Genomic DNA, 54,339 nt, shown 5'->3' with positions numbered 1-54,339 from the left:
CCAGGATGATGCGCGGCATATTGGAGGCGCCGGCGCTGGCGAAATACCGCGACAAGGAAATCTATACCGCCGGTGTTTCCAGCGATGCCGAGCTGATGGCGCATATCAGGGCGCGCGCCGACACGATCTATCACCCCGTCGGCACCTGCAAGATGGGTGTCGACGCCATGGCCGTGGTCGATCCTGAGCTCAAGGTGCGCGGGCTGCAGGGGTTGCGCGTGGTCGATGCCTCGGTGATGCCGACATTGATCGGCGGGAACACCAACGCACCGACCATCATGATCGCCGAGAAGGCGGCCGACATGACCAGAGCCGCTGCCTGATTTTCTCGCCTCGTGGTCGGACCAACTGTGCTGTTTCTCCCTGGATGCGCTGCTGTGTCGCTCAGCTCAAGGCGAACAAACTAAATCTGGTCAGACCAATTGTGCGATTTGGGCTTTCCCTGTCGCGAGCCTGCCCTTAGGATAGGGCTATTATTTCACGATCCGAAATAATGGCCAGCAAGGGAGGAGACCGGCATGGCAGGCAAGAAGATATTGATGCTCGTTGGCGAGTTCAGCGAGGAATACGAGATTTTCGTCTTTGAACAGGCCATGCATGCGGTTGGCCATACGGTGCATGTCGTCTGCCCCGACAAGAAGGCCGGCGACATCTTGAAGACCTCGCTGCACGATTTCGAGGGCCATCAGACCTATACCGAAAAGCTCGGCCACGACTACATCTTGAACAAGACGTTTTCGGAGGTCGATCCGGCGCAATACGACGCCGTCTATGCCGCCGGCGGACGCGGACCCGAATATATCCGCATCGACAAAAGGGTGCAGGCGCTGGTCAGGCATTTCCATGAGACCGGCAAGCCGATCTTCACCATCTGCCACGGCGTGCAGATACTGATCGCGGTCGATGGCGTGGTGCGTGGCCGGGAGGTGGCGGCGCTGCAATATTGCGAGCCGGAGGTTACGCTTGCCGGCGGCATCTACATCGATGTCGCGCCGACCGGCGCCCATGTCGACGGCAATCTGGTGTCGGCCAAGGGTTGGCCCGGCCTCGCAGCCTTCATGCGCGAATGCCTGAAAGTGCTCGGCACCGAGATCCGCGACGGCAAGGCGCTGGTGCGCGACGAGCGCAAGGCAGCTTGAGCAGGCTTTTGAGAAGCCGCCGCGCGTTTCGCGCGGCGGTTTATTTTATGCTAAGGCCCGCGCTTCGCGAAACGAGATCAGCTTGCGGCGCTGTTCGTCCCACAGGGCCAGCTTGACGCAGCGCAGGCTGTCGAGGAGCGTGACGCGGCCGATGCCGCGCAGTTCCGGATAATCGCGCAGCACTTCCTGCAGTCGGTAGCCCGGCACCTTGGCAGAGAGATGGTGGACGTGGTGGACGCCGATATTGCCGGTGAACCAGTTCAGCACCGGCGGCAGGTCGTAATAGGACGAGCCGTGCAGGGCGGCATGCTGGAATTCCCATTCTTCGTCATTCGCCCATTCCGTTTCCTCGAACTGGTGCTGGACGTAGAACAGCCAGATGCCGGCCGAACCGGCAAGGACGACGATGGGCAGATGGACGACCAGGAAAGCGCCGGGGCCGATCCACCAGATGAGCAGGGCCGCGGCAATCGCAATGGCGAGATTCGTCGTCATCGACGACACCCAGGGCGTCAGGCCGCCGCGCATCATGCCGATCGGCAGCCGCTGTTCGAAGATGAACAGCCAGATCGGGCCAAGGCCGAACATTACCAGCGGGTGGCGGTAGAGCCGATAGGCAAGGCGTCCCCGCCAGGACAGCTGCCGGTATTCAGCAACCGTCAACGTCCTGATGTCGCCCATGCCGCGCTCGTCAAGATTGCCGGCGCTGGCGTGATGGGTGGCGTGCGCGCGCCGCCAGCAATCATAGGGCGTCAGCGTCAGCACGCCGAGCGCGCGGCCGATCCAGTCGTCGGCGGTGCGATTGGCGAAGAAGGAGCCGTGGCCGCAATCGTGCTGGATCATGAAGATCCGCACCAGAAAGCCGGCGGCGGGAAGGATGAGGATCAGGCCCCACCAGTGGCCGTAGGAGTAGGCGGCCGAAGAGAGCGCCCACAGCGTGACGAAAGGGATGAGGGTGATGGCAAGTTCGAGGGTGCTGCGCCGCCGGTCGGGCTTCTTGTAGCGCGCCAGAATCTTCAACCAGGCGCGCTTGCTGTTGGCGGCCGTCTCGGGGGAAATCATGTTCATCAGGAAGCATAGGCGTGGCTTGCCGCCGCCGCAAGGCAAAGCTCACGCAAAATTACTGCGCGTAATTGTCGCGCGATTGCGTCGCTATTGCCGGCGTTGGCCGTCTGCCACGCTGGCTTCTATGCCGTCCAGACGGTCGAGCAGGTCCCGAAAATGCTCCGGAATGTCGGCCTCGGTTCGGAATGCCGGCAAGCTGCGCAGAAAGCGCTTCGTTGCCTCGGTGCCGAACTGGCGCTTGATATCGGCGGCGAGCTCTTCGCTCCTGTTGCCGTTGTTGCCTGTCATTGTCCCAAAATCCTGTGTTGGCTTCGAAACTCCTCCAGCATCGGAATGGTTCCCCCATAGCGGGGTATTGGCAAGCAAAGCCGGCGATCACGGTAAAATTTGAATTAATTTCGAAAGATCTTCGCGATCCGTGCCAACGTCCTCCGAACGGCTCCAAGCATCGCTTGCCCCTTGATTTTTGACCGCCAAACCTCGATATCGGGCGCAAATCCAAACCATTCGAATGACGGGAAACGGCGATGAGCGACCAGACAAAAGACGAACGCGCGCCCGAGGATATCGAAACGGCCGAGGCCGAGCGCACGCAAGGCGGCATCGACGGCGACTATGAAGCGCTGGTGCGGCTGCTGAAGGAAAACGAGGAATTGAAGGACCGCGCGCTGCGCGTCGCGGCCGAAATGGAGAATCTGCGCCGCCGCACCGCGCGCGACGTGCATGACGCGCGCACCTATGCGGTGGCCAATTTCGCCCGCGACATGCTTTCGGTGTCGGACAATCTGCGGCGCGCGATCGACGCCATCCCGGCCGAGGCCAAGGCCGGCGGAGACGCCGGCTTCAAGGCGCTGATCGAGGGCGTCGACCTGACCGAGCGCGCCATGCTGTCGGCGCTCGAGCGGCATGGGGTGAAGAAACTGACGCCGGAAGGCGAGAAGTTCGACCCGAATTTCCATCAGGCAATGTTCGAAGTGCCCAATCCCGACGTGCCCGCCAACACCGTGGTCCAGGTCGTGCAGCCGGGCTATTCGATCGGCGAGCGCGTGCTGCGGCCCGCCATGGTCGGCGTCGCCAAGGGCGGCCCCAAGATCGCGGCAGGCGAGGCGCCGGTCGAGCCGGGTCCGGTGAACGAGCAGGCTGAGAAGGATGCGTGATAGTGAGTAGCGAATAGGGAGTAGTGAGTAGGGGTTGATATTAATCTGCGGCTTCGTGCTATTCCGCTACTCACTACTCGCTCGGCCCATGAACCCCATCGACCTCCTCGACTATGCCGGCGTCGCTGTCTTTGCGGCGACCGGGGCGCTTGCGGCTTCGCGCAAGCAGCTCGACATTATCGGCTTCCTGTTCCTGGCCAGCGTCACCGGCATCGGCGGCGGCACGCTGCGGGACGTCATCCTCAACCTGCCTGTCTTTTGGGTCGCCAACTCCGGCTATGTGCTGATCTGCGCAGTGGTTGCGGTGCTGGTCTTCTTCATCGCTCACCGTGTCGAATCCCGCTGGAAATGGCTGCTTTGGCTCGATGCCATCGGATTGGCCGCCTTTTCGGTGATGGGCGCGGCCAAGGGGTTGACGATCACCGGCTCGCCGGTCGTCTCCGTCATTATGGGCGTGCTGACCGCCACATTCGGCGGCATCCTGCGCGATCTGCTGGCCGGCGAGCCATCGGTGCTGCTTCGGCCCGAAATCTACGTCAGCGCGGCGCTCGCGGGTGCCAGCCTTTATACGCTTGGCGATCTTGCCGGTCTGCCGCCGCTCGCCTCTGATATCGCCGGTTTTGTCGCGGCTTTCCTGGTGCGCGGCGGCGCGCTCAAATTCGGCTGGACGTTTCCGTCCTACAAGAGCCGCCCGGGGCGGCGGCCGGAGGATATTCCGTGAAGAAGCGAATAGCGAATAGGGAGTAGCGAATAGGGTTGAACGGGACAAGGCCTGCGCAACTTTCTATTCGCTATTCGCTATTCGCTATCACGCCGCAAAGCGCTGTGCTTCGCCGCCATAATAGTTGACGTAGCGGGCGCCGATTTCCTTGACCGGCATCACCACGAACACATCTACCGTCGAGAATTCGCGGTCGATGACGCAGCCGTCGCCGATGCGGGCGCCGACGCGCAGATATCCTTTGACCAGCGGCGGCATTGCCGCAATCGCCGCCTTGGCGTTGACCGCCTCGATCGGCATCAGGTCCATCGAGCAATAGCGTCCGGAGACCGCCCGCACATCCCAGGCCGAGTTGGTGCGGCAGTGATGGGCAAGATAGGTGAGCGCCTCGGCATGCGCCGCCGGCACCGTGCCGTGGAACGAGGCGCAGCCGGTCATCACGCCGATTTCATAGTGTTTGATATAGGCCCAGATGCCTTGCCACAGCGCTTCGATGGTGCGCTTGGAGCGGTATTCCTTAAGAACGCAGGAGCGGCCGAGTTCGAGGAAGCGCTGGCCGGGATGGCGCGCGATGAGCTTGGTCAGCTCGAATTCGCCTTCGGAATAGAAGCCGCCGGCGGTCGCCGCGATTTCTTGCCGCAGCAGGCGATAAGTGCCGACGATGCGGCGGTGCTCGGGACCGGAGATCGAGGTGTCCAGTACCAGCAGATGGTCGCAAAGGGGGTCGAAACGGTCGGCGTCGCGCCGGTCCTGCGCTTGGAACAGATCCTTCCTGGCGCCAAGCTCGTCATAAAATACCCGGTAGCGCACTTCCTGCGCGGCAGCGATCTCGGCCTCGTTGCGGGCAAGCCGCACTTCGAGATTGCCGATCCGGCCCAGCGGTGCGCCTGTTGCAACAGCATCAGCGTTACGCGCGGCGAGCAAAGCGCCGCCCGCGTTGGGCCGAGTGTCACATTCCGGCATAACTGTATGCACGAGTGATTCTCCTTCGAGCCATCCCTCTTGGCACGGGGATACGGTGTAGGTGCAACAGGATTGTGACAGTACCGTGATACGGCGCTGCGGGCAATACTTCGTCGGCTGGCGAAAACCCTCAACCGGCTACCTTACGTGATGTCAGAGAGCACGTCGGGGCGGCCTCAGGCGGCCACCTGGCCTTCGACGGCATGGACCAGCGCGTCGGGGTCTAGCGGCTTGGTGACGAAGCCGCTGGCGCCATGGGCGAGCACGGTGTGGCGGGTCTTTTCCTGGCTGTCGGCCGACAGCACCATGATCGGAACCGGCGGCACGGCCATTTCTTCCTCGTGCCGGCGGATGGCGGCAATCGCATCCAGCCCGTCCATCACCGGCATGTGCAAATCCATCAGCACCACGTCGAAGCGGTGTTTCATCCCGGCTTCGGTGACCGCCTCGACGGCCGCCTTGCCGTTGCCGACGACTTTTACGCGATGCCCGGCCTTTAGTAGCGTCGCGCGGGCCAGCATGGCGTTGATATCGTTGTCTTCGGCGATCAACACCGACAGGCCATGCTGGCGTCCGCCGGCGGCCCGAAGCGATGACGCACCGCTTTTTTCCGGCTTCTTGGGCAGGGGCAAAACTGGGGCATGGCTGGTCAACAGCACGCGCATCAACGTTTCGCCGCGCACCGGCCTTGCCAGGAAGGTGGCGTAGCCGCTGGCGCGGAATTCGCCAAGCATGCCGCGGTCGGTGGGCGCGATCAGCGTGATCGCCTCGCAATCGGCAAAGCCGTTCTGGCGCAGGCGCTTGAGCAGCCTGCCGTCGCTGTCTTCCATGGCGGCGTCGATCAACAGCACGTCGCAATGTTCGGCGAAAGGCGCTGCCTGAGGAGCAGTTGTGGCGAGGTCGATAACGCCGCCATGGGCGCGGATGGTGCGGGCTAGGGCATTGGCCTCTACCGCGTTCTTCGACACGATCACGGCGCGCCGGCCGGCGAGGATATTCTGCCGGTTCTGCGGCGCTTCGGTGGCCCCTGTGGCCGGGAGCTCGAAGACGAATTCAGATCCCTCACCAAGCCGGCTCGACACCGAAATGGAGCCGCCCATGGCCGTCGCCAGGCGCCTCGATATGGCAAGGCCGAGGCCGGCGCCGCCATGGGTGCGGGTCGAGGTGCCGTCGGACTGTTCGAATTCCTCGAAGATGCGCTCCATGTCCTCTTCGCGCAGGCCAGGGCCGGTGTCGGCGACGGTGAAGCAGATGCGGTCGCTGGTCTCGGTGCGGACCCGCGCAACCGAGACCAGCACACCGCCGGTGTCGGTGAACTTGATCGCATTGCCGATGAGGTTGAGCAGCACCTGCCTGACCCTGCCGGGATCGGCCATGATCATCTGCGGCACGTCGGGTTCGACATGACAGCCGAGGCCGATGTTCTTGGCGAAAGCTTTCGCCGCCATCAGTTCGATGATGTTGTCGGCAACCTCGCGCAAAGATGTCGGCTGCGGCTCCGGGTCGAAGCGACCGGCCTCGATCTTGGAATAATCGAGCAAATCCTCGATCAGCGCCAAAAGCGCGCTGGCCGAGGTCGAGACGGCGGCGACATAGGTGCGCTGCTCCGGCGAGAGGTTGGTGTCGGCCAGAAGCTTGGCCATGCCCATGATGCCGTTCATCGGCGTGCGGATCTCATGGCTGACGGTGGCGAGGAAGCGCGACTTGGCCTGGCTGGCATATTCGGCGCGCTCGCGCGCGGTAATCAGCGAAGATTCGGCGCGCTTGCGGGCCGTGATGTCGCGGGCAATCGCCCGGTGCGAAACGGCGCCGCTATCCTTGTCGCGCACCGACAGTTCGATCCACGAAAACCAGCGCGGACCGTTCGGCGTGCGGATGGAGACGTCGGTGGAACTCAGGCATTCGTGATCGGAAAAGGCGGCGTCGGGAACAACACCGACATCGATGCCGAGGTCAGCCAGCGTCCTGCCGGCAAGATCGCGCTGATCGGTTTCGACGAGGCCGGCGAAAACCTTGTTGGCATAGACGATGTGGCCGTCGCGGTCGCGATGGACGACGAGATCGCCGAGCGCATCAATCAGCCCGCGAAAACGCTCCTCGCTCTCCTGCATCTCCCACATGCGGTCGGCCAGCGTCTCGATCTCGGCGCGGCTGCGGGCGGCGGTTTCGTCGAGCAAGGCGGTCGCGCGGTGGACGGTGCGGCGGCCGCGCAGATGCATGGCGACGCCGGCGAGGCCTGTCACCAGCAGGCCGATCGTGATGAAGATCGGCGCGCCGGTGAGGTGGGACAGGCCCGCCAGCACGACACTGGCGACGACCGTCAGGAACAGCAGGCCCTCGTGCGTGGCGCGCGGAAATTCCGGCGCCAGCGGCGGCGGGGCAACATGCTGCCGCCTAGGCGTCGCCGGGCTCGGCCCTTCGACGCTCTCGGCATGGCTCTTCTCTTTCCTGGCGGACTCCGCGATCATGCGGAAATCCTTGCCAGATAGAGATTATGGAAGATTGCGGCGGATCGTTCGAATTTTAGCGGTAATGCACTTTCGCCGCCTTAAGCCTTACATATCCACGACCACGCGGCCTCTGATCTTGCCCTCGACGATGTCGTGGGCGGCGGCGATGATGCCGTCGAAGCCGATGGTCGTCGACAGGCCGGCGAGCTTTTCCAGATCGAGATCGCTGCCGACGCGGCGCCAGGCTTCCAGGCGCACGGCCTTGGGCGCCATCACCGAATCGATGCCGAGCAAAGAGACGCCGCGCAAGATGAACGGGGCGACGCTCGACGGCAGATCCATGCCGCCGGCCAGGCCACAGGCGGCGACCGCGCCGCCATAGGCGGTCATCGACAGCACATTGGCCAGCGTGTGGCTGCCGACGGCATCGATGCCGCCGGCCCAGCGCTCCTTGGCCAGCGGCTTGGCCGGCTGGGACAACTCGTCGCGCGAAATCACTTCGGCGGCGCCGAGGTCGATCAGATAGGGGCTTTCGGCGTTGCGGCCGGTCGAGGCGATGACGTGGTAGCCGAGGCTGGACAGGAGCGAGACCGCGACCGAGCCGACGCCGCCGGCGGCACCCGTCACCACCACCGGGCCGCGATCCGGCAGGATACCGTGCCGCTCCAACGCCATGACGCACAGCATCGCCGTATAGCCGGCGGTGCCGACCGCCATCGCGTCGTGGGCGCTGATGCCGTCGGGCAGCGGCACAAGCCAGTCGCCCTTGACGCGGGCGCGTCCGGCATAGGCGCCGAAATGCGTTTCGCCGACGCCCCAGCCATTGAGGATCACCTTGTCGCCCTTGCGCCAGTCGGCATGGGACGACGAGAGAACGGTACCGGCGAAATCGATCCCCGGCACCAGCGGCCAGCGGCGGATCACCGGCGCCTTGCCTGATATGGCCAGCCCATCCTTGTAGTTGACCGTGGTCGCCTCGACCGCGACGGTGACGTCGCCTTCCATCAGCTCGGCTTCGCTGAGGTCGACGATCCCGACCGACTGCTTCTTTTCGGCGTCGCGAGAAACGAGGATGGCTTTGAAGGTTTCGGACACTTTTTTCTCCTCGGTCGAGCAGCTGTGAATGCCGGCAAAGGCAGGCCGGACTGTGCGGCGACGGTCCGGCGAGGTCAATTGGTCAAAAGAGTTGGGCGTTCAAGCATCGGGACCTTGCGGCTTCACTTCGCGCCGCCAGCCGATGAGTTCGTCGAAGACGATCAGCACGGCGCCGACCGAGATGCAGGCGTCGGCGAGGTTGAAGATGGCGAAGGACCAAGTCTGCGTGTGGAACAGGATGTAGTCGATGACGTGGCCATACGTAGCGCGGTCGACGAGATTGCCCAGCGCGCCGCCGACGATCAGCGCGAAGCCGATGCGGGCAAGCACATGGCCGGGCGGCGTACGCGTCGCGAGATAGAGCACGAAAGCGACGACGAGAACCGCAATCACCACCAGACCGGTGTCGCCGAAGGACTCGAACATCGAGAAGGCAATGCCGGTGTTGAAGGTACGAAACAGCGCCAGGAACGGCACCAGATCAATCTTCTCCTGAAAGGCGAGAGTGGTCTCGACCAGATATTTTATCCACTGATCGAGCGCAAAGGCGACGATGGCCAGCAGGATGTAGGGGGACCATGATTTCACGATTTGGCGTCCTCGGGGGCAAGCTTCAGGGCGCCGCGCCGGATCTCGAACAGCATGACGCCGGTGGCGACCGCCAGGTTGAGTGAATCGGCGCGGCCGGCCTGCGGAATCCGGAGCAGCCGGTCGCAGCTTTCGGCCAGATTGTCGGGCAGGCCCTGCTGCTCATTGCCCATCATCAAGAGCACCGGACCTCTGGAGAAATCGACCGAGCGGTAGTCGACCGCCCCTTTCAGGTGGGTGCCGACGACAAGGCCTGAAAAGCTGTTTCGCCAGGCCAGAAATGCTTCCGGCGTCGCCTTGGTTACCGGCACGGCGAAGATCGAGCCCATGGTGGCGCGCACGGTCTCGACCGAAAACGGATCGGTGGTTTCGCCGACCAGGATCACGCCCTTGGCGCCGACGGCATCGACGGTGCGGATGACGGTGCCGAGATTGCCGGGATCGCGCACCCGGTCGAGCGCCACCCAGACATCGCCATCGTGAGCGCGGATATCTCTTAGCGGCAGAAGTTTCTGCTGGAAGACGCCGACCACCATTTGCGGATTGTCGCGGCGGGTGATGGCGACCAGCACTTTTTCCGACACTTCGAGCACGGTGCCGCCGGCGGCAACCGTGCGCGCCGCCACTTTCTCGACGGCCGCATTGCCGCGTCCGGCCTTGGCGAAGACCAGCGTCCTGATCGACCAGCCGAGATCGAGCGCGTCGATCACCAGCTTCAGCCCTTCGGCCATGAAGGCGTTCTGCTGGTCGCGGAATTTCTTCTGGGCGAGCGCCTTGATGTCCTTGATCAGCGGGTTGGCAAGGCTGGTGACTTCCTTGACCTGCCCCGGCGCGCCGGCGTGCCGCTCGTTCATTCTCGACTCCCGGACATTCAGGCCACCCAGCGCGAAAACAGCGATGTCGACAGCGCCCGGCCGGCGGATTGCTCACGGATGATCAGTTCGCCTGACTCGACCGTGCCGCCCATGCCGGCAAAGGTGTCGCGCATCAAGGCATGGATGGCGAAGAAGGAGGCGCGGATCGAATAGGCGGTCAGCACCACGGCCAGCGGCTTCGGCGTCAGGATCGCGCGGCAGAGATCGGTCAGGCCGGGCAGATCCTCGAACAATTGCCAGACCTCGCCCTTGGGGCCGCGGCCATAGGCTGGCGGGTCGAACAGGACGATGTCGTAGCGGCTGCCGCGGCGCTCCTCGCGCTCGGCGAATTTCACCGCGTCGTCGACGATCCAGCGGATCGGCTTGCTGCCGAGGCCGGCCATTTCCTGGTTCTCGCGCGCCCAGCCGATCGCCTTCTTGGAGGCATCGACATGGGTGACCTCGGCGCCGGCGCGGGCTGCCACGAGAGAGGCGAGGCCGGTATAGCCGAACAGGTTCAGCACCTTGACCGGGCGCTTTGCCGCCGCGATCAGGCTGGCCATGTGGTCCCAGTGCGAAGCCTGCTCGGGGAAGACACCGACATGGCGAAACGAGGTGAAACGGCCGAGATAGTCGATGCCGTCATGCTTCATCGGCCAGGTCTCGCCGAGCGGCGTCTTGGGAAAGCGCCAGCGGCCGATGCCTTCCTCGTCGGTGTCGCCGGTGAAGATGGCGTCGGCGCGGTCCCAGTCCCTGGCCGGCAAGGCCTTTTGCCAGATCGCCTGGCCTTCGGGCCGCACGATCCGGTAGGGCCCGTATTGTTCGAGCTTTTCGCCGGCGCCGCTGTCCAGCAGCGCATAATCCTGATTGGGCGCCACTTCGAGGATCACAGGCAGGCGTTCGGCCGGCAGGGCGCCGTCGCGGCGCGCAAGGATGCGCGGCGCGGGTTTCGGATCAGACCGGTCGTCCGGTTTTGTTTCGTGGCGCTTGGCTTCCGGTCGAACTGGCGCGGCGTTCGGCTGCGGCCGCGCGTGTTCGGCCCTGCCCTTTGTGGGCGGACGGTTGTCGCGGCGTTTGTCGCGAAAAGACTTCAAGCAGGAGCGTCTCCGGAGGCGGCAGGCCGCTTTTGACATAGGGTCACCGGCTGCGCAAACAAAATGGTCCAGCATGCGAATGTCTGAGGTGGTGGACCTCGCTGAGGAAACAGGCAAATCTGGAATCATGTCCCGTTCCGAACGCCTGCTCGACCTGATCCAGATCCTGCGCCGGCATCGCCGGCCGGTCAGTGGCCGCACGCTTGCCGGCGAGATGGGCGTTTCGATCCGCACGCTCTACCGCGACATCGCCACGCTGCAGGGGCAAGGCGCGCCGATCGAGGGCGAGGCGGGGCTGGGCTATGTGCTGAAGCCTGGCTTCATGCTGCCGCCGCTGATGTTCACCGACGAGGAGATCGAGGCGATTGTGCTTGGATCGCGCTGGGTTGCCAGACAACCGGACAAGCGGCTGTCGGCGGCGGCCGCCGACGCGCTGGCCAAGATCGCCGCCGTGCTGCCGGACGATCTGCGCGAGGATCTCGATGCAAACACGCTGCTGGTCGGGCCGCGCGGCGAGGCCGTCGAAGGCATCGACCTTGGCCTGGTGCGCCAGGCGATCCGCAACGAGAGAAAACTCGGCTTTCTCTACCGTGATGCCGGCGGCGCCGCTTCCGAGCGCATGGTCTGGCCGTTCGCGCTCGGCTTCTTCGACAAGGTGCGGGTGGTGGTGGCCTGGTGCGAGGCGCGGCAGGATTTTAGACATTTTCGTGCAGACCGTATGTCCGGTCTCAACGCCACGGATATCCGCTATCCCCGCCGCCGCCAGGCGTTGCTCAAGGAATGGCGGGTGGTCGACAGGCTGCGCAGTCGATGATCGCTGCTGCCAGAATCTGACAGTAGCTCGTCCTATGGTCCCCAAGTCGAAACACCCAATCTTGGAGACAGACCCATGGCAACCCCGAATTTCGTCATCCTCTATGTCGATCAGCCGTAGCAGAGCGGTGCTTTCTACACCGCCTTGCTCGGCCGTGAGCCGGTGCAGAGTTCACCGACCTTCGTATTGTTTGCGCTCGACAATGGGCTGATGCTCGGCCTGTGGTCGCGCCATACCGTCGAGCCGGCGGCGAGGTCGCCTTCGCGGTCGGCGACATCGCCACAGTCGCGGCAACGCATGACGATTTGGCGCGGCGCGGCCTGAAAATCCTGCAGGCGCCGGTCGATATGGGTTTTGGCCATACCTTTGTCGCGCTCGATCCCGACGGTCATCGCCTGCGTGTCTTCTGCCCGAACGATTGAGGACAACAATCATGACGAAATACTGGATCGCGGTCGCTTCCGCCGAACATGTGCGGCGCGGCCGCGGGGCCGGCTTCATGCAGGTCAATCACGGCAAGGCCGCACCCCTGCGCCGCATCAAGCCCGGCGACGGCATCGCCTACTACTCGCCGACCACAATTCTGCGCGAGAAGGACGGCCTGCAGTCCTTCACGGCAGTTGGCACCGTGCGCGAAGGTGAGCCCTACCAGGGCGATATGGGCGCCGGCTTCACGCCGTTCCGGCGCGATGTCGAATGGGCCAAGGCTGAGGAAGCGCCGATCAAGCCGCTGCTCGAACAACTCGACTTCACCGCGGGCAAATCGACCTGGGGCTATCAGCTGCGCTTTGGCCTGTTCGAAATCACCGCGTATGATTTCTCGCTGATCGCCGAGGCGATGGGAGCCGAAGCCACGAAGCCAGCCTGAGGTCTTCAGACATGGGATTGGTACGGCACATCGTGGCAAGGCTGCTGACACACAAGTTGTCAGCAGCTGTTCGATCGCAAGGCTGACGCCGTGACGCCGGCAGACGCTACGGCTTGAGAGCGTTGTAGACGGCAATGCCGGCGGCGAGGTCCTCGAGCGCGGCGCCAACCGACTTGAACAGCGTGATCTCGCCGGGGCCCTGCCGGCCCTGTTTTTCGCCGCGCGCCAGTTCATGCAGATCGGCGACGATGGCTTCCGGTATCAGCACGCCTGAGGCCAAGGGCTGGACGATGTCGCCGGCTTCCTTGGTGGCGCCGGCGCGGGTGTCGACATAGATGCGGGCGCGCGTGATTGCATCGTCATCGCTTTCGCGCATGGTCGGCGTGAAGCCGCCGACGAGATCGACATGCGCGCCTGGTTTCAGCAGCGCGCCCTTGACGAGCGGCATCGTCGTGATCGTCGCCGACGAGACGATGTCGGCTTGACCAAGCTCGGCGTCGAGATCGCTTGCCGCCTCGGCCGCAAAACCTTCAGCGCGTAAGTCCGCCGCGACCTTTTCGGCATTGGCCGGCGTGCGGTTCCAGATGCGAATGGTCTTGATCGGCCGCACCGCCGAATGCGCCTTGGCGAGGAACGGCGACAGCGCGCCGGCGCCGACCACCAAGAGCCGCGAGGCGTCCTCGCGGGCGAGATAGTGGGCAGCCAGCGCCGAGGCGCAAGCGGTGCGCCACTGCGTCAGCCGCTGGCCGTCGATCAGCGCCTCGGGCTCGCCGGTGGCGCCGTTGAGCAGGAGATAGAGCCCCATGACAGCCGGCTTGCCGATGGCGTTGTTGTCGGGCGATACGGTGACGATCTTAACGCCGATATGACCGCCCGCCGATGTGCCGGCAGCATGAAAGTCGGTCCAGGCCGGCATCAAAAGCAGCGTTGACGTGGCACCGTCCGGTCGCTCGACCTCGTGATGATGCCGGACGGGTTGCACAGCGCCCTCGCGGAAGGCGGCGCGCAATGTCTCGACCAGTCCGGGAAAGGTCAGCGCCTGGTCGACAGCGTCGGCCGAAATGGTCAGCATGCAAAACTCCGCGAAGATAAAAGCGCCGGCTCAGGCCGTTGGCTTCGGCAGCGCCGTCCCCTGGCCTGAGCCTTGCGGCGCGGCCGGCACGCGGCTGACCGCCTGGCGCAAATTCTCGGCCTCGACACCGCGCTGGCGCGCCAGCTTGCGGTAGCGGCCCTGCTTGACCCAGGTCGCCAGGCTGCCGACGACCATACCGATGGCCAGTGCCACGAACAGGAAGATGAACAGTGGCAAGTTCAGCGTCAGCTTCGGGTTGCCGGGGTTGAACGGGTCGAGCGTGAAGGCGACCAGTTCGCGGTTGGCGACGGCCAGCGCAATCAGGATGACGGCCAGCGGCACGAAGACCACGATGAGCAGGAAGCGATTGAACATAAGAATTCCCTGGGAAGGCAGGCCTTGAGAAGGCCGACGCGTCAAGTCCGCGCTTATTTGCCGCCGTTCAGCCTTTCACGCAATTCCTTGCCGGTCTTGAAGAACGGCACCCACTTCTCCTCGACCTCGACGGATTCGCCGGTGCGCGGGTTGCGGCCGGTCCGGGCAGGGCGGTTTTTCACCGAAAAAGCGCCGAAGCCGCGCAACTCGACCCGATTGCCTTCGGCAAGGGCATCGGTGATCTCGTCGAATATCGCCCCCACGATGTTTTCGACGTCGCGCAGGAAAAGATGCGGGTTGCGCGTGGCAATGATCTGCACAAGCTCGGATTTGATCATCAGAAAGGTCCCCGTGAAAGCGCTGCGGTCAAATTATCGGGATGATTTTATTTGCTTTTTTACTCGCCCCAAACGGCAGATCAAGGGTGCCAGACGGAAACGAGACCGTCAAGAAACAAGCGATCGGCGCCAATTTCGTGTAGAACGTCGCTGTCGGCGTCCGACAGGCCGAGCGCGCCGCCCACGCTGCGCGCCATTGCCTTCGAGAACAGGAAGCCGCCACGCCGCTCGGTGTCTTTCCACTCCACCACCTTGAGCTTAGCGTCGACGCCCTTGGTCGCCAGCCAGTCGATCGCCACGCTCTCGCCGCCGACAGCGTCGATCAGACCGTTGGCGAGGCCCTGGCGGCCGGTGAAGATCGAACCGTCGGCCAGGGCGAGTGCCTGCTCGCGGGTCATCTTGCGGCGCTCGGCGACAATTCCGACGAACCAGTCGTAGCTGTCGAGGATAAGCTTGCGGACCATGGCGCGCTCATCGTCATTGGTCGGCTTGAAAGGCGAGGGCGCGGCTTTCAGCGGCGAAGATTTCACTTCCTCGAGCTTGATGCCGACCTTGTCCATCAGGCCGCTGACATCGGGATACTGGATGAGCACGCCGATCGAGCCGACGATCGAGGTCTTGCGGGCGACGATGTGGTCGCTGGCGCTGGCGATCATGTAGCCGGCCGATGCCGCCAGCGTGCCGACCTCGGCCACCACCGGCTTGTCGGCGGCAAGCTTGCGCACCTCTTCGTAGATCGATTCGCCGCCGACCGTGGTGCCGCCGGGCGAATCGATGGCCAGGATGACGCCCTTGACTTGCGAGGACGTGCGGATGGTTTCCAGCCGCTTGATCAGTTCCTCGTCCTCGGTGATGGTGCCTTCGATCCTGACCTTGGCGATGTGGTCGACGGAAGAGCCGCCGAGGTCTTCGCCATAAAACCAGCCTGCAAGCGCAACCACCCCGAGCGCCACGATGGCGACGGCGACGCCGCGCCAGAAGGTCAGCTTGCGTCGCAAGCGGCGGCGGTCGATCAGGTCGTCGGCTCTCAGTGCCATGGTCTGCCTCATAGTCGGTGGGAAGCGATGCTTTTAAAGCAAGCGTCCGCGCCCGGCTACCTCTTCCTGACGGGCCTGCGACGAAGCGACCTTCAGGACGGAGGCATTTCAGGAAAAAATGACGCGGCGCGTTCGTTTCTGCTATGAAGTGCCGAAATTGTGTCGCCTGATTTCCGTTTGCAAAAACAACGGCCGTCACATTTTTGCGGTTTTCCTCCGCTTGTGCTTGCTTGCGGGGGCCGGCAACCCACCTATAGCAGGTGTTTTGGCGGACAAGGGTTTATTAGAAGACAGTCATGCTAGCGCGATCGAACGAAACGACCAACGCCGATGCGGCCTTGGCGCCCACGGCGCCAGCGGGCACGCGCGGCGATGCCTTCGACCGCGCCCAGCGCCATTCGCGCCGCGTGCGCGTGCTGAAGTTTGCAGTGCCGGTGCTTGCCGCCGGGATCGCGGTTGCCTTTCCGGTCTATTCCTATCTCGCGGCGCCGATCAACATTTCGATACAGGCAGACGGCACCGCTTTCGCGGATGGCAAGCTGGTGATGGCCAATCCGAAGCTCAACGGTTTCACCAAGGGCAAGCTGCCCTATTCGCTGACGGCCTTGCGCGCCATCCAGGACGTCGGCAAGCAGGACATCATCGAACTCGAAGGTATTCATGCCAAACTGCCGCTGACGGCCGACAATGTGGCGACCGTGGACGCCAAGCGCGGCATCTATAACCGCAGCGCCAACACGATGGACATGACCAGCGACGTCACCGTCACCACCACCGACGGTGTCGCTGCCATCTTCAAATCGGTCTTCCTCGACATGGGCAAAGGCTCTATGAAGACGGGTGATCCGGTCGATGTAAGCCGTGACGGCTCGCGGATCACGGCGGGTTCGATGTCGGTCGAGGAAAATGGCAAGGTTGTCGTTTTCGAAAATAAAGTAAGCGTCCACATCGATCCGGCTACTATGAAGGCGGCAGAGGCAAAGAGCGGAGAATCGAATGCGTCCCAGTAATTCGGCACGGCTTGTCGCCGCAGCTTCGGCCTTGCTGTTGCTGGGTATGGCGCCGTCCTGGGCTCAGTCCAGCGCCAGCAGCCAATCCGGGCTCAAACTGTCGGGTGACCAGCCGATCCAGATCGAGAGCGATAAGCTGGAGGTCCGCCAAGCCGACAGCATGGCGCTGTTCAGCGGCAATGTCACCGTCACGCAAGGGCCGACTTTGCTCAAGGCTGGCAGCATGGAGGTCTACTACGTCAAGGACCCCAATGCCGCCAAGGGTGCGGCAGCCGGGGCGTCGGCGATGACCGGCTCGGCCAACATCGACCACCTTGTGGTCAAAAACAAAGTCTACATCAAGTCGAACGACCAGATCGCCACTGGCGACAACGCCACGTTCGACATGAAGACGCAGGTGCTTGTCCTGTCGGGCAAGGAGGTCGTGCTGTCGCAGGGCCCCAACGTGCTCAAGGGCTGCAAGCTCACCGTGCAGATGAAGAGCGGCCTGGCTCAGGTTGATGGCTGCGGCGGGCGCGTCATCATGTCGATGACGCCGCCGCCGAAATCCGAGGCGCCGAAGCCCGAATGACTGGCATATCGTCGCTGCTGACCCGCCTTCCGGGACGGGCGGCCAGCAAACTTGCTGCACCGGCCACAGTCACCGTCGATTCCGCGAAGTTCAAGGGCACCCTGATCGCCAAGGGTCTGACCAAGAGCTACAAGGGTCGCAAGGTGGTCAGTGGCGTCACCATCGGTGTGCGCGCAGGCGAGGCTGTCGGGCTGCTAGGCCCGAACGGCGCTGGCAAGACCACCTGTTTCTACATGGTCACCGGCCTGGTGCCGGTCGACGAAGGCACGATCGAGATCGACGGTTTCGACGTCACCTCGATGCCGATGTACCGCCGCGCCCGCCTCGGCATCGGCTATTTGCCGCAGGAAGCGTCGATCTTCCGCGGCCTGAATGTCGAGCAGAACATCCGCGCCGTGCTCGAAGTGGTCGAGAAGGACCGCAAGGTGCGCGAGCGCAGTCTCGACGAACTGCTCGAGGAATTCCACATCAGCCATCTGCGCAAGTCGCCGTCCATGTCGCTGTCCGGCGGCGAGCGGCGGCGCCTGGAAATCGCGCGCGCCTTGGCGACGCGGCCGGCCTACATGCTGCTCGACGAGCCGTTCGCCGGCATCGACCCGATTGCGGTGGCCGACATCCAGCAGCTGGTGCGCCATCTGACGGCGCGCGGCATCGGCGTGCTTATCACCGACCACAATGTCCGCGAAACGCTCGGCCTCATCGACCGCGCCTACATCATCCATGCCGGCCAGGTGCTGACGCATGGCCGCGCCGACGAAGTGGTGGCGAACCCCGATGTGCGCCGGCTTTACCTCGGTGAGGGTTTTACGCTCTGAGCGTGAAATTTGTTTCCTGACGCTACTTTTGCCGCCCCGCCGGGCCTTTTTTCTCCGATTTTGCGTGAGATAATGCTCCGGTAGGGGCCTTTTGCCAGCATTCGCCTTGACAAGCAAAAGCCGGGCCAGTTTCTATGGAGGGTCGGAAAAATTCATTTTCCGGCAGCTTCTGATGTGTAGGCTTCCGGGTGCAGAAGGGCGTTTGAAACCGAACCATGGCGCTGGCGGCAAAATTACAGCTACGACAATCCCAGTCGCTGGTGATGACGCCGCAGCTGATGCAGTCGATCAGGCTGCTGCAGCTCACCCATATCGAGCTCGACCACTTCATCGACGACGAGATCGAGCGCAATCCGCTGCTGGAGCGTGCCGAACCTCAGGATGATGCCGCAAGTGACCAGGTGCAGAAGGGCGATGCCGCGCCTGAGCCTGCCGCCGATGGCGACTGGTTCGAGAGCGAGACGGTCTGGAGCGCCGAAGCGATCTCGGACAAGCTCGACAGCTCACTGGAAAACCTGTTTCCCGACGATCCCGGCACCAGCGAGCGGCTCGGCCCCGACCTGACGGCGCAATGGAAGTCGGCCACCGGCAATGGTTCGTCCGGCTCGTCCGAAGGCTTCGACGTCGGCGACATGGCCGCCGCGGCCATCACGCTCCGCCAGCATGTCGGCGAGCAGATCGCGCTTGCCTTTGCCGATCCGGCCGCAAGGCTGATTGCCGGCGAACTGGCCGATGGCCTGGACGAGGCCGGCTATCTGCGCGCCGATCCGGCCGAGATCGCGAAACGGCTCGGCGCCGATCAGGCCATGGTGGCCAAGGTGCTGGCGGCCTGCCAGACATTCGAGCCGGTCGGCCTGTTTGCGCGCGACCTTGCCGAATGCCTGTCGCTGCAGCTTGCCATGCGCGATCGCCTCGATCCGGCGATGAAGACGCTGGTCGCCAACCTCGAACTCCTGGCGCGGCGCGATTTCCAGACGCTGAAGCGGCTTTGCGGGGTCGACGAGGAGGATCTCCTCGACATGCTGGCCGAAATCCGCGCGCTCGATCCGCGCCCGGGCACGGCGTTTTCGGGTGGCACAAGCGACGCCATCGTCGCCGATGTCGAAGTCCGCGCCGCCAATGACGGCAGCTGGACGGTCGAGCTCAATGCCGAGACGCTGCCGCGCGTGCTGGTCGACCACATCTATTTCGCCCAGGTTTCGCCGCAGGCGAAGAACCAGGCGGAGAAGGATTTCCTGGCCGAATGCCTGCAGAACGCCAACTGGCTGACGCGCAGCCTCGACCAGCGGGCAAAGACGATCCTGAAAGTGGCGTCGGAAATCGTGCGCCAGCAGGACGCCTTCCTCGTTCATGGCGTGCGCCATCTGCGGCCGCTCAACCTGCGCACGGTGGCCGACGCCATCGGCATGCACGAATCGACCGTCAGCCGGGTGACGGCCAACAAATACATGCTGACGCCGCGCGGCGTGTTCGAGCTGCGCTATTTCTTCACTGCCTCGATTGCGGCGTCGGGCGGCGGCGACGCGCATTCCTCGGAAGCGGTGCGCGACCGCATCAAGCAGCTGATCGACGAGGAAAAGCCTGCCGACGTGCTGTCCGATGACGCCATCGTCGACATGTTGAAGGAAAGCGGCGTCGATATTGCCAGGCGCACCGTGGCCAAGTACCGCGAAGGCATGAACATTCCTTCGTCGGTGCAGCGGCGGCGTGAAAAGCGCGCTCTGGCCAGCGCCGGGCGCTAGTTCTGCTTGCACGGCAGGGCTTTTGCTATGGCTGGATTTCCACGACTTTGGACCTTCATTGACAAGCCGCAATGAAGTGTCTAGAAGCCCGCCCGCATGAGATGGGCTTGCGGCCCGCATGCGGATGGTCCGTCACGATGAAGGCCACGGGACGGCCAAGAAGGCGGATTGTGATCAACCGGAAAGTTCGGATCTAAAATCGGCGCGAGTTGACGCCGCAAAGCTTGTGCGCACGGACCACGAGTATAAACTCTGGCCAGTTTGAAGCCTGAGCAAGGAAGGTCAGTTTTCAGATGAAGCTGCGCATATCGGGAAAGCACATGGATATCGGCGATGCGTTTCGTACGCGCATCACCGATCGTGTCGGCGAAGCGATCGGAAAATATTTCGATCGCGGTTTTTCAGGGCATGTCACCGTCATCAAATCGGGGTCGCGCTATTCGGCCGATTGCATGATCAGGCTGGATTCCGGCGCTTCGCTGCAGGCGACCGGCGATGCCCAGGATCCAACGCTTGCCTTCGAGGCGGCGGCGGACCGTCTCGAAACCCGGCTCCGACGCTACAAGCGCCGTCTGAAATCGCACAATTCAGGCAATGGAAATGGTGAAATCACCGACATCGCCTATACGGTGATGGCGCCGCTTGCCGACGACGATGAGGAGTTTCCGGAGGATTTCGCCCCGGCCATCGTCGCCGAATCAACCATGACGCTGCAGACCATGTCGGTGGCGTCGGCAGTCATCGAGCTCGACACCAAGGAGAGCCCGGTCTTCGTCTTCCGCAACGCCGGAAACGACCACCTCAACATCGTCTATCGGCGGCCGGACGGAAATATCGGCTGGATCGACCCGTCCACGACCAAAGTCGCACAAGCGTAACGACAATGGGTCGCACGGGCGTGACGACAACAGTCGCACAGAGATAATAGCCAGCCGCGCGAGGGGCGAGGACTGGCGACGGCAGGCGAATAAGGGATTTTCAAGCATGGATCTGAGCGATCTTATCAACGTTCCGGCGATCTTGCCGGCGTTGAAGGCGAACTCCAAAAAACAGCTTCTGCAATTGCTGTCCGAGAGAGCGGCGGCGATTTCCGGCATTCCGGAGCGCGAAGTGTTCGACACCATCCTGCAGCGCGAACGGCTGGGCTCCACCGGCGTCGGCAACGGCATCGCCATTCCGCATGGCAAGCTCGCCGGGGTGAAGCGCATCGCCGGCGTCTTCGCCAGGCTGGAGACGCCGGTCGATTTCGAGGCGCTGGACGACCAGCCGGTCGATCTGGTGTTCTTGCTGCTGGCCCCGGAGGGCGCCGGCGCCGATCATCTCAAGGCGCTGTCGCGCATCGCCAGGGTGCTGCGCGACGCCGACACGGTGGCCAAGATCAGGGGCACGCGCGACGCGGTCGCCATCCACGCGCTACTGTCGGACACGCAGGCCTCGCACGCAGCCTGAAGTTTTGTTGGATTAAGCCTTCCAGGGGCCGCCATGGGCGGCCCTCTCCATTTCGAACACTGACTGCTATCGCCTATTCTTATCGATTAACCATGATCTTGCCCGAAAACCGGTTCCCACTTTTCGGGATCATGGTTTAGTGAATGGCGACAGTCGTCAGGTCGTTTTCCATGGCGCCGGCCAAAGCCCGGTCTTTCGCATCCGAAAGCAGGATCGGCTGGCCGTTGGCGGCAAACAGGGCCCACAGGACCATACCGGGCGCGATTTCGCCGAGATTGGGGAAGCGGCCGAGCAGTTCGTCGCTCGAGACCTTGCGGAGGTAAGCGACCGAGCCTTCGCCGAGGTGGGCGAATTCGCCGCTGGTCATGGTGATGGTTTCGTCAGTTCTGGTCATTTCAAAGCCTCCTTGGCGCGAGGACGCCGCTCAAGGCCATCCCGCATGAGAGCCATCGGTAAAGATCAGTCTTTCACCGATATATTTATTTTCCGTACCAGCCGTTCGGACTCCGGCCGATCGAGATCGATCGACAAAAGGCCGTTCTTCAGTTCCGCTGCGATCACCCGCATGCCGTCGGCCAGCACGAAACAGCGCTGGAACTGGCGCGCGGCGATGCCGCGGTGGAGGAATTCGCGCTCGGTGTCGTCGGTCTGACGGCCGCGCACGACCAGCTGGTTTTCCTCCGTGGTGACATCGAGGTCGCTTTCGGCGAATCCCGCCACAGCGAGCGTAATGCGCAGCCTTTCGGCCTTGCCGTCGGCACCGCTGAGGCGCTCGATGTTGTAGGGAGGATAGCTGTCACCGGATTTCGCCAATCGTTCCAAGGTCTTTTCCATGGCATCGAAACCCAGGAGAAGCGGGCTGGAGAAGGGCGTCATTCGGCTCATGTTACACTGTCCTCTTTGGAGCGACATAAACTGGAAAAACCCGGATGGCATTTTTCCCGATGGTCTTGATATGGTCCGCGCCGCGGCCAAGTTCAAGCCGTCTAAAACCCCCGCCAAAAAGACTCCCCCGCATAAGGAAATGAAATGCCCCAGACCCGCAAGATCATCATCGACACGGATCCCGGCCAGGATGATGCCGTCGCCATATTGCTGGCGCTCGGCAGCGCCGAACTCGAGATCGTCGGCATCTCCGCTGTTGCCGGCAACGTGCCGCTGAAATTGACCGAGAAGAACGCCAGAAAAATCTGCGAACTGGCCGGCCGGCCCGATATAAAGGTCTATGCCGGCGCCTTCCGCCCGCTGGCGCGCGAACTCGTCACCGCCGAGGAAGTGCATGGCAAGACCGGCCTCAACGGCCCGCAACTGCCCGATCCGAAGATGAAACTGCAGGGCCAGTATGCGGTCGATTTCATCGTCGAGACGCTGATGAAGGAAGAGGCCGGCACGATCACACTGTGCGCGCTCGGCCCGCTCACCAATGTCGCGCTGGCGCTGATCCGCGAACCAAAGATTGCGCCGCGCATCAAGGAAATCGTGCTGATGGGCGGCGGTTTCTTCGAGGGTGGCAATGTCACGCCGACCGCCGAGTTCAACATCTATGTCGACCCTCAGGCCGCCGACCTGGTGTTCAAATCCGGCATTCCAATCGTCATGATGCCGCTCGACGTCACCCACAAGGCGCTGACCACGGCCAAGCGCACGCAGGCCATCCGCCAGCTCGGCACCAGGGTCGGCACCGCGACTGCCGAGATGCTGGAATTCTTCGAACGCTTCGACGAGGAAAAATACGGCACCGATGGCGGCCCGCTGCACGATCCGTGCGTCATCGCCTATCTGTTGAAGCCAGAGCTGTTCAAGGGCCGCAACTGCAACGTCACCGTGGAAACGGCCTCCGAGCTCACCATGGGCATGACCGTGATCGACTGGTGGGGCGTGACCAAGCGGCCGAAGAACGCCATGGTGATGCGCGACATCGACCATGACGCGTTTTTCGCGCTGCTGATTGAGAGGTTGGCGCGGCTTTAGGGGGCTTTTTTACCTTCTCCCCTTGTGGGAGAAGGTGTCGCCGAAGGCGACGGATGAGGGGTGTTCCATTGAACGCCAACGTCTCACTCCGCTGGAACACCCCTCAACCGTCTCGGCGCTATCGCGCCGATCCACCTTCTCCCACAAGGGGAGAAGGTAAAGGCGCGCTCACTTCGCCTTGGAAAAAGCCAGCCACAGGCCGCCGCCGACCAGAAAACTGCCGCTGATCCTGGACATCAGCTTGATGCGGCTGGCTGAGAGCAGGCGTCCGGCGCGGCTGGCGGCGAGGGCGTAGGTCGAATCCGAGACGGCGGCGAAGATCATGGCGGTGAAGCCCATGACGACGATCTGCAGCGTGTAATTGCCCTGCGGGGCGATGAACTGCGGGAAGAAGGCGCCGAAGAAGACCAGCGTCTTCGGGTTGCTCAGCGCCACCAGCAGGCCTTGCAGGAAGAAGCCGCCGCGCGGTTTCCTGGCCGTGCCGTCGGCGTTCAGCGTGCCCTTGGCGCGAAACATCTGCACCCCCATCCAGATCAGATAGGCGGCGCCGATCAGGCGGACCCATTCGAACCAGTGGCCCATGCCTGATATCAGCGTGTTGAGGCCGATGCCGACAATGGCGATCATGACGGCAAGCCCGGCCTGCGTGCCGGCGACATTGGCAAGCCCGGCGCGCGCGCCATGGCGGATGCTGTTGGCGATGATCAGCGTCACGGTCGGGCCGGGCACCAGGATGATGACAATGCAAGCAAGGACATAGGCGGCGTAAAGTTCCAGCGACATGGGGATTCCTCGGGGATTTCCTCAGACAGAATGCGCCTCGCACGGCGCGTCAGGGCCTGATCAATGCACGCCAGCGACGCTGGTGCAAGCCGTCAGGACGGGTCGCCTTCGGTCGCGAATTGACGTCAGGACGCTCCGACCTGCCATGGCAGCGTCGCCTCATAGGCCGCGCCCGCACGCAGCACGGCGAGGTCGCCACGCGGCCGTCCGATCAGCTGTATGCCCATCGGCCTGCCCTTGGCGTCGAACCCGACGGGCACGTTGAGCGCCGCACAGCCGCCGAGCGTGGCGAAGGCCGAAACCTGCATCCAGCGGTGGTAGCTGTCCATCGCGCGTCCGGCGACCTCACGCGGCCAGTGGATGCCGACTTCGAACGGAAGACCTGCGCCGTCGGCAGCGCGATGAGGTCGAAACGGTCGAACAGCGACAGCAGCGTCCGGTGCCAGGAGGTGCGGACGACCGAGGCCGCGCGGATCTGCGGCGCTGTCAGCCGCATGGCGTTCTCGACCTCCCAGATGGCTTCCGGTTTCAGCAGGGTCCGCTTGTGCGGGTCGTCATAGTGGATCTTCAACGCCGAGCCGCTGCTCGACTGGCGCAGGGTCACGAAGGCCTGCCACAGCGCTTCGAAATCGACATCCGGCAGCAAGGGCTCGGTCACAAAGGATGCTTCCGCGAAGCGGCCGAGGGATGCCTCGCACAGATCGAGGATGCCGGCTTCAACCGGCAGATGGCCCTTGAGATCGCCAAGCCAGCCGATGCGGCCGCCGGCTGCCGGCGTGGCCAGCCCCTCAAGGAACGAGCCGGGTTTTTCCCAGGACAGTGGCGCGTGCGGATGGTAACCCGCCTGCACATCGAGCAGCAGCGCCATGTCACGCACACTGCGGCCCATCGGCCCGTCGACACCCATCTGGGCATGAAAGACCTCGACGTCCGGTCCGCCAGGGACAAGGCCCTGCGACGGGCGGAAGCCGTAGACATTGTTCCAGGCGGCCGGATTGCGCAGCGAACCGCCGAAATCGCTGCCGTCGGCGACAGGAACCATGTCCAGCGCAAGGGCGACCGCAGCACCGCCGCTCGAGCCGCCGGCGGTGAGCGCCGGATCGAAGGCGTTCAATGTCGGGCCGAACACGTTGTTGTAGGTGTTGGATCCCAGCCCGAATTCGGGAACATTGGTCTTGCCGATGATGATGGCGCCGGCATTGCGGATGCGCTCGACGAAGAAATCGTCTTCCTGCGGCACGAAATCGGCAAAGATCGGCGAGCCGAAACTGGTCCTCAAGCCGCGGGTCGTGGCGAGGTCTTTGATCGCCATCGGCAGGCCGAACAGGGAACCGGCAGGCTTGCCCTGCGCCAGATGGGTGTCCGCCGCGTCGGCCTCGCGCAAAATGTCTGCGCGCTCGCGCAACGAGACGATGGCATTGACCAGCGGATTCACCGCGTCGATGCGGTCGAGGAACGCGGTGACCACCTCGCGCACGGACAGGCGGCGGCGCCGGATCGCCTCGGCAAGGTCGACAGCGGACATCCGGCAGATATCGCCGGCCGATGGCACGGCGTGTTTCGTGGCGGGGCGCATGGCTGTTATCCGGCGTCGTTTTGCAGGGCGGCGTCGACGTCCGCCGCCAGTGGGATCGCCGGCTGGGCGCCGGGCTTCAGGCAGGCCAGCGAACCGGCGGCCGCGGCGCGGGCAAGAGCCTGTTCGAGCGGCAGGTTGGACGCCAGCCCGGCGGCGAGATAGCCGCAAAAAGTATCGCCGGCGCCGACGGTGTCGACCGGGGTGATCTTCAACGCCGGCACAGTCAGGAAATCGTCCGGCGTCGCGGCCAGCACGCCGTCGCCGCCAAGCGTGACGACGATGGTGCGGCCGGTCTTGCCGGCGAAGTCGCGCATGCGCGCCGGGCGGTCGCGGCCTTTCAGCGACAAGGCCTCGCCGTAAAGGTCGAATTCGGTTTCGTTGGCGACGGCGTAGTCGGCCTTGCCGAGCAACGCTGCCGCTTCGGCGCGGAAGGGGGCGGTGTTGAGCACGGTGACGGCGCCGGCGGCGTGCGCGGCGTCAAGCGCTGAATCGACAGTCTGCAGCGGGATTTCGTGCTGCAGCAGGACGACGTCGCCCTTCCCAAGGAAGGCCTTGGCGAGATCGCCGGGCAGCACCGAATCATTGGCGCCCGGCACCACGGCGATGACATTCTCGCCGTCGGCGCCGACCAGGATCAGCGCTGTGCCGGTGGACGCGAAGCTCTGGCCGACGCCGGAGAGATCGACCTTGCCGGCCACAAGCAGGGCGAGCGCCTCGGTGGCGAAATTGTCCTTGCCGACGGCACCGATCATGCGCACCTTGGCGCCGGCGCGCGCCGCGGCCAGCGCCTGGTTGGCGCCCTTGCCGCCGGGCGCGGTGGTGAAACCGGAACCGCGGACCGTCTCACCCGGCGAAGGCAAGCGGTCGACATTGGCGATAAGGTCGAGGTTGATCGAGCCGACAACGATGATCAAGAAAAAGGCCTCCTGCGGGAATGCGCGGGAAGCTAACCCGTAAGCCGGCGGCTTGCCAGAGCGTGCGGATTTTTTGCTCGATTTCCGAGGGCTCGCAAAAAGAAAAACACCGGCGAAGGGTTTTCGCCGGTGTTGTTTGATGCGGGGCTGTCTTCAGGAAGCGGTCTGGCCCGCTTCCCAACCGAGGATGGCGCGCTTGCGCGTCAGGCCCCAATGGTAGCCGGTCAGCGCGCCGGACTTGCCGATTGCCCGGTGGCACGGGACGACGAAGGACAACGGGTTGGCGCCGACCGCCGCACCCACCGCCCGGCTGGCCTTCGGCGCACCAATGCCGGCGGCGATCGAGGAATAAGTGCAGGCCCTGCCCATCGGGATCCTGAGCAGCGCGTCCCAGACGCGCAACTGGAAGTCGGTGCCGATCATGACCACGCGCAGCGGCTGGTCGGCGCGCCACAGCGTCGGATCGAAAATGCGCGCGGCATAGGGCTGGGTGGCGCTCATGTCCTCGACATAGGTCGCGTTCGGCCAGCGACCCGACATGTCGGCGAAGGCCGCCCGCTCGCCGCCCGGATCATTGAAGGCGAGCCCCGCAAGGCCACGGTCGGTGACCATGATCAGGGCGATGCCGAAGGGCGAGATGTGGTAGCCGTAGCGGATGGTCAGCCCGGCGCCGCGCGTCTTGTAGTCGCCTGGCGACATCGCCTCATGGGTGACGAACAGATCGTGCAGCCGGCCGGGACCGGACATGCCGAGCTCGAAAGAGGTTTCCAGGAGCGGCATGCCGGAATCGAGCAGCTTGCGCGCATGATCGAGGGTGACCGCCTGCAGGAAAGCCTTCGGCGACAGGCCGGCCCAGCGGGTGAACAGTTTTTGCAGCCCGGTCGGCGTCTCGCCGACATCGGCCGCCAGAGCTTCCAGCGAGGGCTGGTCGCGGTAGTCGAGGCTGATCTTCTCGATGGCGCGGCGCACGACCTCGTAGTCGCTGCCGTCGGGGGTGATGTCGTGCTGCAGGATCGCTGTCGGTTTCATCTGCGTATTCATGGTCATCTGGGCGTTCATGGCAATATCTCCTTGAGCGCGAATATCGGTCTTTGCGCCCTTTGCAACCACCCGAAACTTGCCTTGTTGCAGCGCCTACCCAGATAAACACTGGGCTGCGAACCAGAGGCTGCCGATGGCTGGCGAAAAGGTAAACCTGACCGGGGCAAGGGAGACCTTGCTGATGACGCTCTACGGCAAGGCGCTGGAGAGCCGGCTGCCGCATTCGCTGCTCAAGGACCGTTTCGCGGATGAGGCTGTGCGCGCCATCGACTATGATTTCTCGCGGCTCAAGGTCGACAGCAATCTGGGCATCGGTCTGGCGATCCGGGCCAGGACGTTTGACATGCGCGTTCAGGATTTTCTCGCCAGAAATCCCGGCGCCATCGTGCTGCATCTCGGCTGCGGGCTCGACACGCGCATCTTTCGTGTCGATCCGCCAGACGGCGTGGAGTGGTTCGATGTCGACTATCCCGATGTCATCGCGCTCCGACGCAAGCTTTACCCGTCCCGCGATCACTACGACCTCGTTGGCTCTTCAGTGATCGACCCGGACTGGCTGGCGCAAGTGCCACGCAATCGACCGGCGGTCGTGGTGATGGAAGGGCTGACGCCCTATCTCCCGGCCGAGAAAGGGCCACGCCTGTTGTCGCGTCTCGTCTCGCATCTCGCCGGCGGCGAGCTGATGTTCGACGCCTACAGCCGCTTCGGCCTGAAGATGCTGCGGCTCAATCCGACCATGAGGGCGACGGGAGCCGAGGTGCACTGGGCGATCGACGATCCGCACGAACTGGAGCGCGCTGTTCCGAAGCTAAGGTTCGTTGACGATATCTCAGCTTACAGTGCGGAACGCACAGCCCACATGGGCTGGTCGGCGCGACTGTTCATCGGGCTCTGGAGGCACATTCCCGCGCTACGCAAGGTCGGCAGGATTCTGCGCTACCGGTTTTGAATCTTATTCTCGGACAGCTTCATCAATTCTTTATATCAACGATGTTGACCCATGTTTTTCGGTCTCCATACCCAAGGGACTGAGTGGTCACGAAGCATGCGGTTTGTGCAGACGATCCGCAATTTTGAATCTGAGCTATCGCGTCACGAAATGACAGCTGGATCGAAATCACGCACAGCATAACGCCGATCAAAGTCAAAACGGCTTTCGTATAGCGATCGATCATGGATTGCCTCCCATCAAAAAGACTAACTATGGAAGCAGAAATCAAGTATATCTTCAAGTCACGATCTGGCTTTCGTCAGCGCACGTGAAAAGGCTGCAGCAAAACTTTCGCGAGAGTCGGGGTCCAGGAATGACCCGATCGGCACATTCTGCCCCTGTGCTTCCACCACCATTCTGGTGATGCCGATCTCGGCGTGACGAGCGACGGAAAAGCGCGCCCAGAACGGGTTGAAGCGATGCGCTTCGGACTTTCCCGAGGGCGCGGTCTTGCGGATGTCGAGGCTGGTGCGCGACACCGACACTTCCTCGCGGGCGCGCGCGGCGCGGTAATTGACGCGGAAGGCGATGTAGACGGCGATGACGTCGAGACCGAAGAAGCCGAAGACCGGCCACGCGCCGCGCGACAGGAAGAACGCTCCGGTCACCACCCAGCCGAACAGCAAGGCGCCCATCAGGATCAGGAAGCCCGTCCTGCCCAAAGACCGGTGCGGGGTCAGCAATGCGTGAAAGAAGGGCTCGTCAGCCTGAAACGAGGCGTTTGTGTCGCTCATGAGGGGATACTATAGGAAGGGAATGGCGAGCCCCAAGTCCAAAAATCTTTCCCTATCCAAAAGTGAATTGTCGCCCGGGCGGCGTGACGGCTCGAACGCGATGCCGCAGCCACGGCCGGCAAGGGCCAGCTCGCTCTACAGCGCCGCCGAAGTGCATGAGATATTCCGGCGGTTTTCGGTGCAGCGGCCGGAGCCGAAGGGCGAACTCGAACACGTCAACGCCTTCACGCTGCTGGTGGCGGTTGTGCTGTCGGCGCAGGCGACCGATGCCGGCGTCAACAAGGCGACGCGGGCGTTGTTCAGGATCGCCGACACGCCTGAAAAAATGCTGGCGCTGGGCGAGGCCAAGGTCGGCGAGCACATCAGAACCATCGGGCTGTGGCGTAACAAGGCCAAGAATGTCATCGCGCTTTCAGAGGCGCTGATCCGCGATTATGGCGGTGAGGTGCCCGGCGAGCGCGATGAACTGGTCAAGCTGCCGGGGGTCGGACGCAAGACCGCCAATGTCGTGCTCAACATGGCGTTCGGCCAGCATACGATGGCGGTCGATACGCACATTTTCCGCATCGGCAACCGGCTTGGCCTGGCGCCGGGCAAGACGCCGGAGCAGGTCGAGCAAGGGCTGCTGCGGATCATCCCGGACGACTATATGCGCCATGCGCATCACTGGCTGATCCTGCATGGCCGTTATGTCTGCAAGGCGCGCAAGCCGGATTGCCCGGCCTGCGTCATCGCCGACATCTGCAAGGCGGCGGAGAAGACCACTGACGTGCCGGCGCCGCTGGTGCCGATCGCGGCGCTCGGCCCGGCGGATATCTTGGGGAACTAGTTCTCCTCGACAAACACCTCTTCGCGCTTCTTCTTGACCGACGGCAGGAAGACGACGACGAGCACGGCGAGTGCAACCAGCAGCAGGCCGGCGCTGATCGGCCGCGTCACGAAGGTCGAGGGATCGCCGCGCGACAGGATCATGGCGCGGCGCAGGTTTTCCTCGAGCAGCGGGCCGAGCACGAAGCCGAGCAGCAGCGGCGCTGGTTCGCAACGCAGCTTGGTCAGGACGTAGCCGAGCAGGCCGAAGAAGGCGACGGCGTGGAGATCGAAGGCGTTGGTGTTGACGCTGTAAACGCCGATCGAGCAGAACGCCATGATGATCGGGAACAGCACGTAATAAGGGATCGTCAGCAGCTTCACCCAGAGCCCGATCAGCGGCAGGTTGAGCACGATCAGCATCAGATTGCCGATCCACATCGAGGCGATGATGCCCCAGAACAGCGCCGGTTGCTCGATCGCGACATTGGGGCCGGGCACGATGCCCTGGATGATCATGGCGCCGATCATCAGCGCCATGACCGGGTTGGCCGGAATGCCCAGCGTCAGCATCGGAATGAAGGAGGTCTGGGCGCCGGCATTGTTGGCCGATTCCGGTCCGGCGACGCCGGCAATGGCGCCCTTGCCGAACTCCTCCGGGTGTTTCGAGACACGCTTTTCGACCGTGTAGGAGGCAAAGGCGGCAAGGACCGCGCCGCCGCCGGGCAGGATGCCGAGCGCCGACCCGATGATGGTGCCGCGCACGATGGGAGCGGCCATGGCCTTGAAGTCGTCGCGGGTCGGCATCAGGCCGAAGACCTTTTTGATCAGCACCGAGCGCTCGTGCTCGTTTTCGAGGTTACGCAGGATCTCGGCGACGCCGAAGACGCCGACCGCCACCGCGACGAAATTCAGCCCGTCGGCATATTCGCGGATGCCGAGCGTGAAGCGCGGCGTGCCGGTGTAGATGTCGGTGCCGACAATGCCGAGCAGCAGGCCGAGCACGACCATCGCCAGCGCCTTGACGATCGAGCCATGGGCGAGTGCGATGGACGAGACGAGGCCGACGATCATCAGCGAGAAATACTCCGCCGCGCCGAATTGCAGGGCGATTGCCGTTAGTGGCGGGGCAAAGACGGCGACCAGGAAGGTCGACACCGTGCCGGCGAAGAACGAGCCGATCGCGGCGATGGCGAGCGCCGCCCCGGCGCGGCCATTCTTGGCCATCTGGTAGCCGTCGATCGCGGTCACGGCCGAGGAGGACTCGCCGGGCATATTGATGAGAATGGCGGTGGTCGAGCCGCCATACTGGGCGCCGTAATAAATGCCGGCAAGCATGATCAGCGAGGAGACCGGGTCGCCAATCTGGAAGGTGATCGGCAACAGCATGGCGATGGTTGCGGTGGCGCCGATGCCGGGCAGCACGCCGATCAGGGTGCCGAGCAGGACGCCGATCAGGCAGAAGCCGAGATTTGCCGGCGTTGTGGCCGTCGAAAAGCCGAGTTCGAGATTTTTGAGAAGGTCCATCTCATCACCTCACAACGGTAGCCAGGGGCCGAAGCGCTGGAACGGCAGCCCGAGCGCGTAGCTGAAGACCAGGACCGAGAACAGCGTCAGGCCGGCCGACAGCACAAGCGCGGTCAGCGGCTTCATGCGGGCGCTGGCGAAGGAGGCGATCAGCGCCGTCAAGAAGATCGACGGGACGAAGCCGAGGCCGCGCACCGTCAGGCCGAAGAAGATCGGCGCCGGCAGGATGAACAGCATGCCGCGCCAGGCGATCGGGCCGATCGGCTCGCCCTCGACGCGCACCGCCTGGACGAGGATGATGGCGCCGAGCACGATCAGCACGATCGCCAGCACCAGCGGGAAATAGCCAGGTCCCATGCGGAAGGCGGTGCCGATTTCGAGGCCGAGCGACTGTATTGCGAAAAAGGCGCCGAAAAAGATGAACAGCGCGGCGCACAGGCCGTTTGTCCTGTCGATTGCGAAAGGTTTCATGACGGTCCTCCCAGGCCACCGGGGCCTGCCGTTGCAACTGTGGAAACGAATGAAAACGGGGCGCCAGAAGCGCCCCGTTCAAGCCCTCAGTCGGCGTACTGGCCGGCGGCTTCGATGATCGGCTTCCAGCGGGTGATCTCGCCTTCCAGCTTGGCCTTCAGCGCTGCCGGCGTCGCGTCGGCTTCGGATGACGGCTTGGTGCCGAGTTCAGCGAAGCGGGCGATGACGTTCGGGTCCTTCAGCGCGACCTGGAGCGATTTCGACAGGCGGTCGGTGATCTCGGCCGGCGTGCCCTTCGGCGCATAGAGGCCGTGCCAGATGCCGACCTGCACCGCGGGCAGGCCGCCTTCGATCGTCGTCGGCACGTCCTTCATGACATCGAGGCGTTCCGGCGTGGTGACGGCATAGGCCTTGATGGTGCCGCCCTGGATCTGCTTGGTGGTGTTGGTGGTCTGATCGCACATGATATCGACCTGGCCGCCGAGAAGGTCGGTCATGGCCGGGCCGGTGCCCTTGTAGGGCACGGTGACCAGCGGCGTGCCGATGGCGCTCATGAACAGCATGCCGCACAGGTGCGAGGCAGCCCCGATGCCGGCATTGGCGACGGTGATGGTGTCCTTGTTGGCCTTGGCGTATTCGACCAGTCCTTTCAGGTCTGTCGGCTCTAGGTCCTTGCGGGCGACGATGGCCATCGGCACCTCGGTGACGAGGCCGACATACTCGAAAGCGTTCAGCGTGTCGTAGGCGAGCTTCCTGTAGAGCGTAGCGCTCGTCGCCATGCCGATGTGATGGAGGAGCAGCGTGTAGCCGTCCGGGTCAGCGTTGGCGACACGGCCGGCGCCCAGCGTGCCGCCGGCGCCGCCGACATTCTCGACGATGATCTGCTGGCCGAGATCCTTCGACATGGCTTCGGCGACAAGGCGGGTGACCGTGTCGGTCGGACCGCCGGCCGCAAACGGCACCACGACGGTGATGGTGCGCTCGGGATAGGTCTGTGCTGAGGCGGTGAACGAATAGAGCGTGACGGCCGCGGCGGCGGCCAGGGCGGCAACAAATTTCCTCATCTTAATTCTCCTCCCAGGATATCAATTTCCAATCGCTGTGCAGGTCCGGCAGCGATGGGGCAACAAAGGCAAGCTAACAGATTGTCGCCTGACGCAAACTGTTAAATACAGTCGTCCGCAACCATGGCGCTCGGTGGGGAGTATGCCCGGCGGAGCTGGGGTTTCGTGTTGGCGTTGCTTCAATAACCGTAGCCGCGCGCCATGGCCGCCGCGAAGATCGGGATCAGCAGGAAGATGAAGGCTTCGGCGCGCACACAGGTCTTCACCGAGGCGAGCTCCGCCGCCGGCACCTGGAAGCCGGGACCGGCGCTGGCTTGCCGGTTCCAGGAGATGAAGCGGATGGTGGGCACGATCGACAGCAGGCCAACGATGCCGAACGCCGCCATCTTCGCCCAGAACACCCAGTTGTAGATGTAGAACTCCCAGCCTTTCAGGCCATAGATGACACGGCCAATGCCGACGATGATGATCAGCGTGGCGATGATGCCGTAATGGCGGTCGATGCCGGCAAGCCGCTTGAGTGTGGCGGCAGACAGGTCGCCGCGGATCAGGACGAATTCGGCGCCGATGATGCCGGCCAGCGAGAACACCAGAAGATGATGGAAGATGGCAAGCACAAGATCGGTGGTGTCCACGGTGTTCTCCTCCCAATGGCGGTATCGAGACCGGCCTTCGCTGGGCCGGTTGCGAAAAGTAGCATCGTTCGGCGGAATTCCCAGAGGCGGGCTTGCCTTCGACCCGGCCATTGGCGTCATAGACGCCACATCCTGGCAGCACCTTGTTTAACGCAATTCCCAAGGGAAAGCGCTGCGCGCTTTTCCCGGGAAAACCGCTTCACACTTTTCTTGGAATTGCTTTAGGCTTTTGGACTGAAGCGCGCTTTGAACCCGATGCCCGATGATATCCGCGCCGCCCTGGCGGGATCGTCATAACAGGCCGTGACCAACTCACACGTTGGGAACTCAACAACGATGACTCTCGCCGTATTGCGTGCTTCCTTCAGCAATGGCGGAACTGTCGTCGGGTTGAGGCGTGCGTGGTATTTTTCGCAAGCGGTGCCCACAGCCTGCTATATTCGGCTTGTGCCACATGATCGGTGACCCCTGTGCCGAGAATGGCCCAGGAACCCTTCATAAGTTTCTCCTAGCTGCCCTGACCAAGCCCGAGTGCCCAGAAATGAGGTTGAAACATGATACTTATTACTGCGGCGACAGGCCAGGTCGGAAGCGCAGCATTGAATGCCCTTGCTGGAGCTGACTCGGAAGTCCGCGCCCTCGTTCGCAACCCGTCTGTATTCGCAGCCCCGGAAGGCGTTCAGGTAGTGCAGGGCGACTTCGACGACGACATGTCGATTGCCAGCGCGCTCAAAGGGGTCACTGTCATGCTGCTCGCAGGCAGGGACAGCCCAAATTCTGTGTCCCAGCATCGCCGGATTTTGGCACAGGTTCAGCAGTCTGGAGTTCACCACGTCGTCAAGCTTTCAGCGATCGGCGCATCGCCAAAGTCCCCAGTGGCGTTGATGCGCGAACACTACGAAGTCGACGAAGAAGTCCGAAAGGGCCCAGCCGTCTGGACCTTCCTCAAGCCGCACCTCTACATGCAGAACTTGCTGCGTGCCGCCGATACGATCCGGCGCGAAGGAATGCTTGCTGCCCCAATGGGGGATAACAGGCCTCCGTTGATCGACACCCGTGACATCGGCGCGGTGGCGGCCACGGTCCTGCGCAACCCCGCTGCGCATGTCGGCAGGGAGTATACGCTGACCGGACCTGTCGCCGTGAGTTATAAGGAGGTGGCAAAAGCGCTTACCGCAGTTGCAGGTCGTGTAGTGACTTATGACCCAGTCGCACCTGAGGAATACGAAAACCGACTCCGTGCGGTAGGGATGCCTGATTGGCGTGCTTACGATCTGGCCCACATCGCATCAGCTTATGGGGTCAGCGAGAACGCAGTCTCGCCAGACATTGCAACGCTGCTCGGACGGCAGCCCAGATCGCTATCCGAGTTCCTTGAAGACCACCGGAAAGTCTATTCTGGCTGATCGGGTCCGAGTGCCCAGATTATGATAACGCCGGTCCTCGATGCCGCCTATCGAAAGGGTCGAAAGCGGCCTACTCACCAAACAGCGATTGCAAGATCGCGGCCACATCCGCCTAGCTGAGAGTTAGTTACGCAATCAGCCGCCACAGAATGAAGGTTGTGGCTATCGCGTCCGCCAGAAACGGGCTGTGCCGTCGTGCTTCCCAACCGAAAAATTCCCACCAAGTCAGGGAGGCTTTCCACCTCTGGAGGCCTTCTTTTTGCGCATTCTCGTATGCTTGGTCAGCCCGCCAACCATGCCGGAACCCTTGGTATTTTTGAAGTTAATGCAGCACGACATCAGGATGGTCTGGCACGGTTGAACCTTCGCAGGTTTCATCTGGCTCGGACGCCCGTCTGTCGGATAGTTTCGCTGGCCGCACGATGATACGGCCTGGCCCTTGTCCGGGCGCACTGGTTTGCTAAGCGCTGCCACGTCAACGGAGAGTTTTCATGGGCAGTCCAAAAGCAGCCGGCGTTCCGATCCTCGAAACGGAGCGGACCATCATGCGGGCACACCGGATCGATGATTTCGACGACTATGTCGTCATGTGGGCCAGTCCCGTCACCACCCGCTTCATCAGCGGCAAGCCGCGGACGCGTGAGGAAAGCTGGATGCGGTTCCTGCGGCACGCCGGCCTGTGGTCGCTGCTTGGCTATGGCTTCTGGGCGGTCGAAGACAAGGCCAGCGGCCGCTTCATTGGCGAGGCCGGTTTTCACGATCTGAAGCGCGATATCGTGCCGTCGCTCGAAGGCATTCCGGAAGCCGGCTGGGCGCTGGCGCCGCAAGCGCATGGCAAGGGTCTTGCGAGCGAAGTCGTCAAGCGCGCTCTGGCCTGGGGCGACGAAACCTTTGCCGGCGCCAGAACCGTCTGCATCATCGATCCGGAAAACACCGGCTCGCTGAACGTTGCGGCAAAGTGCGGCTACACCAAGGTACTGGAAACCACCTATCACGATGGGCCGACGATCCTGCTCGAACGGTTGGTGTGAAGCACTTCATCGATGCTATTCCACCGCTCTGCTAGGATTGGCCTTTCTGATCTAGTTACGCAATTCCGAACGCTCACACTTTTCCTGGAATTGCTCTTGGGGGAGCCAGACCAATGCGTGCGATCAATGCGATACTCCTGAAGCTTTTCTGGGCGGGGCTGCTGCTGTTTGCGGCCGTGCGGCTGGCGGGCGCCGATGCGACGGTGCCGACCGCCGACATAGAGGGTGCCGCCGACAATCATCTGGCCAAGCGCTACGAAGGATCGTTCATCGTCTCCTACGAAAAGTTCGCTTACACCGATTTCACCGTGCCGCTGTCGCCGCTGAAGCCGAGTGCCGATGCCGACGCGCACGACGCGATAAACAATCGCATCTATGCGCCGGACAAGAAAGCCGAGGTCGAAGGCGCCCTGACCCGCATCGCCTATGTGCTGCCGGCCGAGCGTTCGCCACTCGAAGTGCTGCGCAACTATCAGGATGTGATCGCGGCCGCCGGCGGCGAAGTGCTGTTCGACTGCAAGAAGGAAGAGTGCGGCGGCGCTGCCGACCGGTCGTCGAGCGGCGGCGGTGGCGACATGAGCCTGATGATGTATTTCTTCCACGAAAGCGACGTCAAGGACGCGGCCTTTTCCAACGGCGCCTGTGCGGTGACCACCGGCATCAACGACCAGCGCTTCTTCTCAGCCAAGGTGCCGCAGGATGGCGGCGACGCCTATGTCACGGTGCAGGCCTATTCGCTGATCGACGACCTCTACTGCAAGGAGCTCAACGGCCGCACCATCGCCGTCGTCCAGGTGCTGGAGCCCAAGGCGCGCGACAAGAAGATGGTGGTGGTTGAAGCGGCCAAGATGGCGGATTCGCTGTCGACCACCGGGTCGATCTCGCTCTACGGCATCTTCTTCGACACCGACAAGGCCGACATCAAGGCGGAATCGGAGCCGACGTTGAAGGAGATTTCGACGCTTTTGACCAACGAGCCGGGCATGGCGGTGATCGTGGTCGGCCACACCGACAATCAGGGCGCCTTCGACTACAATCTCGATCTGTCGTCGCGGCGGGCGCAAGCGGTGAGGGCAGCGCTGGTTTCGAAATACGGCATTGACGGCGGGCGACTGACAGCCGCCGGCGCCGGCATGATGGCGCCCGTCGCCAGCAACGATGACGAGACAGGCCGCGCCAAGAACCGCCGTGTGGTTCTGGTCAAGCTGAACTGAGGCTTGCCCCTACGGGGCCGGCCAGGCGCGCCGCCTGCTCGAGCATCGAGGCATCCTCGCCGAAAGCGCGGGTGGCGCGGGCGGCCGCTTCCAGCAAAGCCGGTGTCATGCGGCGCAGGAAGGCGGTATCGACGCGCGTCGATGGGCCGGCGAGGGTCAAGGCGCCAAGCAGAACACGGCCCGGTCCGAACACCGGGGCCGACACGCCCGCCGTCTCGGGGTCGCGGTCGCCGATCGACAGATAGTGGCAGGTTTGGCGGATGGTCTCGTAAGGCTCGCCCTGCTGGCCGGTAAACGCTGCCAGCACGCGGCCACCCGAGCCGGCGAGCAACGGCAGCAGGTCGCCTTCCCGGATGGTGTAGCGGATCGGATGCTTGGATTCGACGCGGTAGAGGCAGGTGCGGGCGTCGCCCGAGCGGACATAGAACGCCACGCTTTCCCAGCTGCGCTCGGCGAGATCGCGCATGATCGGCAACAGGATGTCGACCGCAACGACAGAGCGCTGGTAGAGCGCGCCAAGGCGGAAGGTGGCTGGTCCGATGCGGTAGCGGCCATCGTCGAGCCGCTCCAGCAACTGGCCGCGAAGCAGCGAGTTCGCCAGCCTCAATATGGTGCTCTTGTAGAGCCCGGTCCGCGCCGCGATTTCAGCCAGGCTGAGCGAGCGGTCGGCGGTCGCGAACGCGTCGAGAATGGCGATCGCGCGGTCGAGCGCGGCAACGCCATCGGCCTGCAACGGCTGGGATCGCGCTTCGGTCATCTCACGGACAGTTTCATTCCAGTTACTCGTTCGGACCAAGGCCGATCGAGACGATTGTGCCGCATGCAATGTGTTCTGTCTAGTAGAACGGCGTTCCTGTTGACAGAACGTACTGAAATCGGCATGAATTTTTGCCGAGCGGGTCTGTTTTCAGGCTACGTTTCTGGCAGGCACCGGAGGAGGTGTCGTGATTTGGAGGAATCCCATGCTGAACAGACGCAGATTTTTGATGAGCACCGCGGCCGCAGGCGCTGCCGGTTTCGTTGCAACGCATTTGACGCCCGCCTTCGCTCAGGATGCACCGCAGATCCAGATCTTCGTGCCGGCCGCGCCCGGTGGCGGCTGGGACCAGACAGGGCGCACCATCGACCAGGTGCTGCGCAGTGAAAAGCTGATCTCCGGCTCGCAGATCACCAATGTCGGCGGCGCCGGCGGTACGGTCGGCCTGCCGCAGTTCATCAGTCAGTGGAACGGCAAGGGCAATTCGCTGATGGTTGCCGGCATGGTCATGGTTGGCGCCATCATCGCCAACAAATCGGCCAACAACCTCTCCGAGGTCACGCCGATCGCCCGCCTCACCGGCGAGTTCGAGGCGCTGGTGGTGCCGGCGGATTCGCCGTTCAAGACGGCCGGCGATTTCGTTGCGGCGCTCAAGGCCGATCCGACCAAAGTGCCGGTGGCTGGCGGCTCGGCCGGCGGCTCCGACCACATTCTGTTCGGCCTGATCGCAAAGACGGTCGGGGTTCCGGCAACCAACCTCTCCTATGTGCCTTTCGCCGGTGGCGGCGAGGCGTTGTCGGCGCTGCTCGGCAACCAGGTTGCGGCCGGCATTTCCGGCTTCGGCGAGTTCTCCGAACAGATCAAGGCAGGCGCGCTCCGGCTGCTCGCCATCTCCGCCGACAAGCGCCAGGACGGCATCGACGCTCCGACGATGAAGGAAGCCGGCATCGATGTCGAATTGTTCAACTGGCGCGGCGTCTTTGCACCGCCCGGCGTCTCCGACGCCGACAAGGCGGCGATGGTCACGATGATCGAAACCATGGCCAAGAGCGACGCCTGGGCGACCGAGTGCAAGAACCGCAACTGGACGCCCATCCTCTTGACCGGCGACGACTATGCGAAATTCCTCGCCGACGACACCGCACGCATCACCGCGATCCTTAAGGACCTCGGCCTCGCCTAACACTCCAAGAGCGGTTCACCGTTTCACGGAAACGGCGATCCGCTCTAACTTTGTTTTGGCGCAATTCCCAAGGGAAAGCGCTACGCGCTTTTCCCGGGAAAACCGCTTCGCACTTTTCCTGGAATTGCTCTGGGGGCGGCCTCTCCAAGGAGGCTTGGGCCGCTCCTTCCGACTTTCACCTGCCGCATGGACATATGATGCGGTGGGAGTGAAACTGCGGATGCGGCCGGCGGGAGGATGCCGGCCATATTGGGAGGACATTGATGAGCAGCAGCGACCAGCAGCCGGCGCCCCCGCGCCTTGCCATGCCCGAATTGTTGATCGGCATCGGGCTTCTCGCCTGCGCCGGGGCCGTAGCCTGGCAGACCCTGGCGATCCCGGTGTCGCCGCTCTATTCGAAGGTCGGGCCGACCGTCTTTCCCTATATCACCATGACCGGCATGATCGTGCTTTCGATGCTGCTCATCCTCGCCGCGGTGCGCGGCGGCTGGCAGCCGCAGGAGGAAAAGGAAACACCGACCGACTGGAAGGCGATGGGCATCGTCGTTGCCGGGCTAGTGGCAAATCTGGTGCTGATCCAGCCGCTCGGCTTCACCGCCGCCTCCGTCATCATGTTCGTGCTCGTCTGTTACGGCTTCGGCAGCAAGCACACGCTGCGCGATGCGCTGACCGGCCTGATCCTGGCGTTGGCCGCCTATTTCGGCTTTGCCCGGGCGCTCGGCGTCAACATCGGCGCCGGCTTCATCGAAAACCAGCTGAACACGGTGATCGACGCGATCATCGCCACGTTGAGAGGCTGACGCCATGGAAACGCTCGGTCATCTCGGTCACGGATTTTCCGTCGCTTTCTCGCCAATGAACCTGTTGTGGTGCCTGGTCGGCACCACGCTCGGCACCGCCATCGGCGTGCTGCCCGGGCTAGGGCCGGCACTGACCATCGCGCTGTTGTTGCCGATCACCTATCAGGTGGCGCCGGAAGCCTCCTTCATCCTGTTCGCTGGTATCTATTACGGCGCCATGTATGGCGGCTCGACGACGTCGATCCTGCTCAACACGCCCGGTGAAAGCGCCACCATTGTCACCGCTCTGGAGGGCAACAGGATGGCCCGCTCGGGCCGCGGCGGCGCGGCACTGGCGACGTCGGCGATCGGCTCGTTCGTTGCCGGCACCATCGGCACGATGGGCGTCGCCTTCCTGGCGCCGGTGGTGGTGAAGTTCGCGCTGGCCTTCGGGCCAGCCGAATATTTCTCGCTGATGGTGCTCGCCTTCATCACGGTCTCGGCAGTGCTTGGCTCGTCGTCGGTGCGCGGCCTCACCAGCCTGTTCATCGGCTTCGTCATCGGCATGATCGGCGTCGACCTGCAGACCGGCCAGCCGCGCTTCACCTTCGGCACGAACGAGCTGCTCGACGGTGTCGATGTCATCATTGCCGCGGTCGGCCTGTTTGCCGTCGGCGAGACGCTCTACATGGCCTCGCGCCGCTATGCCGGCAAGGACGAGATCGTGCCGCTCAAGGGCTCGCTCTACATGACGGCGGCCGAATGGGGGCGCTCGTGGAAGCCATGGCTGCGCGGCGCTTTCATCGGCTTCCCGATCGGCGCCATGCCGGCCGGTGGCGCCGAGATCCCGACCTTCCTGTCCTATGCCATCGAAAAGAAGCTGTCGAAGCACAAGGAGGAGTTTGGCACGGTCGGCGCCATCGAGGGCGTCGCCGGTCCCGAAGCCGCCAACAATGCCTCGGCCGCCGGCGTGCTGGTGCCGATGCTCACGCTTGGCCTGCCGACCTCGGCAACGGCGGCGATCATGCTGTCGGCCTTCCAGAGCTACGGCATCAATCCCGGGCCGCTGCTGTTGACGACGCAGGCCGATCTGGTCTGGGGCCTGATCGCTAGCCTGTTCATCGCCAACGTCATTCTGGTCATCCTCAACCTGCCGCTGATCGGACTGTGGGTGCGGCTGCTGAAAATCCCGGCGCCGCAACTTTATGCCGGCATCCTGGTGTTTGCGACCGTCGGCACCTACGGCATCTCGCAATCACCGATCGACCTCGTCATCCTCTATCTCCTGGGGGCCGCCGGCTTCCTGATGCGGCGCTTCGATTTCCCGACCGCGCCTGTCATCATCGGCATGATCCTGGGGCCGCTCGCCGAAACCCAGTTCCGCCGGGCGATGACGATCTCGAATGGCGATTGGTCGGTGTTCTACACCCACAAGCTGTCGCTGACACTGCTGACGCTCGCCTTCATTGGCCTCGCCGGCCCGCATATCTGGGCCTTCATCGAGCACCGGCGCCGGCGTGGACCGGAACATGTGCCGGGCGATGCCTGAGCGACCTGGAGCATCATGACCGATCTGCTTGCCGGCATCCGCGTGCTCGACCTGACCAATGTGTTGGCCGGGCCGTATTGCGCCTACCAGCTGGCGCTGCTCGGCGCTGACGTGATCAAGGTGGAGGCGCCGCGAGGCGGCGACCTGGCACGTCAGCTCGGCGCCTCGCCGAAACTTAACCAGGCCGGCATGGGTGCCTCGTTCCTGGCGCAGAACGCCGGCAAACGATCGGTGGTGCTCGATCTGAAGAAAGAGGCCGATCGCGAGCGTTTCCTCGATCTGGTTGCCTCGGCCGACGCGCTGGTCGAGAATTTTCGTCCCGGCGTGATGGAGCGACTGGGTCTTGGCTATGAAGCGCTGAAGGCGGTTCGTCCCGGTCTCGTTTATTGCGCCATATCGGGTTTCGGCCAGACCGGGCCGATGCGCGACAATCCAGCTTACGACCAGATCATCCAGGGGCTTTCCGGCATCATGAGCATCACCGGCACGCCGGAGACGGCGCCGCTGCGGGTCGGCTACCCGGTTGCCGATACGCTGGGCGGGCTGGTCGGGGCCTTCGCCATTGCCGCCGCGCTGGTGAAGCAGAAGACATCGGGCGAGGGCGCGTTTCTGGATGTCTCGATGCTCGAATGCACACTGTCGGCGTTGGGCTGGCCGGTGTCCAACTATCTGACCGCCGGTGTCGAACCGAAGCCGATGGGCAATGAGAACATGACGGCCGCGCCCTCCGGTGCGTTCCGCACCGGCGACGGTCTGCTCAACATCGCGGCCAACAAGCAGGAGCAGTTCGTCACGCTGTGCCAGCTGATCGGCCAGCCGGAGTTGGCGTCGGATTCGCGCTTTGCCGAACGCGAGACCCGCAAGCAGAACCGCGCAGCGCTGAAGGTGCTGATCGAGGCAGCGCTCGCGAGCGCCTCGGCTGTTGCCTGGGAGGAAAAATTCAACCGCGCCGGCGTGCCGGCAGGAAGGGTGCTGACGATCCCGCAGGTGCTGGAGGAGCGCCAGGTGACCGAGCGCGACATGACCACGCGGTTCCAGGGTCTGCCCGGCATGGAGCAGCCGCTGACCGTCGTGCGCGGCGGCTTCATGGTCGATGGCGCGGCACCCTTGCCGGTCCTGCCGCCGCCTGTGCTCGGCGAGCATATGGACGAGGTTTTTTCCGACTTGCCGCCGCGCGCCAGGAGAAGCGCGTGAGCGAGGGGGAGAAAAAGACCGGCCGCGAGCGCGGCGAGGAATGGTGGCAGACCGGCATCATCGAGATGAGCCCCGGCATCATCCGGCTGCGCGGCTATGAAATCCAGGATCTGATCGGCCGCGTCAGCTTTCCGGCCGTCATCTGGCTGATGCTGCGCGGCGAATTGCCCAGCGAGCAGCAGGCGGCGCTGCTCGGCATTGCGCTGGGGGCGGCCGTCGATCACGGACCGCAGGCGCCGTCGATCGCCATTGCCCGTATGGCCATCACCTGCGGCGTCGGCATCAACAGCGCCATGGCTTCGGCCGTCAACGTGCTGGGCGACGTGCATGGCGGCGCCGGCGAACAGGCGCTGTCCTTCTACGGCGACATCGCCGTGGCGCTCGACCAGGGCGCTGCGCTCGGCGAAGCGGTCTCGGCGCGGCTCGATCGCTTCTTCGCCGAGGAGAAAGGCTATGTGCCGGGCTTTGGCCATCGCTTCCATCCGATCGATCCGCGCGCGCCGCGGCTGATCGAGGTGACCCGCGATTTTGCCGCGCGCGGCGTCGTCGGAGGGCGCTTCGCCGACATCGCCGAGGCCGTCGAGGCGGAGGTCGCACGGCGTAAGGGCAAGAAGATACCGCTCAACATCGATGGCGCCACCGCGGTCATCTATGGCGAGCTCGGCTTTCCACCGCCGCTGACGCGCGGCCTGTTCGTGCTGTCGCGTTCGGTGGGCATCCTGGCGCATGCCTGGGAACAGTCGCAGCAGAGCGACCGCAACAAGGGGCCGCTGCCGCGCGAATGGCTGTGGGCCTATACCGGCACGCCCGTGCGGCCATTTCCTGCTGAAGGTGACGAGGGCAAGTGAGGCTCAGGCCGGGTCTGATGCCGTGGGCAAAGGCGTCGCCAGATTTGCCATCAGCGTCGAAAGATCGGGCTCGTCGATGAGCAATGCCGCGTCTCGCGGCTTGAGCCAGGCGCGCTGGCGGCTTTTGGCTTCCTGCCAATTGGCCAGTTCCTCGGACACTTCCAGGAGGTAGACGACGACGTCGACGCGGACGAAATTGTTTTCCAGCCGTTTCCAGTAGGAATAGCTGCCGGCCGGCTGCCTGCGTGTCTTGCCGAGCACGCCGGCTTCTTCGCGCGCTTCGATCGTGGCGGCCTTGCGCCCGCTCTTGCCCTTCATCGGCCAGCCCTTGGGCACGATAAAGCGCTTCGTCGTGCGCGACGTCACCAGCATCACTTCGAAATTGCCATGTTCATTCAGGCGAAAGGGTATGGCGGCGACCTGGCGAATGCGTTCGCCTCGCCTTGCCTTGCGCACCGCCTTTTTCTTCGTCGTCGCCATTTGCTGAAACCCGGTCGGCGGGCGCACCGCCGCACGCCGCCTGCAAACCCCAAAAATGCCCGCGAGGGCAATGAGGCATTTTATTAGATAAGTCGACTAAGTAAATCGCAAGCGACCGATATCAACGGCAAACGCGCACAATCTGATTGTTGACGATCTGAATCGGGCAGCTTTGCCTGACGACCGGCACTTCAGGGCGCGGTTGCGGCACGATCTGGCGGTCCTGGTCGCGGTATTGCTGCTGCTGCTGCTGGAACTGCTGGCGTTGAAAGCTGTTGCGCAACTGCTGCAACTGGTTCTGCTGGATCAGCCGGTTGGAATTGGGATTAACGGACTGCGCCGCAGCAGATTGCATGATGCCGGGCAGCGTCGCCGCCGCCAGCACTGCTGACATCAGAATTGTCGATAAGCGAAGCGTCGACATCCGTTCATTCCCGTACAGACATAACCTTCCCTATATAGGGCGTTCGTCCCGATCTGCCATGGGCCGCCGAAATCAGCAGAACCAGGAGCGGAAGCGACCTGCCCGCCCTTGACAGAAAAGATCGATTGAACGCTCTATCGGGCGCGGACCTTGATCTCGATGGCGGCTGGCTCGAGGCAGAATCGGGAGCATATTGATGAAAAGCAGGCAAGTATATTTCGCAGCGCTACTGGGCAGTGTCTGTATTCTTGGCCCGGCGGCGGTCGCCGCGCGGACCAAGACCGACAAGGCAGCACCTGCGGCCGCTGCTGCCGGTCCGACGCTGCCCGGCGGCGCGTCTGCGCTGTCCGAAACCCATGGCGACTGGACGGTCAATTGCCAGATCACGGGCACGATGAAGGCGTGCAGCCTGTCGCATCAGCAGTTCAACAAGCAATCCAACCAGCGCCTGCTGGCGATCGAGCTGTCGAGCAAGAGCGGCGAGGATGCTGCCGGAACGCTGGCGCTGCCGTTCGGCCTGGCGCTGGCCAAGGGCGTCAGCCTGACCATCGACGATCAGAAGCTGGATGGCAGCCTGCCGTTCAACACCTGTCAGGCCGTCGGCTGCCTGGTGCCGGTGGCATTCGACGCCAGTGTCACGCCGCTGCTCAAGGCCGGCACCACGCTGAAGATCGACGCCTTCGCCGCCGACACCGGGCAAGCGGTGAGCTTTACCATCCCGCTCAACGGCTTTGGCGGCGCGCTGGCCCGAACCGCGGAATTATCGGCGGACTAGTTTTGGGCGCCAGCACTCCAACGCTCGTCATCCTGGGGCGAAGCAAGGAGCGAAGCGACGCGGCGCAGACCCCAGGATCCATGCCGTGACACATGAGCGCCGCAGCGGTGCAGAATTCTTCTCCGCTGCGATCCTCTGCCTGGGCAGCGGCATGGATCCTAGGGTTTCCGCGACGTCGCTTCGCGACTGCTCCACCCTAGGATGACGAAGCTGAGGGGCCTCGGCCAACCACCACGGCTTGCGCCTACCTGCTACTACTCAACCTCGCGCAGCCGATACCCCACGCCGGTCTCGGTGGTGATGTAGCGCGGCTGGTCGGGTGACTTTTCGATCTTCTGCCGGAGCTGCCGGACATAGACCCTGAGATACTGCACGTCGGTCGAATCGCCCCACACCTGCTTCAACAGGAAATGGTGGGTGAGAACCTTGCCGGCGTGCTGCACCAGGATGCGCAATATGTCGTACTCCTTCGGCGAGAGCTTGATCTCCTTGCCCTCGACCTTGACGATGCGCTTGACCAGGTCGACGCTGAGATCGCCGGTCTGAAACACCGGCTTTTCGCCCCGCTGCTGGAATTTGTGGCGCAGCGCGACGCGGATGCGGGCGACCAGCTCGTTCATGCCGAAGGGCTTGGTGATGTAGTCGTCGGCGCCCAGTTCGAGTGCCGCGACAATGCCGGCCTCGTCGGTGCGGCTGGACAGGATGACCACGGGGACGTCGAGCCCGTCGTCGCGCCATTTGCGCAAGAGGTCGAGGCCGCCCATGCCGGGCAGGCCGAGATCGAGCAGGATCAGATCCGGCTTTTCCGTATCGACGATCTCGATCGCGGCCCTGGCGTTGGGCGCCTCGCTGACCGCATAGCCCTGACTGCCGAGGCCGACGCGCAGCAGCTTGCGGATCGGCGGTTCGTCATCGACCACCAATATGCTGACGTTGGAATTTGTCATGCCGGATCACCAGATGTTTGTTCGTCCGCCCCTGACACACCCATGCCGGATGTTTCAGCCGGCCTCGGCATCCGGATGGTGAAGACGGCACCCGGGCGGTCGCTGCGGTTCGCCGCCGTGATCGTGCCGCCCATCGCCTCGATGAAGCTGCGGCAGATCGACAGGCCGAGCCCGGTACCGGCCTGGACCTGGTCGCGCTTTCGCACCCGGTAGAAGCTGTCGAAGATCCGCTCCAGGTCGGCAGGCGGAATGCCCGGTCCCTCATCCATGACCTGCAGCACGACGGAGCCATTGTCGACCCAGCCCTGCAGCCGGATCGTCGACCCCGGCGGCGCGTATTTCGCGGCGTTGTCGAGCAGATTGAATAGCACTTGCTCGAACAGGACGGGATCGAGTTTCAGCATCGGCAGGTCGGCTGGAATATCGACCTCGGTCTTGTGCCCGGCGACGATCTTGCGCGCCCGCTGCAAGGCCGAGCCGATGATATCGCCGACATAGTGGAGAGCGAAATTCGGCTCCATGGCGCCGGATTCGATCTTGGTCATGTCGAGCAGGTTGGCGATGAAGCGGTTCAGCCGTTCCGATTCGTCGAGCACGGTGGTCAGCAGCTCCGCCCGATCCTGTTCAGGCAATGCCGGGGCGTATTCCCGCAGCGTTCCGGCCGCACCCATGATGGCTGCCAGCGGCGTCTTCAAATCATGCGAGATTGAGGTCAGCAGCGCCGAGCGCAAACGGTCGGCTTCGGCCGCCAGCTTGGCGCGGTCGACGTCCGCGACCAGCTGGATGCGCTCGATGGCGACTGCCGCCTGATCGGCCAGCGCGTCGAGCAGGCGCTGCTGTTCCGGCGTCAGCAGCGGCCCTTGCTTGTCGTTGTCGAGACCGACGACGCCGATGGCCGTGCGGCCCGTCCGCAAGGGCAGATAGAGGCGCTTGGCGCCGGGCAGCGTATCGGCACCACGGCCGGCGGCACGGTTGTGCTCCCAGGCCCAGCGGGCGGCGGCGATGTCGGCTTCGGCCAGCGTGTCGTCGGGGGGATAACCGGCCTTGACGGTGATCGTGCCGTCTTCCGGCAGAAGCAGCACCACGCGCAGCTTCAGCATCGAGGCGATCTGGAAGGCTGTAGCCCACAGCACGTCGTCGAGCGTGCCGGCGCCGGCGAGCTTCTTTGAAAAGAGGTAGATGTCCTCCGTCGCTCGGGCGCGTGAGCGGGCAGCGACCGCCTGGCGCTGCATGCGCGCCGTCAGATTGCTGGCGATGACGGCAACGACGAGGAAGACGGCGAGCGCCACGATGCTTTCCGGATCCCGGATCGTCAGCGTGTAGCGCGGTTCGAGGAAAAAATAGTTGAAGGCAAGGGCGCTGGCCACACAGGCATACAAAGCCGGCCACAGACCGCCGGCCACCGCCGATGTCAGCACGCCGATGAGAAAGATGATCGCGAGATTCCGAACGTCGAGAAACTGGTCGAGCAGCGCGGCGAACCCGAGCGAGCCGGCAACGAAGGCCGTGGCCTTGAGATAGGGCCAGACATCGAACTGCCATTGCTCATCCGCCGTCTTGACGTTCCTCGAGGCCGGCTCGTTGCCCCGGTCGGTTCCCGAAATGACGTGGACGCTGATGTCGCCGGCATTGCGGATGAGATCGTAGGTGAGCGAACCCTCGATCAGTTCGCGCCAGCGCGAGCGGGTCGGCCTGCCGACGACGATGTGGGTGAAGTTGTTGGCCGTCGCATGGCGCACGATGTCCTGGGCAACGTTCTGGCCCGGTATGGTCATCACCTCGGCGCCGAGTTGCTCGGCAAGGCGCAGCAGTGTCGCCAGCCGGTCCTTGTTTTCCTCGGACATGGCGGCCGAGCGCGGCGTGTCGACATGCAGCGCCGTCCAGGGCGCGCGCAGCCGGTCGGCCAGCCGGCGCGCATAGCGGATGCGGGCGGCGCCGCCCGGACGCGCGTCGACGCAGACGAGCACCCTTTCGCCCGCCGCCCAAGGGCCCTGGATGGCATGTGACTGCATGTGGTTGAGCAGCTGCTCGTCAACGCGCTGGGCGGTGCGGCGCAGTGCCAGTTCGCGAAGCGCCGTCAGATTGCCGGGCGAGAAATAGTTCTCGACCGCGCGTTGAGCAGTGTTGGGGAAATAGACCTTGCCTTCCTTCAACCGCTTGATCAGGTCGTCGGGCGTGAGGTCGATGATCTCGATGTCGTCGGCCTGGTCGATGATCGAGTCGGGAACCGTCTCGCGCACCCTGACGCGGGTGATCTGCGCCACGACGTCGTTCAGGCTTTCGACATGCTGGATGTTGAGCGTGGTGTAGACGTCGATGCCGCGCGTGAGGAGTTCCTGGACATCGAGATAGCGCTTGGGGTGGCGGCTGCCGGGCGCGTTGGTGTGGGCAAGTTCGTCGACGAGCACCAGTGCCGGACGGCGGGCCAGGATGGCGTCGATGTCCATCTCGTCCAGCGCGCGGTCCTTGTAGCTGACCTTCTGGCGCGGGATGACCTCGTAACCTTCGACCAGCGCCAGGGTTTCCTTGCGGCCGTGGGTTTCGACGATGCCGATCACCACGTCGACGCCGTCCGCCAGCCTGGCGCGGCCGGCCATCAGCATCTCGTAGGTCTTGCCGACGCCGGGTGCGGCGCCCAGGAATATCCGCAGACGGCCGCGCTCTTCCCGTTCCGCATGCTCAAGCAGCGCGTCCGGAGAGGGTCTGTTATCGGTGGTTCTGTCGTCCGGCATCAGGCTCGATCATGAACGGCGCCGGGGGTGGTGTCGATCCCCGGCGTCAGCTTCAAAAGACTGTCTCTCATTGCTTGGTATCGTCCAGCGCCAGGTTGAGCGCCAGCACATTCACCACCGGCTCGCCCAGGAAGCCGAGTTCGCGGCCTTCGACATGGCTGTCGACAAGCGCCTTGACCTTGGCTTCGTCAAAGCCCCTGGCCTTGGCCACCCTGGCCACCTGGAAATAGGCGGCGTCCGGGCTGATGTCGGGGTCGAGGCCGCTGCCGGAGGTCGTCACCAGATCCATCGGCACCGGCTGGTTCGGGTTCTCCACCTTCAGCTTTTCGGCATCGGCCTTGATGCGGTCGACCAGCTTGGGATTGGTCGGGCCGAGATTGGAGCCGCTCGAGGCGGCGGCGTTGTAGCCGTCGCCGGCGGCCGAAGGGCGGCCATGGAAATATTTGTCGCCGGCAAAGCCCTGGCCGATCAGTTCGGAGCCGATGACCTTGCCGTCCTTCTCGATCAGGCTGCCATTGGCCTGGCGCGGAAACAGCGCCTGGGCGATGCCGGTCATCCCCAAGGGGTAGATCAGGCCGGTCAGCACAGTGAAAAAGACGATCATAATGATCGCGGGTCGTATCTGGGTAAGCATGGATTTCTTCCTTAAGCGAGGCCGAGGCCGGTGACGATCATGTCGATCGCCTTGATGCCGACGAAGGGAACGATGATGCCGCCGAGGCCGTAGACGAGAAGGTTGCGGCTGAGCAGGGCGCCGGCGCCGATGGCCCGGTATTTGACGCCCTTCAGCGACAGCGGGATCAGCGCGATGATGATCAGCGCGTTGAAGATGATGGCCGACAGGATGGCGCTCTGCGGCGTTGCCAGATGCATGATGTTGAGCGCCTGCAGCGGGCCGGTGGTATGCCCCGGCGCGACGTAGAAGACGGCAAACATGGCCGGGATGATGGCGAAGTATTTGGCGACGTCGTTGGCGATCGAGAAGGTCGTCAGCGAGCCGCGCGTCATCAACAGCGCCTTGCCGATCTCGACGATCTCGATCAGCTTGGTCGGATCGCTGTCGAGGTCGACCATGTTGCCGGCCTCACGGGCGGCAACCGTGCCGGTGTTCATGGCGACGCCGACATCGGCCTGGGCGAGCGCCGGGGCATCGTTGGTGCCGTCGCCGCACATGGCGACCAGCTTGCCCTTGGCCTGTTCGTCGCGGATCAGCTTCAGCTTGTCCTCGGGCGTTGCCTGGGCGAGGAAGTCGTCGACGCCGGCTTCCGCCGCGATCGCCGCCGCCGTCATCGGATTGTCGCCGGTGATCATGACGGTGCGGATGCCCATCTTGCGCAGTTCGGCAAAGCGCTCGCGAATGCCGCCCTTGACGATGTCCTTGAGGTGGACAACGCCGAGCAGGCGGCCGTCACGCTCGACCGCCAGCGGTGTGCCGCCCGACTTGGCGATCTCGTCGGCGATCGCCTGCAGGTCGCGGACAGTGTCGACGCCGGGGCGCGTGCTATGAGTGGCCGATGTCGACTGGTTGACATAGGCGAGAACCGAATCGACCGCGCCCTTGCGCACCGACGAGCCGTCGATGTCGACGCCGCTCATGCGGGTCTGCGCGGCGAAGGGCACGAAAGTAGCATGCAAGGTCGCCATGTCGCGGGCCCGTATGCCGTATTTCTCCTTGGCCAGCACGACGATCGAGCGTCCCTCCGGCGTTTCGTCGGCGAGCGAAGCGAGCTGCGCCGCATCGGCCAGTTCCTGCTCGGTGACACCTTTGACCGGGCGGAACTCGGTGGCCTGGCGGTTGCCGAGCGTGATGGTGCCGGTCTTGTCGAGCAAGAGCGTGTCGACGTCGCCCGCGGCTTCCACGGCACGTCCCGACATGGCCAGCACGTTGAAGCGCACCAGGCGGTCCATGCCGGCAATGCCGATGGCCGACAGCAGGGCGCCGATGGTGGTCGGGATCAAGGTGACGAACAGCGCGACCAGCACCGTCACCGAGATATAGCCGCCGGAATAGGAGGCAAAGCTCGGGATCGTCGCGGTGGCGAGCACGAAGATCAGCGTCATGCCGACGAGCAGGATGTTGAGCGCGATTTCGTTTGGCGTTTTCTGGCGGGCAGCGCCTTCGACCAGCGAGATCATGCGGTCGAGGAAGGTGTGGCCGGAAGCGGCTGATATGCGCACGCGGATCCAGTCGGACAGAACCTGCGTGCCGCCGGTTACCGCCGAACGGTCGCCGCCGGATTCGCGGATGACGGGTGCCGACTCGCCAGTGATCGCCGCCTCGTTGACCGAGGCCACGCCTTCGATCACCTCGCCGTCGGAGGGGATGATGTCGCCGGCTTCGACCAGCACGATGTCGCCGACCTTCAGGCTGGTCCCGGGCACTAGCTTGAACTTCGAGCGATCCTCGCCGGACAAAAGCTTGGCCTGGGTCTCGGTGCGCGCCTTGCGCAGCGAGTCGGCCTGTGCCTTGCCGCGGCCTTCGGCGACAGCCTCGGCGAAGTTGGCGAACAGCACGGTGAACCACAGCCAGATGATGATCTGCAGTGTGAAGCCGAAATCGCCGCCGCCGGTGAAGCGGTCCCTGACGAACAGGACCGTGGTCAGAGCTGAGACGATGGCGACGACGAACATCACGGGGTTCTTGATCAGGGTGCGCGGGTCGAGTTTCCTGAAGGCGCCGCCGATGGCGGGCCACAGGATGCGGGCATCCATGATGACCGCGGATTTGGACTGGCTCATTTGGTGGCTCCAGTATCTGAACTGTTGGCCGGCATCGATCGATCGGATGCCGAGAAAGGCGGCCCATAGGCCAGCAGCCAGATCACGATCATGACTGCCGCGAGGCCGAGGAAGGTGGACACGCTGGGGAAGGGAGGAGGAGTTTCCTCCCCCTCGGTGCCGGCTCGCGGCCGGCCCTTCCTGCGCTTTCGGTTGAACCATGACATGGCCGTTTTCTCAGAAGGTCTGCCCGTTGATGGCAGCCAGGTGCTCGACGATCGGTCCGATCGCCAGTGCCGGGAAGAAGGTCAGGCCGACGACGATCAGGATGACGCCGACGAGCAGGCCGACGAACAACGGACCATCGGTCGGGAAGGTGCCGGCCGAGGCCGGAACGGTCTTCTTCGCCACCAGCGAGCCGGCAATGGCAAGTGCGGGAATGATCACCAGGAAGCGGCCCATCAGCATGGTGATGCCAAGCGTGATGTTGTACCAGGGCGTGTTGCCGGAAAGGCCGCCAAAGGCCGAGCCGTTGTTGGCCGCCGCCGAGGTGTAGGCATAGAGAACCTCGGAGAAGCCGTGCGGACCGCCATTGGCCATCGAGACCACGGCGCTTGGCAGCACGACGGCGATGGCGGTGAAGGTCAGCATCGCCAGCGGCAGGCAGAGGATGGCGAGCATTGCCATCTTGACCTCCTTGGCCTCGATCTTCTTGCCGAGATATTCGGGCGTGCGGCCGACCATCAGGCCGGCAACGAAGACAGCGACGACGATGAACATCATGATGCCGTAGAAGCCGGCGCCGACACCGCCGACGATGACCTCGCCGAGCTGCATGTTGACCATCGGGATCAAGCCGCCAAGGGCCGTGAAGCTATCATGCATGGCGTTGACGGCGCCGCACGAGGCAGCCGTGGTGATGACCGCGAACAGTGCCGAGGCGGTAATGCCGAAGCGGGTCTCCTTGCCTTCCATGTTGCCGCCGTCGATGCCGAGCGCGTGAACCAGCGGATTGCCGGCGGCTTCGGCCCAGTAGCAGATGGCGACGCCGGCGATGAACAGCACACCCATCGTGGCCAGGATCGCCCAGCCCTGACGCTGGTTGCCGACCATGCGGCCGAAAACGTTGGTGAGTGAAGCACCGAGCGCGAAGATCGTCACCATCTGGATCAGATTGGAGATCGCGTCGGGATTTTCGAACGGATGCGCGGCATTGACGTTGAAGAAGCCGCCGCCATTGGTGCCGAGCATCTTGATGGCGACCTGCGAAGCGACAGGGCCGAGCGCCAGCGTCTGTTTGGCGCCTTCCAGCGTGGTGGCATCGACGTAAGGCCCGAGCGTCTGCGGCATGCCGAGCCAGACATAGACCAGCGTCAGCACTATGCAGAGCGGCAGCAGGATGTAGAGCGTGCAGCGGGTCATATCTACCCAGAAATTGCCGATCGATTTTGCCGAGGCGCGGGCAAAGCCGCGGATCAGCGCCACCGCAATGGCGATGCCGACGGCCGCCGACATGAAGTTCTGCACGGTGAGGCCGGCCATCTGCACGAGATAGGACATCGTGCTTTCGCCGCCGTAATTCTGCCAGTTGGTGTTGGTGACGAAGCTGACGGCGGTGTTGAAGGCGAGACTGGGCTCGACCGCCGTCATACCAGCCGGATTGTAAGGCAGCACGGCTTGCAGGCGCTGCAGAAAATACAGCACCAGGAAGGAGGCCAAGCTGAAGAAGATGATGCCTGCCGCGTAGGTCGTCCAGTGCTGCTCCTCGCGTTCACTGGTTCCCGAAATGCGATAAAGGCCACGCTCGACCGGGCCAAGTATCGGCGACAGGAACGTGCGATCGCCGTTGAAGACGCGGTACATGTAGCCGCCGAGCGGTTTCACCAGCAAAACGACGATCCCGCAATAGACGAGGATCTGTATCCATCCGTTGAGTGTCATGAGAATAGCTTTCCGTGCCTTGCGTCAGAAGCGTTCTGGACGAACGAGGGCGTATGTCAGGTAGACGAGCAGGAACAAGGTCACGCCGCCACCGAGGATGTAATCGACAAGCATGGTGTGATCCTTCCGCTTAAAGCGCGTCGCAGGCTTTGATGTAGGCGAGGGAAACAGCGAAAAACAAAACGTCGATCCCGATGACGACAACGTCCATTCTTATTGGTCCTTGCTTCTGCTTGTATTTGGCGCCAGCCGCTGGCAGGCCATAAATTCCATGAGAACGACCCGCCGTAGCTTCGAAGGCTACGGCGTTCGGAGCGTTTTGCTCGAAGTGGAATATGGACCCGATCGCCATAAAGGTTCGAGACGGGCCGCGGAGGAAAGATATAAAATTCCTATAAAGATTTCCGGCAGATGGCTCGCTTCCGGGCTGCCCAAAAAACCGATGCCTTGATATCGCGGCCCCTTGCGGCGGCGCCGTCTTTCGAAACAATGAGAGCGTAAAACAAGGGAAGAACAGATGCTCGACATAGCCCCATCGAAACAGGCGTCCACATGGCTTTCCGCCCTTGCGCGGGCGCTTGAAGCTGACGACGCGGAGGCTGCCGCCACCCTGTTCGTCGAGGACTGCTA

58 protein-coding genes and 2 pseudogenes (2 of these 60 cut by a window edge) are annotated in these 54,339 nt (G+C 63.6%); 26 read left to right on the top strand and 34 right to left on the bottom strand.

Going from position 1 to position 54,339, the window contains the following annotated elements; translation table 11 throughout:
- Together H0241_RS20495 and H0241_RS20490 are read left to right on the top strand one after the other, a co-directional pair.
- Positions 1–323: the 3' portion of a GMC family oxidoreductase gene (locus H0241_RS20495; protein WP_181059550.1), read on the top strand. Its footprint begins 1,285 nt before the window's first position; only the last 323 of its 1,608 coding nucleotides appear in the window; the start codon falls outside the window, past its left edge; it ends in the stop codon at positions 321–323.
- Between the two features lie 195 nt (positions 324–518).
- Positions 519–1,139, top strand: a complete 621-nt coding sequence (locus H0241_RS20490) for a DJ-1/PfpI family protein (protein WP_181059548.1) — start codon at positions 519–521, stop codon at positions 1,137–1,139.
- 45 nt (positions 1,140–1,184) lie between these two features.
- Here the strand turns inward: H0241_RS20490 and H0241_RS20485 are convergent, their stop codons facing one another.
- Both H0241_RS20485 and H0241_RS20480 read right to left on the bottom strand, forming a co-directional pair.
- Complete coding sequence (locus H0241_RS20485) at positions 1,185–2,207, bottom strand: fatty acid desaturase (RefSeq protein ID WP_181059546.1); 1,023 nt, start codon at positions 2,205–2,207, stop codon at positions 1,185–1,187.
- Between the two features lie 84 nt (positions 2,208–2,291).
- Positions 2,292–2,492, bottom strand: a complete 201-nt coding sequence (locus H0241_RS20480; protein WP_181059544.1) for a hypothetical protein — start codon at positions 2,490–2,492, stop codon at positions 2,292–2,294.
- Between the two features lie 239 nt (positions 2,493–2,731).
- Here H0241_RS20480 and grpE point away from each other — a divergent pair, with 239 nt between their 5' ends.
- Both grpE and H0241_RS20470 read left to right on the top strand, forming a co-directional pair.
- Positions 2,732–3,361 (top strand): nucleotide exchange factor GrpE, encoded by a 630-nt coding sequence (gene grpE / locus H0241_RS20475; RefSeq protein ID WP_181059542.1) that lies wholly within the window; start codon positions 2,732–2,734, stop codon positions 3,359–3,361.
- A gap of 88 nt (positions 3,362–3,449) precedes the next feature.
- Entirely contained in the window at positions 3,450–4,082 is a 633-nt protein-coding gene (locus H0241_RS20470) for a trimeric intracellular cation channel family protein (protein ID WP_181059540.1), read from the top strand.
- An 87-nt stretch (positions 4,083–4,169) separates the two neighbouring features.
- On the opposite strand, the gene H0241_RS20465 is transcribed toward H0241_RS20470, so the two are convergent.
- The 6 genes from H0241_RS20465 to H0241_RS20440 all read right to left on the bottom strand — a co-directional run bounded on the left by H0241_RS20465 (position 4,170) and on the right by H0241_RS20440 (position 11,126).
- Positions 4,170–5,045, bottom strand: a complete 876-nt coding sequence (locus H0241_RS20465; RefSeq protein ID WP_210285015.1) for a GNAT family N-acetyltransferase — start codon at positions 5,043–5,045, stop codon at positions 4,170–4,172.
- 176 nt (positions 5,046–5,221) lie between these two features.
- Complete coding sequence (locus tag H0241_RS20460; protein WP_181059538.1) at positions 5,222–7,513, bottom strand: response regulator; 2,292 nt, start codon at positions 7,511–7,513, stop codon at positions 5,222–5,224.
- 87 nt (positions 7,514–7,600) lie between these two features.
- A complete protein-coding gene (acuI, locus tag H0241_RS20455; RefSeq protein ID WP_181059536.1) occupies positions 7,601–8,590 on the bottom strand; it encodes an acrylyl-CoA reductase (NADPH) in 990 nt (329 codons plus the stop codon).
- A 99-nt stretch (positions 8,591–8,689) separates the two neighbouring features.
- Positions 8,690–9,178, bottom strand: coding sequence for a signal peptidase II (gene lspA / locus H0241_RS20450; protein WP_181059534.1), 489 nt, complete (start codon positions 9,176–9,178; stop codon positions 8,690–8,692).
- On the bottom strand, positions 9,175–10,032 hold the full coding sequence (locus tag H0241_RS20445) for a TrmH family RNA methyltransferase (protein WP_181059532.1): 858 nt from the start codon (positions 10,030–10,032) through the stop codon (positions 9,175–9,177). Before H0241_RS20445 ends, lspA begins: the two co-directional genes overlap by 4 nt.
- Before the next feature lie 17 nt (positions 10,033–10,049).
- Positions 10,050–11,126: a class I SAM-dependent rRNA methyltransferase gene (locus H0241_RS20440; protein ID WP_181059530.1), complete on the bottom strand. Its 1,077-nt coding sequence runs from the start codon at positions 11,124–11,126 to the stop codon at positions 10,050–10,052.
- A 127-nt stretch (positions 11,127–11,253) separates the two neighbouring features.
- On the opposite strand from H0241_RS20440, the gene H0241_RS20435 reads away from it, so the two are divergent.
- From H0241_RS20435 to H0241_RS20425, 3 genes and pseudogenes are all read left to right on the top strand, one after another.
- The gene (locus tag H0241_RS20435) at positions 11,254–11,940 is read left to right on the top strand and encodes a helix-turn-helix transcriptional regulator (RefSeq protein WP_181059528.1); all 687 of its coding nucleotides are present in this window, start codon (positions 11,254–11,256) and stop codon (positions 11,938–11,940) included.
- A 75-nt stretch (positions 11,941–12,015) separates the two neighbouring features.
- A pseudogene (locus tag H0241_RS20430) lies at positions 12,016–12,362 on the top strand (VOC family protein).
- A gap of 11 nt (positions 12,363–12,373) precedes the next feature.
- Positions 12,374–12,808: an EVE domain-containing protein gene (locus H0241_RS20425; protein WP_181059526.1), complete on the top strand. Its 435-nt coding sequence runs from the start codon at positions 12,374–12,376 to the stop codon at positions 12,806–12,808.
- Between the two features lie 106 nt (positions 12,809–12,914).
- Here the strand turns inward: H0241_RS20425 and lhpI are convergent, their stop codons facing one another.
- The 4 genes from lhpI to sppA form a co-directional block, all read right to left on the bottom strand.
- The gene (lhpI, locus tag H0241_RS20420; RefSeq protein ID WP_181059524.1) at positions 12,915–13,880 is read right to left on the bottom strand and encodes a bifunctional Delta(1)-pyrroline-2-carboxylate/Delta(1)-piperideine-2-carboxylate reductase; all 966 of its coding nucleotides are present in this window, start codon (positions 13,878–13,880) and stop codon (positions 12,915–12,917) included.
- A 30-nt stretch (positions 13,881–13,910) separates the two neighbouring features.
- Positions 13,911–14,255 carry a lipopolysaccharide assembly protein LapA domain-containing protein gene (locus H0241_RS20415; RefSeq protein ID WP_181059522.1) on the bottom strand — a complete coding sequence of 115 codons (345 nt, stop codon included), beginning with the start codon at positions 14,253–14,255 and terminating at the stop codon, positions 13,911–13,913.
- Between the two features lie 53 nt (positions 14,256–14,308).
- Complete coding sequence (locus H0241_RS20410) at positions 14,309–14,593, bottom strand: integration host factor subunit beta (protein ID WP_006200394.1); 285 nt, start codon at positions 14,591–14,593, stop codon at positions 14,309–14,311.
- Positions 14,594–14,673: 80 nt separating this feature from the next.
- Positions 14,674–15,630 carry a signal peptide peptidase SppA gene (gene sppA / locus H0241_RS20405; RefSeq protein WP_181059520.1) on the bottom strand — a complete coding sequence of 319 codons (957 nt, stop codon included), beginning with the start codon at positions 15,628–15,630 and terminating at the stop codon, positions 14,674–14,676.
- 296 nt (positions 15,631–15,926) lie between these two features.
- On the opposite strand from sppA, the gene lptC reads away from it, so the two are divergent.
- From lptC to ptsN, 6 genes are all read left to right on the top strand, one after another.
- Positions 15,927–16,640 carry an LPS export ABC transporter periplasmic protein LptC gene (lptC, locus tag H0241_RS20400; RefSeq protein ID WP_181059518.1) on the top strand — a complete coding sequence of 238 codons (714 nt, stop codon included), beginning with the start codon at positions 15,927–15,929 and terminating at the stop codon, positions 16,638–16,640.
- Positions 16,627–17,211, top strand: coding sequence for an LptA/OstA family protein (locus tag H0241_RS20395; RefSeq protein WP_023683069.1), 585 nt, complete (start codon positions 16,627–16,629; stop codon positions 17,209–17,211). Before lptC ends, H0241_RS20395 begins: the two co-directional genes overlap by 14 nt.
- Positions 17,208–18,026, top strand: a complete 819-nt coding sequence (gene lptB, locus H0241_RS20390; protein ID WP_181059516.1) for an LPS export ABC transporter ATP-binding protein — start codon at positions 17,208–17,210, stop codon at positions 18,024–18,026. The genes H0241_RS20395 and lptB overlap by 4 nt, the downstream gene beginning before the upstream one ends.
- 215 nt (positions 18,027–18,241) lie before the next feature.
- Positions 18,242–19,768 carry an RNA polymerase factor sigma-54 gene (rpoN, locus tag H0241_RS20385; protein WP_181059514.1) on the top strand — a complete coding sequence of 509 codons (1,527 nt, stop codon included), beginning with the start codon at positions 18,242–18,244 and terminating at the stop codon, positions 19,766–19,768.
- Positions 19,769–20,061: 293 nt separating this feature from the next.
- Positions 20,062–20,646 carry a ribosome hibernation-promoting factor, HPF/YfiA family gene (hpf, locus tag H0241_RS20380; RefSeq protein WP_142869001.1) on the top strand — a complete coding sequence of 195 codons (585 nt, stop codon included), beginning with the start codon at positions 20,062–20,064 and terminating at the stop codon, positions 20,644–20,646.
- Between the two features lie 106 nt (positions 20,647–20,752).
- Positions 20,753–21,217: a PTS IIA-like nitrogen regulatory protein PtsN gene (gene ptsN, locus H0241_RS20375; protein ID WP_135898701.1), complete on the top strand. Its 465-nt coding sequence runs from the start codon at positions 20,753–20,755 to the stop codon at positions 21,215–21,217.
- Between the two features lie 136 nt (positions 21,218–21,353).
- Here ptsN and H0241_RS20370 read toward each other — a convergent pair whose 3' ends face one another.
- Both H0241_RS20370 and H0241_RS20365 read right to left on the bottom strand, forming a co-directional pair.
- Positions 21,354–21,611 (bottom strand): BQ00720 family protein, encoded by a 258-nt coding sequence (locus H0241_RS20370; RefSeq protein WP_023683072.1) that lies wholly within the window; start codon positions 21,609–21,611, stop codon positions 21,354–21,356.
- 65 nt (positions 21,612–21,676) lie between these two features.
- Entirely contained in the window at positions 21,677–22,102 is a 426-nt protein-coding gene (locus H0241_RS20365) for an Hsp20 family protein (RefSeq protein WP_013893014.1), read from the bottom strand.
- Between the two features lie 144 nt (positions 22,103–22,246).
- On the opposite strand from H0241_RS20365, the gene H0241_RS20360 reads away from it, so the two are divergent.
- Positions 22,247–23,188 carry a nucleoside hydrolase gene (locus H0241_RS20360; protein WP_181059512.1) on the top strand — a complete coding sequence of 314 codons (942 nt, stop codon included), beginning with the start codon at positions 22,247–22,249 and terminating at the stop codon, positions 23,186–23,188.
- Between the two features lie 168 nt (positions 23,189–23,356).
- Here H0241_RS20360 and H0241_RS20355 read toward each other — a convergent pair whose 3' ends face one another.
- The 4 genes and pseudogenes from H0241_RS20355 to H0241_RS20340 form a co-directional block, all read right to left on the bottom strand.
- Positions 23,357–23,971: a LysE family translocator gene (locus tag H0241_RS20355; RefSeq protein ID WP_181059510.1), complete on the bottom strand. Its 615-nt coding sequence runs from the start codon at positions 23,969–23,971 to the stop codon at positions 23,357–23,359.
- A 125-nt stretch (positions 23,972–24,096) separates the two neighbouring features.
- Positions 24,097–25,547 (bottom strand): annotated as a pseudogene (locus H0241_RS20350) (amidase).
- Between the two features lie 5 nt (positions 25,548–25,552).
- Positions 25,553–26,461 carry a ribokinase gene (locus tag H0241_RS20345; RefSeq protein ID WP_181059508.1) on the bottom strand — a complete coding sequence of 303 codons (909 nt, stop codon included), beginning with the start codon at positions 26,459–26,461 and terminating at the stop codon, positions 25,553–25,555.
- Positions 26,462–26,614: 153 nt separating this feature from the next.
- A complete protein-coding gene (locus tag H0241_RS20340; RefSeq protein WP_181059505.1) occupies positions 26,615–27,520 on the bottom strand; it encodes a methylated-DNA--[protein]-cysteine S-methyltransferase in 906 nt (301 codons plus the stop codon).
- A gap of 115 nt (positions 27,521–27,635) precedes the next feature.
- On the opposite strand from H0241_RS20340, the gene H0241_RS20335 reads away from it, so the two are divergent.
- Positions 27,636–28,451, top strand: a complete 816-nt coding sequence (locus H0241_RS20335) for a class I SAM-dependent methyltransferase (protein ID WP_181059503.1) — start codon at positions 27,636–27,638, stop codon at positions 28,449–28,451.
- Between the two features lie 22 nt (positions 28,452–28,473).
- Here H0241_RS20335 and H0241_RS20330 read toward each other — a convergent pair whose 3' ends face one another.
- Complete coding sequence (locus H0241_RS20330) at positions 28,474–28,677, bottom strand: hypothetical protein (protein ID WP_181059501.1); 204 nt, start codon at positions 28,675–28,677, stop codon at positions 28,474–28,476.
- Positions 28,678–28,735: 58 nt separating this feature from the next.
- Entirely contained in the window at positions 28,736–29,227 is a 492-nt protein-coding gene (locus tag H0241_RS20325) for a DUF2244 domain-containing protein (RefSeq protein ID WP_181059499.1), read from the bottom strand.
- Positions 29,228–29,249: 22 nt separating this feature from the next.
- Here H0241_RS20325 and nth point away from each other — a divergent pair, with 22 nt between their 5' ends.
- Entirely contained in the window at positions 29,250–30,056 is an 807-nt protein-coding gene (gene nth, locus H0241_RS20320; protein ID WP_181059497.1) for an endonuclease III, read from the top strand.
- Here the strand turns inward: nth and H0241_RS20315 are convergent.
- The 4 genes from H0241_RS20315 to H0241_RS20300 form a co-directional block, all read right to left on the bottom strand.
- The gene (locus H0241_RS20315; protein WP_181059495.1) at positions 30,053–31,561 is read right to left on the bottom strand and encodes a tripartite tricarboxylate transporter permease; all 1,509 of its coding nucleotides are present in this window, start codon (positions 31,559–31,561) and stop codon (positions 30,053–30,055) included. The genes nth and H0241_RS20315 overlap by 4 nt on opposite strands.
- A gap of 9 nt (positions 31,562–31,570) precedes the next feature.
- Positions 31,571–32,032, bottom strand: a complete 462-nt coding sequence (locus H0241_RS20310; RefSeq protein ID WP_181059493.1) for a tripartite tricarboxylate transporter TctB family protein — start codon at positions 32,030–32,032, stop codon at positions 31,571–31,573.
- Positions 32,033–32,118: 86 nt separating this feature from the next.
- Positions 32,119–33,096 (bottom strand): tripartite tricarboxylate transporter substrate-binding protein, encoded by a 978-nt coding sequence (locus H0241_RS20305; RefSeq protein ID WP_210285008.1) that lies wholly within the window; start codon positions 33,094–33,096, stop codon positions 32,119–32,121.
- Between the two features lie 179 nt (positions 33,097–33,275).
- Positions 33,276–33,731, bottom strand: a complete 456-nt coding sequence (locus H0241_RS20300; protein ID WP_181059491.1) for a DUF2214 family protein — start codon at positions 33,729–33,731, stop codon at positions 33,276–33,278.
- A gap of 554 nt (positions 33,732–34,285) precedes the next feature.
- Here H0241_RS20300 and H0241_RS20295 point away from each other — a divergent pair.
- The 3 genes from H0241_RS20295 to H0241_RS20285 all read left to right on the top strand — a co-directional run bounded on the left by H0241_RS20295 (position 34,286) and on the right by H0241_RS20285 (position 37,382).
- Positions 34,286–35,137: an SDR family oxidoreductase gene (locus H0241_RS20295; protein WP_181059489.1), complete on the top strand. Its 852-nt coding sequence runs from the start codon at positions 34,286–34,288 to the stop codon at positions 35,135–35,137.
- A gap of 491 nt (positions 35,138–35,628) precedes the next feature.
- Complete coding sequence (locus H0241_RS20290; protein WP_181059487.1) at positions 35,629–36,168, top strand: GNAT family N-acetyltransferase; 540 nt, start codon at positions 35,629–35,631, stop codon at positions 36,166–36,168.
- Positions 36,169–36,281: 113 nt separating this feature from the next.
- A complete protein-coding gene (locus tag H0241_RS20285; protein ID WP_181059485.1) occupies positions 36,282–37,382 on the top strand; it encodes an OmpA family protein in 1,101 nt (366 codons plus the stop codon).
- Here H0241_RS20285 and H0241_RS20280 read toward each other — a convergent pair.
- Complete coding sequence (locus H0241_RS20280; protein WP_181059483.1) at positions 37,369–38,139, bottom strand: IclR family transcriptional regulator; 771 nt, start codon at positions 38,137–38,139, stop codon at positions 37,369–37,371. The genes H0241_RS20285 and H0241_RS20280 overlap by 14 nt on opposite strands.
- A gap of 205 nt (positions 38,140–38,344) precedes the next feature.
- Here H0241_RS20280 and H0241_RS20275 point away from each other — a divergent pair, with 205 nt between their 5' ends.
- From H0241_RS20275 to H0241_RS20255, 5 genes are all read left to right on the top strand, one after another.
- Positions 38,345–39,322, top strand: coding sequence for a Bug family tripartite tricarboxylate transporter substrate binding protein (locus tag H0241_RS20275; RefSeq protein WP_181059481.1), 978 nt, complete (start codon positions 38,345–38,347; stop codon positions 39,320–39,322).
- A 263-nt stretch (positions 39,323–39,585) separates the two neighbouring features.
- Positions 39,586–40,122 (top strand): tripartite tricarboxylate transporter TctB family protein, encoded by a 537-nt coding sequence (locus tag H0241_RS20270; protein WP_181059479.1) that lies wholly within the window; start codon positions 39,586–39,588, stop codon positions 40,120–40,122.
- Positions 40,123–40,126: 4 nt separating this feature from the next.
- Positions 40,127–41,650: a tripartite tricarboxylate transporter permease gene (locus H0241_RS20265; RefSeq protein WP_181059477.1), complete on the top strand. Its 1,524-nt coding sequence runs from the start codon at positions 40,127–40,129 to the stop codon at positions 41,648–41,650.
- A gap of 15 nt (positions 41,651–41,665) precedes the next feature.
- Entirely contained in the window at positions 41,666–42,844 is a 1,179-nt protein-coding gene (locus H0241_RS20260; protein ID WP_181059475.1) for a CaiB/BaiF CoA transferase family protein, read from the top strand.
- Complete coding sequence (locus H0241_RS20255; protein WP_181059473.1) at positions 42,841–43,692, top strand: citryl-CoA lyase; 852 nt, start codon at positions 42,841–42,843, stop codon at positions 43,690–43,692. The genes H0241_RS20260 and H0241_RS20255 overlap by 4 nt, the downstream gene beginning before the upstream one ends.
- Positions 43,693–43,695: 3 nt before the next feature.
- Here the strand turns inward: H0241_RS20255 and H0241_RS20250 are convergent, their stop codons facing one another.
- The gene (locus H0241_RS20250) at positions 43,696–44,172 is read right to left on the bottom strand and encodes an NUDIX hydrolase (protein WP_181059471.1); all 477 of its coding nucleotides are present in this window, start codon (positions 44,170–44,172) and stop codon (positions 43,696–43,698) included.
- 121 nt (positions 44,173–44,293) lie between these two features.
- Positions 44,294–44,596 carry a hypothetical protein gene (locus H0241_RS20245; protein WP_235984382.1) on the bottom strand — a complete coding sequence of 101 codons (303 nt, stop codon included), beginning with the start codon at positions 44,594–44,596 and terminating at the stop codon, positions 44,294–44,296.
- A gap of 196 nt (positions 44,597–44,792) precedes the next feature.
- Here H0241_RS20245 and H0241_RS20240 point away from each other — a divergent pair, with 196 nt between their 5' ends.
- Positions 44,793–45,371 carry an invasion associated locus B family protein gene (locus H0241_RS20240; RefSeq protein WP_181059469.1) on the top strand — a complete coding sequence of 193 codons (579 nt, stop codon included), beginning with the start codon at positions 44,793–44,795 and terminating at the stop codon, positions 45,369–45,371.
- A gap of 254 nt (positions 45,372–45,625) precedes the next feature.
- Here the strand turns inward: H0241_RS20240 and H0241_RS20235 are convergent, their stop codons facing one another.
- The 7 genes from H0241_RS20235 to H0241_RS20210 all read right to left on the bottom strand — a co-directional run bounded on the left by H0241_RS20235 (position 45,626) and on the right by H0241_RS20210 (position 53,823).
- A complete protein-coding gene (locus H0241_RS20235) occupies positions 45,626–46,318 on the bottom strand; it encodes a response regulator transcription factor (RefSeq protein WP_181059467.1) in 693 nt (230 codons plus the stop codon).
- A complete protein-coding gene (locus tag H0241_RS20230; RefSeq protein ID WP_181059465.1) occupies positions 46,315–49,050 on the bottom strand; it encodes a sensor histidine kinase in 2,736 nt (911 codons plus the stop codon). Before H0241_RS20230 ends, H0241_RS20235 begins: the two co-directional genes overlap by 4 nt.
- A gap of 67 nt (positions 49,051–49,117) precedes the next feature.
- Positions 49,118–49,684, bottom strand: coding sequence for a potassium-transporting ATPase subunit KdpC (gene kdpC, locus H0241_RS20225; protein WP_181059463.1), 567 nt, complete (start codon positions 49,682–49,684; stop codon positions 49,118–49,120).
- An 11-nt stretch (positions 49,685–49,695) separates the two neighbouring features.
- Positions 49,696–51,789 carry a potassium-transporting ATPase subunit KdpB gene (kdpB, locus tag H0241_RS20220; RefSeq protein ID WP_181059461.1) on the bottom strand — a complete coding sequence of 698 codons (2,094 nt, stop codon included), beginning with the start codon at positions 51,787–51,789 and terminating at the stop codon, positions 49,696–49,698.
- Positions 51,786–51,995 (bottom strand): hypothetical protein, encoded by a 210-nt coding sequence (locus tag H0241_RS35425; protein ID WP_210285007.1) that lies wholly within the window; start codon positions 51,993–51,995, stop codon positions 51,786–51,788. The genes kdpB and H0241_RS35425 overlap by 4 nt, the downstream gene beginning before the upstream one ends.
- 10 nt (positions 51,996–52,005) lie before the next feature.
- Complete coding sequence (gene kdpA / locus H0241_RS20215) at positions 52,006–53,709, bottom strand: potassium-transporting ATPase subunit KdpA (protein WP_181059459.1); 1,704 nt, start codon at positions 53,707–53,709, stop codon at positions 52,006–52,008.
- Positions 53,710–53,733: 24 nt separating this feature from the next.
- Complete coding sequence (locus H0241_RS20210) at positions 53,734–53,823, bottom strand: K(+)-transporting ATPase subunit F (protein ID WP_023669708.1); 90 nt, start codon at positions 53,821–53,823, stop codon at positions 53,734–53,736.
- A 403-nt stretch (positions 53,824–54,226) separates the two neighbouring features.
- Between H0241_RS20210 and H0241_RS20205 the strand changes: the two genes are divergently transcribed.
- Positions 54,227–54,339: the 5' portion of a flavin-containing monooxygenase gene (locus tag H0241_RS20205; RefSeq protein ID WP_181059457.1), read on the top strand. The gene runs 1,678 nt beyond the window's last position; only the first 113 of its 1,791 coding nucleotides appear in the window; the start codon lies at positions 54,227–54,229; its stop codon lies beyond the right edge, outside the window.

Origin of the sequence: Mesorhizobium neociceri, assembly GCF_013520985.1 — a bacterium.
In the GTDB taxonomy this organism is placed as follows: Bacteria; Pseudomonadota; Alphaproteobacteria; order Rhizobiales; family Rhizobiaceae; genus Mesorhizobium; species Mesorhizobium neociceri.
This window is presented reverse-complemented; position numbering and strand designations above follow the sequence as displayed.

What these genes read in the sequence shown, in the direction of transcription:
- H0241_RS20260 (WP_181059475.1), top strand. Translation starts at nt 41,666, where the DNA reads ATGACCGATCTGCTTGCCGGCATCCGCGTGCTCGACCTGACCAATGTG.
- lptC (WP_181059518.1), top strand. Translation starts at nt 15,927, where the DNA reads ATGCTAGCGCGATCGAACGAAACGACCAACGCCGATGCGGCCTTGGCG.
- H0241_RS20315 (WP_181059495.1), bottom strand. Translation starts at nt 31,561, where the DNA reads ATGGACCTTCTCAAAAATCTCGAACTCGGCTTTTCGACGGCCACAACG.
- H0241_RS20270 (WP_181059479.1), top strand. Translation starts at nt 39,586, where the DNA reads ATGAGCAGCAGCGACCAGCAGCCGGCGCCCCCGCGCCTTGCCATGCCC.
- H0241_RS20325 (WP_181059499.1), bottom strand. Translation starts at nt 29,227, where the DNA reads ATGAGCGACACAAACGCCTCGTTTCAGGCTGACGAGCCCTTCTTTCAC.
- H0241_RS20365 (WP_013893014.1), bottom strand. Translation starts at nt 22,102, where the DNA reads ATGAGCCGAATGACGCCCTTCTCCAGCCCGCTTCTCCTGGGTTTCGAT.
- H0241_RS20410 (WP_006200394.1), bottom strand. Translation starts at nt 14,593, where the DNA reads ATGATCAAATCCGAGCTTGTGCAGATCATTGCCACGCGCAACCCGCAT.
- H0241_RS20295 (WP_181059489.1), top strand. Translation starts at nt 34,286, where the DNA reads ATGATACTTATTACTGCGGCGACAGGCCAGGTCGGAAGCGCAGCATTG.
- lptB (WP_181059516.1), top strand. Translation starts at nt 17,208, where the DNA reads ATGACTGGCATATCGTCGCTGCTGACCCGCCTTCCGGGACGGGCGGCC.
- H0241_RS20465 (WP_210285015.1), bottom strand. Translation starts at nt 5,045, where the DNA reads ATGCCGGAATGTGACACTCGGCCCAACGCGGGCGGCGCTTTGCTCGCC.
- H0241_RS20290 (WP_181059487.1), top strand. Translation starts at nt 35,629, where the DNA reads ATGGGCAGTCCAAAAGCAGCCGGCGTTCCGATCCTCGAAACGGAGCGG.
- H0241_RS20480 (WP_181059544.1), bottom strand. Translation starts at nt 2,492, where the DNA reads ATGACAGGCAACAACGGCAACAGGAGCGAAGAGCTCGCCGCCGATATC.
- H0241_RS35425 (WP_210285007.1), bottom strand. Translation starts at nt 51,995, where the DNA reads ATGTCATGGTTCAACCGAAAGCGCAGGAAGGGCCGGCCGCGAGCCGGC.
- H0241_RS20250 (WP_181059471.1), bottom strand. Translation starts at nt 44,172, where the DNA reads ATGGCGACGACGAAGAAAAAGGCGGTGCGCAAGGCAAGGCGAGGCGAA.
- grpE (WP_181059542.1), top strand. Translation starts at nt 2,732, where the DNA reads ATGAGCGACCAGACAAAAGACGAACGCGCGCCCGAGGATATCGAAACG.
- H0241_RS20425 (WP_181059526.1), top strand. Translation starts at nt 12,374, where the DNA reads ATGACGAAATACTGGATCGCGGTCGCTTCCGCCGAACATGTGCGGCGC.
- H0241_RS20435 (WP_181059528.1), top strand. Translation starts at nt 11,254, where the DNA reads ATGTCCCGTTCCGAACGCCTGCTCGACCTGATCCAGATCCTGCGCCGG.
- rpoN (WP_181059514.1), top strand. Translation starts at nt 18,242, where the DNA reads ATGGCGCTGGCGGCAAAATTACAGCTACGACAATCCCAGTCGCTGGTG.
- H0241_RS20330 (WP_181059501.1), bottom strand. Translation starts at nt 28,677, where the DNA reads ATGATCGATCGCTATACGAAAGCCGTTTTGACTTTGATCGGCGTTATG.
- kdpA (WP_181059459.1), bottom strand. Translation starts at nt 53,709, where the DNA reads ATGACACTCAACGGATGGATACAGATCCTCGTCTATTGCGGGATCGTC.
- H0241_RS20230 (WP_181059465.1), bottom strand. Translation starts at nt 49,050, where the DNA reads ATGCCGGACGACAGAACCACCGATAACAGACCCTCTCCGGACGCGCTG.
- H0241_RS20340 (WP_181059505.1), bottom strand. Translation starts at nt 27,520, where the DNA reads ATGAACGCCCAGATGACCATGAATACGCAGATGAAACCGACAGCGATC.
- H0241_RS20460 (WP_181059538.1), bottom strand. Translation starts at nt 7,513, where the DNA reads ATGATCGCGGAGTCCGCCAGGAAAGAGAAGAGCCATGCCGAGAGCGTC.
- H0241_RS20280 (WP_181059483.1), bottom strand. Translation starts at nt 38,139, where the DNA reads ATGACCGAAGCGCGATCCCAGCCGTTGCAGGCCGATGGCGTTGCCGCG.
- H0241_RS20310 (WP_181059493.1), bottom strand. Translation starts at nt 32,032, where the DNA reads ATGAAACCTTTCGCAATCGACAGGACAAACGGCCTGTGCGCCGCGCTG.
- H0241_RS20335 (WP_181059503.1), top strand. Translation starts at nt 27,636, where the DNA reads ATGGCTGGCGAAAAGGTAAACCTGACCGGGGCAAGGGAGACCTTGCTG.
- H0241_RS20485 (WP_181059546.1), bottom strand. Translation starts at nt 2,207, where the DNA reads ATGAACATGATTTCCCCCGAGACGGCCGCCAACAGCAAGCGCGCCTGG.
- kdpC (WP_181059463.1), bottom strand. Translation starts at nt 49,684, where the DNA reads ATGCTTACCCAGATACGACCCGCGATCATTATGATCGTCTTTTTCACT.
- nth (WP_181059497.1), top strand. Translation starts at nt 29,250, where the DNA reads ATGGCGAGCCCCAAGTCCAAAAATCTTTCCCTATCCAAAAGTGAATTG.
- H0241_RS20245 (WP_235984382.1), bottom strand. Translation starts at nt 44,596, where the DNA reads ATGTCGACGCTTCGCTTATCGACAATTCTGATGTCAGCAGTGCTGGCG.
- H0241_RS20395 (WP_023683069.1), top strand. Translation starts at nt 16,627, where the DNA reads ATGCGTCCCAGTAATTCGGCACGGCTTGTCGCCGCAGCTTCGGCCTTG.
- H0241_RS20240 (WP_181059469.1), top strand. Translation starts at nt 44,793, where the DNA reads ATGAAAAGCAGGCAAGTATATTTCGCAGCGCTACTGGGCAGTGTCTGT.
- H0241_RS20275 (WP_181059481.1), top strand. Translation starts at nt 38,345, where the DNA reads ATGCTGAACAGACGCAGATTTTTGATGAGCACCGCGGCCGCAGGCGCT.
- H0241_RS20355 (WP_181059510.1), bottom strand. Translation starts at nt 23,971, where the DNA reads ATGTCGCTGGAACTTTACGCCGCCTATGTCCTTGCTTGCATTGTCATC.
- H0241_RS20415 (WP_181059522.1), bottom strand. Translation starts at nt 14,255, where the DNA reads ATGTTCAATCGCTTCCTGCTCATCGTGGTCTTCGTGCCGCTGGCCGTC.
- H0241_RS20305 (WP_210285008.1), bottom strand. Translation starts at nt 33,096, where the DNA reads ATGAGGAAATTTGTTGCCGCCCTGGCCGCCGCCGCGGCCGTCACGCTC.
- H0241_RS20470 (WP_181059540.1), top strand. Translation starts at nt 3,450, where the DNA reads ATGAACCCCATCGACCTCCTCGACTATGCCGGCGTCGCTGTCTTTGCG.
- H0241_RS20285 (WP_181059485.1), top strand. Translation starts at nt 36,282, where the DNA reads ATGCGTGCGATCAATGCGATACTCCTGAAGCTTTTCTGGGCGGGGCTG.
- H0241_RS20360 (WP_181059512.1), top strand. Translation starts at nt 22,247, where the DNA reads ATGCCCCAGACCCGCAAGATCATCATCGACACGGATCCCGGCCAGGAT.
- hpf (WP_142869001.1), top strand. Translation starts at nt 20,062, where the DNA reads ATGAAGCTGCGCATATCGGGAAAGCACATGGATATCGGCGATGCGTTT.
- kdpB (WP_181059461.1), bottom strand. Translation starts at nt 51,789, where the DNA reads ATGAGCCAGTCCAAATCCGCGGTCATCATGGATGCCCGCATCCTGTGG.
- H0241_RS20265 (WP_181059477.1), top strand. Translation starts at nt 40,127, where the DNA reads ATGGAAACGCTCGGTCATCTCGGTCACGGATTTTCCGTCGCTTTCTCG.
- lhpI (WP_181059524.1), bottom strand. Translation starts at nt 13,880, where the DNA reads ATGCTGACCATTTCGGCCGACGCTGTCGACCAGGCGCTGACCTTTCCC.
- H0241_RS20370 (WP_023683072.1), bottom strand. Translation starts at nt 21,611, where the DNA reads ATGACCAGAACTGACGAAACCATCACCATGACCAGCGGCGAATTCGCC.
- H0241_RS20235 (WP_181059467.1), bottom strand. Translation starts at nt 46,318, where the DNA reads ATGACAAATTCCAACGTCAGCATATTGGTGGTCGATGACGAACCGCCG.
- sppA (WP_181059520.1), bottom strand. Translation starts at nt 15,630, where the DNA reads ATGGCACTGAGAGCCGACGACCTGATCGACCGCCGCCGCTTGCGACGC.
- H0241_RS20445 (WP_181059532.1), bottom strand. Translation starts at nt 10,032, where the DNA reads ATGAACGAGCGGCACGCCGGCGCGCCGGGGCAGGTCAAGGAAGTCACC.
- ptsN (WP_135898701.1), top strand. Translation starts at nt 20,753, where the DNA reads ATGGATCTGAGCGATCTTATCAACGTTCCGGCGATCTTGCCGGCGTTG.
- H0241_RS20210 (WP_023669708.1), bottom strand. Translation starts at nt 53,823, where the DNA reads ATGCTTGTCGATTACATCCTCGGTGGCGGCGTGACCTTGTTCCTGCTC.
- H0241_RS20490 (WP_181059548.1), top strand. Translation starts at nt 519, where the DNA reads ATGGCAGGCAAGAAGATATTGATGCTCGTTGGCGAGTTCAGCGAGGAA.